The organism is Ferrovibrio sp., assembly GCF_041906005.1.
Lineage (GTDB): Bacteria > Pseudomonadota > Alphaproteobacteria > Ferrovibrionales > Ferrovibrionaceae > Ferrovibrio.
Window position 1 is genome coordinate 1,346,414 of record NZ_JAYRJY010000001.1, and the last position, 55,592, is coordinate 1,402,005.

Annotated in this window: 55 protein-coding genes and 1 riboswitch (2 of these 56 running past the window's edge); of the genes, 19 read left to right on the top strand and 36 right to left on the bottom strand. The window is 65.0% G+C overall.

The window, feature by feature from the left end:
* Together ACE3OO_RS06415 and ACE3OO_RS06420 are read right to left on the bottom strand one after the other, a co-directional pair.
* Positions 1 to 326 carry the 5' portion of a DNA-3-methyladenine glycosylase I gene (locus tag ACE3OO_RS06415; protein ID WP_374300945.1) on the bottom strand. 283 nt of this gene lie to the left of the window's left edge, so only the first 326 of its 609 coding nucleotides appear in the window; the start codon lies at positions 324 to 326; its stop codon lies beyond the left edge, outside the window.
* A gap of 17 nt (positions 327 to 343) precedes the next feature.
* The gene (locus tag ACE3OO_RS06420; RefSeq protein ID WP_374300947.1) at positions 344 to 1,213 is read right to left on the bottom strand and encodes a folate-binding protein YgfZ; all 870 of its coding nucleotides are present in this window, start codon (positions 1,211 to 1,213) and stop codon (positions 344 to 346) included.
* Positions 1,214 to 1,316: 103 nt separating this feature from the next.
* Between ACE3OO_RS06420 and ACE3OO_RS06425 the strand changes: the two genes are divergently transcribed.
* The 3 genes from ACE3OO_RS06425 to ACE3OO_RS06435 are packed head-to-tail and all read left to right on the top strand — an operon-like array spanning position 1,317 to position 4,384.
* Entirely contained in the window at positions 1,317 to 2,273 is a 957-nt protein-coding gene (locus ACE3OO_RS06425) for a glycosyltransferase family 9 protein (protein WP_374300949.1), read from the top strand.
* Position 2,274: 1 nt separating this feature from the next.
* Positions 2,275 to 3,042 (top strand): glycosyltransferase family 2 protein, encoded by a 768-nt coding sequence (locus tag ACE3OO_RS06430; protein ID WP_374300951.1) that lies wholly within the window; start codon positions 2,275 to 2,277, stop codon positions 3,040 to 3,042.
* A gap of 4 nt (positions 3,043 to 3,046) precedes the next feature.
* A complete protein-coding gene (locus tag ACE3OO_RS06435) occupies positions 3,047 to 4,384 on the top strand; it encodes a dihydroorotase (protein ID WP_374300953.1) in 1,338 nt (445 codons plus the stop codon).
* Positions 4,385 to 4,386: 2 nt separating this feature from the next.
* Here ACE3OO_RS06435 and ACE3OO_RS06440 read toward each other — a convergent pair whose 3' ends face one another.
* The 7 genes from ACE3OO_RS06440 to ACE3OO_RS06470 form a co-directional block, all read right to left on the bottom strand.
* A complete protein-coding gene (locus ACE3OO_RS06440) occupies positions 4,387 to 6,150 on the bottom strand; it encodes a TylF/MycF/NovP-related O-methyltransferase (protein WP_374300955.1) in 1,764 nt (587 codons plus the stop codon).
* Complete coding sequence (gene asnB, locus ACE3OO_RS06445) at positions 6,147 to 7,949, bottom strand: asparagine synthase (glutamine-hydrolyzing) (protein WP_374300957.1); 1,803 nt, start codon at positions 7,947 to 7,949, stop codon at positions 6,147 to 6,149. Before asnB ends, ACE3OO_RS06440 begins: the two co-directional genes overlap by 4 nt.
* A 74-nt stretch (positions 7,950 to 8,023) precedes the next feature.
* Positions 8,024 to 8,590: an SIS domain-containing protein gene (locus ACE3OO_RS06450; RefSeq protein ID WP_374300960.1), complete on the bottom strand. Its 567-nt coding sequence runs from the start codon at positions 8,588 to 8,590 to the stop codon at positions 8,024 to 8,026.
* An 87-nt stretch (positions 8,591 to 8,677) separates the two neighbouring features.
* Positions 8,678 to 8,974, bottom strand: coding sequence for a Usg family protein (locus ACE3OO_RS06455; RefSeq protein WP_374300962.1), 297 nt, complete (start codon positions 8,972 to 8,974; stop codon positions 8,678 to 8,680).
* A 157-nt stretch (positions 8,975 to 9,131) separates the two neighbouring features.
* Entirely contained in the window at positions 9,132 to 9,446 is a 315-nt protein-coding gene (locus ACE3OO_RS06460; RefSeq protein WP_374300964.1) for a hypothetical protein, read from the bottom strand.
* Positions 9,434 to 9,826, bottom strand: a complete 393-nt coding sequence (locus ACE3OO_RS06465; protein ID WP_374300966.1) for a hypothetical protein — start codon at positions 9,824 to 9,826, stop codon at positions 9,434 to 9,436. Before ACE3OO_RS06465 ends, ACE3OO_RS06460 begins: the two co-directional genes overlap by 13 nt.
* A gap of 114 nt (positions 9,827 to 9,940) precedes the next feature.
* Entirely contained in the window at positions 9,941 to 10,594 is a 654-nt protein-coding gene (locus tag ACE3OO_RS06470; protein ID WP_374300968.1) for a peptidoglycan-binding protein, read from the bottom strand.
* Between the two features lie 305 nt (positions 10,595 to 10,899).
* Here ACE3OO_RS06470 and ACE3OO_RS06475 point away from each other — a divergent pair, with 305 nt between their 5' ends.
* The 5 genes from ACE3OO_RS06475 (at position 10,900) to ACE3OO_RS06495 (ending at position 16,471) form a co-directional block, all read left to right on the top strand.
* Complete coding sequence (locus tag ACE3OO_RS06475; protein WP_374300970.1) at positions 10,900 to 12,066, top strand: acetyl-CoA acetyltransferase; 1,167 nt, start codon at positions 10,900 to 10,902, stop codon at positions 12,064 to 12,066.
* Positions 12,067 to 12,141: 75 nt separating this feature from the next.
* Positions 12,142 to 13,131 (top strand): MDR family oxidoreductase, encoded by a 990-nt coding sequence (locus ACE3OO_RS06480; protein ID WP_374300972.1) that lies wholly within the window; start codon positions 12,142 to 12,144, stop codon positions 13,129 to 13,131.
* A gap of 163 nt (positions 13,132 to 13,294) precedes the next feature.
* The gene (locus ACE3OO_RS06485; RefSeq protein WP_374300974.1) at positions 13,295 to 15,103 is read left to right on the top strand and encodes a feruloyl-CoA synthase; all 1,809 of its coding nucleotides are present in this window, start codon (positions 13,295 to 13,297) and stop codon (positions 15,101 to 15,103) included.
* A 96-nt stretch (positions 15,104 to 15,199) separates the two neighbouring features.
* Positions 15,200 to 15,766, top strand: a complete 567-nt coding sequence (locus ACE3OO_RS06490) for a hypothetical protein (protein ID WP_374300976.1) — start codon at positions 15,200 to 15,202, stop codon at positions 15,764 to 15,766.
* Between the two features lie 66 nt (positions 15,767 to 15,832).
* Complete coding sequence (locus ACE3OO_RS06495; protein WP_374300978.1) at positions 15,833 to 16,471, top strand: hemolysin III family protein; 639 nt, start codon at positions 15,833 to 15,835, stop codon at positions 16,469 to 16,471.
* An 11-nt stretch (positions 16,472 to 16,482) separates the two neighbouring features.
* On the opposite strand, the gene cysQ is transcribed toward ACE3OO_RS06495, so the two are convergent.
* Together cysQ and ACE3OO_RS06505 are read right to left on the bottom strand one after the other, a co-directional pair.
* On the bottom strand, positions 16,483 to 17,247 hold the full coding sequence (gene cysQ / locus ACE3OO_RS06500; protein WP_374300980.1) for a 3'(2'),5'-bisphosphate nucleotidase CysQ: 765 nt from the start codon (positions 17,245 to 17,247) through the stop codon (positions 16,483 to 16,485).
* Positions 17,247 to 17,426, bottom strand: a complete 180-nt coding sequence (locus tag ACE3OO_RS06505; protein WP_374300982.1) for a DUF3553 domain-containing protein — start codon at positions 17,424 to 17,426, stop codon at positions 17,247 to 17,249. Before ACE3OO_RS06505 ends, cysQ begins: the two co-directional genes overlap by 1 nt.
* A gap of 89 nt (positions 17,427 to 17,515) precedes the next feature.
* On the opposite strand from ACE3OO_RS06505, the gene ACE3OO_RS06510 reads away from it, so the two are divergent.
* The 4 genes from ACE3OO_RS06510 (at position 17,516) to ACE3OO_RS06525 (ending at position 23,199) form a co-directional block, all read left to right on the top strand.
* Entirely contained in the window at positions 17,516 to 18,133 is a 618-nt protein-coding gene (locus tag ACE3OO_RS06510; protein ID WP_374300984.1) for a histidine phosphotransferase family protein, read from the top strand.
* A gap of 12 nt (positions 18,134 to 18,145) precedes the next feature.
* Positions 18,146 to 19,825, top strand: coding sequence for a gamma-glutamyltransferase (ggt, locus tag ACE3OO_RS06515; RefSeq protein ID WP_374300986.1), 1,680 nt, complete (start codon positions 18,146 to 18,148; stop codon positions 19,823 to 19,825).
* Between the two features lie 51 nt (positions 19,826 to 19,876).
* A riboswitch (cobalamin riboswitch) is annotated at positions 19,877 to 20,079 on the top strand.
* Positions 20,080 to 20,315: 236 nt separating this feature from the next.
* Positions 20,316 to 22,442 (top strand): TonB-dependent siderophore receptor, encoded by a 2,127-nt coding sequence (locus tag ACE3OO_RS06520; protein ID WP_374300988.1) that lies wholly within the window; start codon positions 20,316 to 20,318, stop codon positions 22,440 to 22,442.
* A 31-nt stretch (positions 22,443 to 22,473) separates the two neighbouring features.
* The gene (locus tag ACE3OO_RS06525) at positions 22,474 to 23,199 is read left to right on the top strand and encodes a DUF4198 domain-containing protein (RefSeq protein WP_374300990.1); all 726 of its coding nucleotides are present in this window, start codon (positions 22,474 to 22,476) and stop codon (positions 23,197 to 23,199) included.
* 31 nt (positions 23,200 to 23,230) lie between these two features.
* Here the strand turns inward: ACE3OO_RS06525 and ACE3OO_RS06530 are convergent, their stop codons facing one another.
* The gene (locus ACE3OO_RS06530) at positions 23,231 to 23,668 is read right to left on the bottom strand and encodes an EamA family transporter (RefSeq protein ID WP_374300993.1); all 438 of its coding nucleotides are present in this window, start codon (positions 23,666 to 23,668) and stop codon (positions 23,231 to 23,233) included.
* 81 nt (positions 23,669 to 23,749) lie between these two features.
* Positions 23,750 to 24,469: a response regulator transcription factor CtrA gene (gene ctrA, locus ACE3OO_RS06535; RefSeq protein ID WP_374300995.1), complete on the bottom strand. Its 720-nt coding sequence runs from the start codon at positions 24,467 to 24,469 to the stop codon at positions 23,750 to 23,752.
* A 296-nt stretch (positions 24,470 to 24,765) separates the two neighbouring features.
* Here ctrA and fliI point away from each other — a divergent pair, with 296 nt between their 5' ends.
* Both fliI and ACE3OO_RS06545 read left to right on the top strand, forming a co-directional pair.
* Positions 24,766 to 26,103: a flagellar protein export ATPase FliI gene (fliI, locus tag ACE3OO_RS06540; RefSeq protein ID WP_374300998.1), complete on the top strand. Its 1,338-nt coding sequence runs from the start codon at positions 24,766 to 24,768 to the stop codon at positions 26,101 to 26,103.
* A 17-nt stretch (positions 26,104 to 26,120) separates the two neighbouring features.
* Positions 26,121 to 26,558 (top strand): hypothetical protein, encoded by a 438-nt coding sequence (locus tag ACE3OO_RS06545; protein WP_374301000.1) that lies wholly within the window; start codon positions 26,121 to 26,123, stop codon positions 26,556 to 26,558.
* On the opposite strand, the gene ACE3OO_RS06550 is transcribed toward ACE3OO_RS06545, so the two are convergent.
* From ACE3OO_RS06550 to ACE3OO_RS06610, 13 genes are all read right to left on the bottom strand, one after another.
* Positions 26,555 to 27,451 (bottom strand): DMT family transporter, encoded by an 897-nt coding sequence (locus ACE3OO_RS06550; protein WP_374301002.1) that lies wholly within the window; start codon positions 27,449 to 27,451, stop codon positions 26,555 to 26,557. The two genes, ACE3OO_RS06545 and ACE3OO_RS06550, sit on opposite strands and share 4 nt — an antisense overlap.
* A 109-nt stretch (positions 27,452 to 27,560) precedes the next feature.
* On the bottom strand, positions 27,561 to 29,597 hold the full coding sequence (locus ACE3OO_RS06555; protein WP_374301004.1) for a hypothetical protein: 2,037 nt from the start codon (positions 29,595 to 29,597) through the stop codon (positions 27,561 to 27,563).
* A 28-nt stretch (positions 29,598 to 29,625) separates the two neighbouring features.
* Positions 29,626 to 30,462 (bottom strand): MinD/ParA family protein, encoded by an 837-nt coding sequence (locus ACE3OO_RS06560; RefSeq protein ID WP_374301006.1) that lies wholly within the window; start codon positions 30,460 to 30,462, stop codon positions 29,626 to 29,628.
* Positions 30,459 to 31,523 carry a hypothetical protein gene (locus tag ACE3OO_RS06565; protein ID WP_374301009.1) on the bottom strand — a complete coding sequence of 355 codons (1,065 nt, stop codon included), beginning with the start codon at positions 31,521 to 31,523 and terminating at the stop codon, positions 30,459 to 30,461. Before ACE3OO_RS06565 ends, ACE3OO_RS06560 begins: the two co-directional genes overlap by 4 nt.
* A gap of 28 nt (positions 31,524 to 31,551) precedes the next feature.
* On the bottom strand, positions 31,552 to 33,681 hold the full coding sequence (flhA, locus tag ACE3OO_RS06570) for a flagellar biosynthesis protein FlhA (protein WP_374301011.1): 2,130 nt from the start codon (positions 33,679 to 33,681) through the stop codon (positions 31,552 to 31,554).
* A gap of 34 nt (positions 33,682 to 33,715) precedes the next feature.
* Complete coding sequence (locus ACE3OO_RS06575) at positions 33,716 to 35,086, bottom strand: sigma-54 interaction domain-containing protein (RefSeq protein ID WP_374301013.1); 1,371 nt, start codon at positions 35,084 to 35,086, stop codon at positions 33,716 to 33,718.
* Between the two features lie 52 nt (positions 35,087 to 35,138).
* Positions 35,139 to 35,474: a flagellar motor switch protein FliN gene (gene fliN, locus ACE3OO_RS06580; RefSeq protein ID WP_374301015.1), complete on the bottom strand. Its 336-nt coding sequence runs from the start codon at positions 35,472 to 35,474 to the stop codon at positions 35,139 to 35,141.
* Between the two features lie 23 nt (positions 35,475 to 35,497).
* A complete protein-coding gene (locus ACE3OO_RS06585; RefSeq protein ID WP_374301017.1) occupies positions 35,498 to 36,151 on the bottom strand; it encodes a hypothetical protein in 654 nt (217 codons plus the stop codon).
* A 20-nt stretch (positions 36,152 to 36,171) separates the two neighbouring features.
* Positions 36,172 to 37,188: a flagellar motor switch protein FliG gene (gene fliG / locus ACE3OO_RS06590; RefSeq protein WP_374301019.1), complete on the bottom strand. Its 1,017-nt coding sequence runs from the start codon at positions 37,186 to 37,188 to the stop codon at positions 36,172 to 36,174.
* Positions 37,189 to 37,203: 15 nt separating this feature from the next.
* Positions 37,204 to 38,856, bottom strand: coding sequence for a flagellar basal-body MS-ring/collar protein FliF (gene fliF / locus ACE3OO_RS06595; RefSeq protein ID WP_374301021.1), 1,653 nt, complete (start codon positions 38,854 to 38,856; stop codon positions 37,204 to 37,206).
* Between the two features lie 174 nt (positions 38,857 to 39,030).
* The gene (locus ACE3OO_RS06600; protein ID WP_374301023.1) at positions 39,031 to 39,390 is read right to left on the bottom strand and encodes a DUF1153 domain-containing protein; all 360 of its coding nucleotides are present in this window, start codon (positions 39,388 to 39,390) and stop codon (positions 39,031 to 39,033) included.
* A 49-nt stretch (positions 39,391 to 39,439) separates the two neighbouring features.
* Positions 39,440 to 40,531, bottom strand: a complete 1,092-nt coding sequence (locus ACE3OO_RS06605) for a FlgD immunoglobulin-like domain containing protein (protein WP_374301026.1) — start codon at positions 40,529 to 40,531, stop codon at positions 39,440 to 39,442.
* A gap of 24 nt (positions 40,532 to 40,555) precedes the next feature.
* Positions 40,556 to 42,499, bottom strand: a complete 1,944-nt coding sequence (locus ACE3OO_RS06610; RefSeq protein ID WP_374301029.1) for a flagellar hook-length control protein FliK — start codon at positions 42,497 to 42,499, stop codon at positions 40,556 to 40,558.
* A 216-nt stretch (positions 42,500 to 42,715) separates the two neighbouring features.
* Between ACE3OO_RS06610 and ACE3OO_RS06615 the strand changes: the two genes are divergently transcribed.
* Both ACE3OO_RS06615 and ACE3OO_RS06620 read left to right on the top strand, forming a co-directional pair.
* On the top strand, positions 42,716 to 44,338 hold the full coding sequence (locus ACE3OO_RS06615) for a tetratricopeptide repeat protein (RefSeq protein ID WP_374301030.1): 1,623 nt from the start codon (positions 42,716 to 42,718) through the stop codon (positions 44,336 to 44,338).
* A 44-nt stretch (positions 44,339 to 44,382) separates the two neighbouring features.
* Complete coding sequence (locus ACE3OO_RS06620) at positions 44,383 to 44,964, top strand: hypothetical protein (protein WP_374301031.1); 582 nt, start codon at positions 44,383 to 44,385, stop codon at positions 44,962 to 44,964.
* 13 nt (positions 44,965 to 44,977) lie between these two features.
* Here the strand turns inward: ACE3OO_RS06620 and ACE3OO_RS06625 are convergent, their stop codons facing one another.
* Positions 44,978 to 45,760: a class III extradiol ring-cleavage dioxygenase gene (locus tag ACE3OO_RS06625; RefSeq protein WP_374301033.1), complete on the bottom strand. Its 783-nt coding sequence runs from the start codon at positions 45,758 to 45,760 to the stop codon at positions 44,978 to 44,980.
* 81 nt (positions 45,761 to 45,841) lie between these two features.
* Complete coding sequence (locus ACE3OO_RS06630; protein WP_374301035.1) at positions 45,842 to 46,015, bottom strand: hypothetical protein; 174 nt, start codon at positions 46,013 to 46,015, stop codon at positions 45,842 to 45,844.
* Positions 46,016 to 46,128: 113 nt separating this feature from the next.
* Here ACE3OO_RS06630 and ACE3OO_RS06635 point away from each other — a divergent pair, with 113 nt between their 5' ends.
* A complete protein-coding gene (locus ACE3OO_RS06635; RefSeq protein ID WP_374301036.1) occupies positions 46,129 to 47,121 on the top strand; it encodes a LysR family transcriptional regulator in 993 nt (330 codons plus the stop codon).
* On the opposite strand, the gene ACE3OO_RS06640 is transcribed toward ACE3OO_RS06635, so the two are convergent.
* Genes ACE3OO_RS06640 through ACE3OO_RS06650 form a run of 3 tightly spaced genes read right to left on the bottom strand, consistent with a single transcriptional unit; the run spans position 47,052 to position 48,874 of the window.
* A complete protein-coding gene (locus tag ACE3OO_RS06640) occupies positions 47,052 to 48,086 on the bottom strand; it encodes a low specificity L-threonine aldolase (RefSeq protein WP_374301038.1) in 1,035 nt (344 codons plus the stop codon). The two genes, ACE3OO_RS06635 and ACE3OO_RS06640, sit on opposite strands and share 70 nt — an antisense overlap.
* Before the next feature lie 12 nt (positions 48,087 to 48,098).
* Complete coding sequence (locus ACE3OO_RS06645; protein ID WP_374301040.1) at positions 48,099 to 48,530, bottom strand: M67 family metallopeptidase; 432 nt, start codon at positions 48,528 to 48,530, stop codon at positions 48,099 to 48,101.
* Entirely contained in the window at positions 48,530 to 48,874 is a 345-nt protein-coding gene (locus ACE3OO_RS06650; protein ID WP_374301042.1) for a hypothetical protein, read from the bottom strand. The genes ACE3OO_RS06645 and ACE3OO_RS06650 overlap by 1 nt, the downstream gene beginning before the upstream one ends.
* A 21-nt stretch (positions 48,875 to 48,895) precedes the next feature.
* On the opposite strand from ACE3OO_RS06650, the gene ACE3OO_RS06655 reads away from it, so the two are divergent.
* Positions 48,896 to 49,915, top strand: coding sequence for an RluA family pseudouridine synthase (locus tag ACE3OO_RS06655; RefSeq protein ID WP_374301044.1), 1,020 nt, complete (start codon positions 48,896 to 48,898; stop codon positions 49,913 to 49,915).
* A gap of 199 nt (positions 49,916 to 50,114) precedes the next feature.
* A complete protein-coding gene (gene rpoH, locus ACE3OO_RS06660) occupies positions 50,115 to 51,041 on the top strand; it encodes an RNA polymerase sigma factor RpoH (RefSeq protein ID WP_374301046.1) in 927 nt (308 codons plus the stop codon).
* A 15-nt stretch (positions 51,042 to 51,056) separates the two neighbouring features.
* Here the strand turns inward: rpoH and ACE3OO_RS06665 are convergent, their stop codons facing one another.
* The 5 genes from ACE3OO_RS06665 to ACE3OO_RS06685 all read right to left on the bottom strand — a co-directional run.
* Positions 51,057 to 51,740: a GAF domain-containing protein gene (locus ACE3OO_RS06665; RefSeq protein ID WP_374301048.1), complete on the bottom strand. Its 684-nt coding sequence runs from the start codon at positions 51,738 to 51,740 to the stop codon at positions 51,057 to 51,059.
* 151 nt (positions 51,741 to 51,891) lie between these two features.
* Positions 51,892 to 53,187 carry an adenylosuccinate synthase gene (locus tag ACE3OO_RS06670; RefSeq protein ID WP_374301051.1) on the bottom strand — a complete coding sequence of 432 codons (1,296 nt, stop codon included), beginning with the start codon at positions 53,185 to 53,187 and terminating at the stop codon, positions 51,892 to 51,894.
* A 26-nt stretch (positions 53,188 to 53,213) separates the two neighbouring features.
* On the bottom strand, positions 53,214 to 54,386 hold the full coding sequence (locus tag ACE3OO_RS06675; RefSeq protein WP_374301053.1) for an ATP phosphoribosyltransferase regulatory subunit: 1,173 nt from the start codon (positions 54,384 to 54,386) through the stop codon (positions 53,214 to 53,216).
* 18 nt (positions 54,387 to 54,404) lie between these two features.
* Complete coding sequence (locus ACE3OO_RS06680) at positions 54,405 to 55,181, bottom strand: enoyl-CoA hydratase (RefSeq protein ID WP_374301055.1); 777 nt, start codon at positions 55,179 to 55,181, stop codon at positions 54,405 to 54,407.
* 36 nt (positions 55,182 to 55,217) lie between these two features.
* Positions 55,218 to 55,592: the 3' portion of a hypothetical protein gene (locus ACE3OO_RS06685; RefSeq protein ID WP_374301057.1), read on the bottom strand. The gene runs 72 nt beyond the window's last position; the window shows 375 of its 447 coding nt (coding positions 73–447); its start codon lies off the right edge, out of view; the stop codon is at positions 55,218 to 55,220.

Here is a 55,592-nt window from a genome sequence, read left to right on the forward strand (position 1 = left end):
TTCAGCACGCTGCCCTCGATCTTGGCCTTGTTGCGCACGATGCCGGCATCCTGCATCAGGGCATCCAGCTTCTTCGGCGTGTAGCGGGCGATCTTCTCGGGCTGGAAGCCGTCGAAGGCTTTGCGGAAATTGTCGCGCTTGCGCAGGATGGTGATCCAGGACAGGCCGGCCTGGAAACCGTCGAGGATCAGCTTCTCGAACAGCGCGCGGTCGTCATATTCCGGCACGCCCCATTCGGTGTCGTGGTAGCGCATATAAAGCGGGTCGCTGCCGCACCAGCCGCAACGGCACAGGCCATCCTCGCCGTGAGGAAGAGATTTCACCATGTAACGCCCCCGCAGTCTTACGCCTTGCCGCTCTCTGGCGGCGGACCGGCATAATCGGGGCGGCGCACGCGCAGCGCAAGACCGCCGGCTTCCAGTTTCTTGCCATCAGATTCGGCTTTGGCCACCGCTTCCAGCCGCAGCAGAGCCAGCCCCGTGCCGTTCAGCGAGGAGCGCATCTCGCCGGCCTCGGCACCATCCAGCGTGACCAATGTGCCGGCCGGCGGCAGGGCTGCTCCGCTTTCGGCCTGCACGATGTGAAGCTGCTTTTTTACCAGGCCGCGATACTTGGTGCGCGCCGTCAGCTCCTGGCCGATATAGCAGCCCTTTCTGAAATCGACGCCGTTGAGCGCCTCGAAATGGTTTTCCAGCAGGATGCCTTTTTCGATCTCGATGTCGCGCGCGCCATCGGGCACGCCCAGCGCGAGGCGATGCGCTTCATAGGCGACAGCATCGGAAAGGTGGCTGGGCGGGGCATTGCAAGGCGCCCATATCCGCCAGCCAAGCGCAGGCAAGCGAGGATCGGGAAATGCCGGCGCCCCAGTTAGGTTGGGAAGCCCATCGCCGAAAGCGGCATAACAGCAAAAATGCTCGACGGGCTGGATTCCAACCTTTGCCCGCAGGCGATACAGCGTCAGGCGCCGCTGCAGGTCGGGCAGGCGATCGGCGGCCACATCCAGCAGCAGGCCGGGCCGGTGCGGATCGGGCGTGACGAGGAAATCGTGCAGGAATTTGCCCTGCGGCGTGAGCAGGGCCGCGTAGGCGGCCTGGCCGGGCTGCAGCCCGGTAACGTCGTTGGACACCAGCGCGTTGAGAAAGCCGGCCGCCTCCTCCCCCTGCAGGGACAGCAGGGCCCGGTTGGGCAGGGCGACACAGGTGACTTCAGTCATGAAAGCTCCGGTTTTCGGCCCCTCTGAGGTATGGGAGAGCCGGCGGCTTGGCAAGGGCAGGCCACCCCCCTATAACCGGCCAAACCCTTAAAGCCGCGGGCCCATGCGCATCCTGTTCATCACGTCCAACCGGCTCGGCGACGCCATCCTGTCGACCGGCCTGCTCGATTCGCTGCATCGCCAGTTCCCCAAGGCGCGTTTCACCATCGCCTGCGGCCCGGCCGCCGCCGGGCTGTTCACGGCCATGCCCAATCTCGAGCGCGTGATCGTCATGCAGAAAAAGCCATGGGCCGGGCATTGGTGGGAATTGTGGAAGCAGGTGGCCACCACGCGCTGGTGGCTGGTGCTGGACCTGCGCGGCTCGGGGATCGGCCAGTTTTTGCTGGCACGCCGGCGCCGCACCTTCCACGGCTCGGGCTCGCGCATGCACAAGGTGATCGTGCTGTCGCAGATCCTGAAGCTGAAGGAACCCGCCGCGCCAAAGGTCTGGATCGGTGCCGAGCATGAGAAAACCGCCGCGAAGCTGTGGCCCAACGATGGCCGACCGGTGCTGGCTTTGGGCCCCACCGCCAATTGGGGCGGCAAGATCTGGCCGGGCGAGCGTTTCGCCGAGCTGGCCCGGCGCCTGACCGCGCCCGACGGCATCCTGCCCGATGCCCGCATCGCCGTGTTCGGCGGCCCGGGCGAGGAAGCGCTGGCAGCCGATACGCTGCAGCACCTGCCGCCCGAGCGCAGCATCGATCTGGTGGGCAAGCTGGACCTGCCGACCATTTCGGCCGCCATGCGACGCTGCGACCTCTATATCGGCAACGACAGCGGCCTGATGCACCTGGCGGCGGCCAGCGGCGTGCCCACGCTGGGCCTGTTCGGCCCCAGCCGCGAGGAAACCTATGGCCCATGGGGCGAAAAAACCGCCGCGGTGCGCACCGACCTGAGTTTTGACGAGATCGTCAAGCAGCCGGATTACGACTACCGCCGACACGACAGTCATATGCTAAGTTTAAGCGTCGACAAGGCGCAGCGCGCCGCCGAGCATCTGTGGCGTTATTCGCGGGATTGACATGAGCGCACCCAAACTGTCTGCCCTGGTTGTGGCGCATAACGAGGAGGCCCAGCTGGCCGACTGCCTCGAGCGCCTGACCTTTGCCGATGAAATCGTGGTGGTGCTGGACCGCTGCACCGACCGTTCGGTGGAGATCGCCGCGCGTTTCAATGCCCGCATCATCGAAGGGGCCTGGCCGCTGGAAGGCCCGCGCCGCAATACCGGCATCGAAGCCTGCAGCGGCGACTGGATTCTGGAAGTCGATGCCGACGAACGCGTGCCGGCCGAGATGGCGCGCGAAATCCGCGACGTGATCGCCAGCGCGCCGTTTGGCCATATCCTGGTCCCGTTCGACAATTACGTGGGCAAACGCCTGGTGCGCTGGGGCTGGGGCGGTGCCTTCGGCGTGATGATGGCGCCCCGCCTGTTCGCGAAAGGCGCCAAGCGCTGGGGCGAGCAGCGCGTGCATCCGGCGCTGGAACTGAAAGGCGAGAAGCGCTTCCTGAAATCGCGCATGATCCATTACGTGGACCGCGACATCACCGACATGATCGCGCGACTGAATCGCTATACCTCGGCGCGCGCCGCCGACCTGCGCGCCCGGGCCGAGGCAGGCGAGGATATCGGCAGCTTCCGCGCCAATGTGCGGCGCATCTTCAGCCGTTTCTACAAATGCTATGTGACCCGCAAGGGGTATCGCGAGGGGCAATACGGCTTCCTGATCGCCCTGATGGCTGGTCTTTATCCGCTGCTCAGCTATCTCAAGGCCACGCTGGAGAAGGAATGAGGCGATGCGCTACGACCTGGTGATCCGCAACGGCATGGTGGCCACGCCCAACGGCATCGAAGCGCTGGATATCGGCGTGAAGGACGGGCGCATCGCCGCCCTGGGCAGCCTGGGCCAGGCCGATACCGCTGCCTCCTTTGATGCCAACGGCCTGACCGTGCTGCCCGGCGTGATCGACACCCAGGTCCATTTCCGCGAACCCGGCCTGGAGCACAAGGAAGACCTCGCCACCGGCACGGCCGCCGCCGCCATGGGCGGCGTGACCGCCGTGTTCGAGATGCCGAACACCAAGCCCAGCACCGCCACGGCGGCCGAACTGGCTGACAAGGTGCAGCGTGGCCTGGGCCGCACCCATTGCGACTATGCCTTCTATGTCGGCGCCACGGCCGAGAATGTCGAAACCCTGCCCGAGCTGGAGAAACTGCCCGGCTGCGTCGGCGTGAAGCTGTTCATGGGCGCCTCCACCGGCGACCTGCTGGTGGCCGACGATGCCACGCTGGAACGCGTGCTGCGCCATGGCAAACGGCGCATGGCCGTGCATTGCGAGGACGAATACCGCATGCGCGACCGCAAGCACCTGACCGAGGTGCCGGGTGCCACGGCGCACCTGCATCCGGAATGGCGCGATGCCGAAAGCGCCCTGCTGGCCACCCAGCGTCTGGTGAAGCTGGCGCGCAAGGTGGGACGGCGCGTGCATGTACTGCACGTCACCACCGCGCAGGAAATGGCCTGGCTGGCCGGCCACAAGGATATCGCCACGGTGGAGACCACGCCGCAGCACCTGACCCTGGCCGCGCCCGACTGCTACGACCGGCTGGGCACGTATGCGCAGATGAATCCGCCGATCCGTTCGGCCGAGCATCGCGCGGCCTTGTGGGAGGCCGTGCGCAACGGCGTGGTGGACGTGATCGGTTCGGATCACGCGCCGCATACGAAAGAAGAGAAAGCCAAGCCCTACCCGCAGAGCCCGAGCGGCATGCCCGGCGTGCAGACGCTGCTGCCGCTGCTACTGGATCACATGAAACAGGGCAAACTGACTTTGCAGCGCCTGATCGACCTGACCTCGGCCGGCGCGCAGCGGCTGTTCAACCTGTCCGGCAAGGGCCGCATCGCCCTGGGCTACGACGCGGATTTCACCGTCGTCGACCTGAAGGCGAAACGGACCATCGAGGAAAGCTGGCTGAAATCGAAATGCGGCTGGTCGCCCTTCACCGGCATGAGCGTGACCGGCTGGCCGATGGCGACCATCGTGCGCGGCCAGTTCGCCATGCGCGACGGCGAACTGGGCCAGCCGATCGGCCGCCCGGTGCGCTTCCTGGACACGCTGCAGCCCGAGGGCTGATCTCAGCGCTTGATGAATAAGCCCTGTCCGGTCGGGCTTTCCCAGAGCACGTCTCCGCGCGCACGGAAGAACGCCATCTCGGCGTCGTGACTATCGCGATAGCGGCGAAAGCCGAAATCATCGAACACGATGATACCGCCGGGCACGATGCGGTCGTAGATGACCTCCAGCGCCGCCAGCTCCGGGGCCGCCACATTCAGGTCGAGCTGGGCAAAAGCCACTTTCTCCGGCAGGCCCTGGGCGAAACTCTCGGGCACCGCGCCCTTGATCACCCGCACATTGTCGCAAGCGGCGAAGGATTGCTTCACCTGCTCGAACAGTGCCGGCCCATGGCCGCTCTTGCGTGCCTCCTCGGGCGGATTCTCGAACATGTCGTAGAGCCACCAGGTCTTGCCGGCCTGGTTGCGGAAATCGCAATAGCGTTCCATCACCTCGACCGTGCGGCCGTCGTAGCAGCCGACATCCATGAAATCGCCCGGCAGGCGCAGGCAGCTTTTCGCCGCCCAGCACAGCATATAAACGCGCCAGATCCGCGCGCGCAGCACCGGGTCCTCGGCATAGGAGCCGAAGGCCGAAATGAAATCCGGCTGCTGCAGGAAACCCAGGTTGCGGAACCACACCATCATGTCGTCGACCACTGTCGCGCCACTGCCTGGCCGGTTGGCGCCAAGGATGGCGCTGGCATCCTGTATCGAGCCGGCGAAGCGTTGCTTCACCTCTGGCCGATCAAAGGGAGCGACGCTGTATTCCTTGTTGAAGAATCCGAAGAATGGCTTGATGTATCCCGCGGGGGGCCCGATGGTCTCCGCCATGACCTGCTTCTTCCAGTCTCGCTGAAAATCGGCAATCAAGGGCAGGCACCCCTTCGTCTCGCCCTTCAGATGCAGCACATATTTGCGGCGCAACTGCTCAGGCGGGTAATTCACATTCGCCCGGATGAAGAAATTGTAATCCGCGCAAGGCAGGTGACGCAGCCATGCGCCGCCGATCATCTGCGGATCACTTTCGGCCAACACGCCACAAGCCATTGCCGCGGCGTTTAGCGAAAGCTGGCCGCCGCGCCAGCGCCGGATATCGCCATAGACGCTTTGCACCGCCGCGTCGGCGCGCAGGATTTCATAGGTGGCGAGGTAACGCCGGAAGAAACCACGTGCGGCCTGGCCCGGCCGGTGACCGGCAAAGATCACGCCCTCGTTCACCGGCATGATCCCGCGATCCGGACGGGAGGTGACGGCGATATCGAACGGGAGGCGGAAGACCCTGGCCAGCGGCCAATTGGCAAAGGCGTCGCTGTCGAGGAAAACCGTATTGGCGGCAAAAGCCTTCGACTGCATGAAGGCGCACATCGCCACCACGCGCTCATACATGAGCCATGCGGGATTTAGCGGCAACGGCACGACGACGACATCGGGCGGCACGAAACCAACGGCATCGCCTTCATTGACAATATAGACGATGCGGCAATCCGGATTAAAACCGCGCGCCATAGCGAAATTGTGCCGCAACACCGCTTCGTAATCGACGGCGCCAAGATCAATCTTGACATCGGCGTAATCCAGCTTGCTGTGTTCTTGCGGCAACGAGAGGTGGAACACCACGACCGTCAACGGTGCTGGTGGCAGCTCGCCACAGATGGCATCAAATCGTGCCGCCAGGTCGGCAACACGCTTGGCGGTATCGTCCGGCATCTGGTCGGCGGCGCGGTCCGACACATGGCGGATGAAATCCGCCATGGTCTGTGGCCCGCTGGACGGCGCGACACTCATAGCGGCCGCTCCACCGTATCGACCCAGCGCGCCAGCACAATGGTGGCCCAGATGCTGTTGATATTGCCGCCGACGCCCCGGAATAAGGCATCGAGCGCACCCGGGCGGGCAGCGAAAAACCGCGTTTCAGCCAGACGGCGATGGGCGGCCGCCAGTTCCGATTCCACGCGCGGCCGGTTGTTGAAGAACACGCTGACCGGCATGCCGAAGCCCTTCTTCGGCGCTTGGGCATGCGCCTCGGGCAGATAGCGCGCCAGCAACCGGCGCAGCACCAGCTTCTGCACATTGCCGGCCTGGCACAGGCCGATGCCGGCGCGTGCCGCCAGATCAAGCAGGATCGGGCTCAGGAACGGGGTGCGCACCTCCAGGGCGTGCTGCATGCTCATCCGGTCCACCTTGGCCAGCACGGCACCGGGCAGGTAGCTGCGAAAATCCAGTTCCCGCAGGCCCTGCAGGGCCGGACGCCGCAAATGCATGAAGGCCGGGGCATGACGTTCGTAGAAGGCGATCACGGCATCATAGCCCTGCGGGAAGGCCGCCCGCACCGTATCGGCCGGCGCGACCGCAAGACCCTGCTCGATATAGGCTTGCACCATCGCCACGGGGTGCATATCGGCGTTCTGGTCGAAAGCCGCGGCTATGCCGGGATAGCGGCCATAGCCGCCAAACAGTTCGTCACCGGCATCACCGGAAATCGCCACGGTGACATGCTGCCGCGCGAAACCCGACAACAGATAAGTCGGCACGCAGGAGCGATCTCCGTTGGGTTCGTCGAGCAGGCCACCGATATCGTCGCAGATGCGATCAAAATCGGCCGCACCAAAGATGTATTCATGGTGCTCGGTGCCCAACCGCGCGGCAATATCGCGCGCCGCCTCATGCTCGGATGCCGGATCGCCCTCGAAGCCGACCGTGAAGGTCTTCACCGGCTTTTTCAGTTTGGCCGCAAGCAGTGCGCAGGCCAGCGCGGAATCAACACCGCTGGACAGGAACATGCCAAGCGGTACGTCGCTGTTCAGCCGATCGGCCAGAGCTTCGCACAGAACCTGCTCGAGCTTGCCCGCATAGGCGTCAACCTGACCGGGCCCGACTTCCTGGTCGGGATCGATCGCGAAGGCATAATAGCGCTCCACATGCCGGCGGCCGTCGCGGTCGATCTGCAGCAGCGTGCCGGGTTCCAGCTTGTGCACCGGGTCGAGGATTGAGCCAGGCTCGGGCACATAGCGCAGGGTGAAATACTCTGCCAGCGCCGGTTCGGACAAGGCCACCGGCAGTTCCTCGATGCAGAGCAGGGCGCGCAGTTCGGAAGCGAAGGCAAAAAAACCCTCGCCGGCGGCGTAATACAGCGGCTTTTCACCGGCCCGGTCGCGCGCCAGCGTCAAGCGGCCGGTCTGACGGTCATAGATCGCCACGGCGAACATGCCATCGACGACGCGGAAAACCTCGATACCGACCTGAGCGAAGCCTGCCAGCAGCACTTCGGTATCAGTGCCGGTGTGGAAACGATGACCGGCTTTTTCAAGCTGAGCGCGCAGGGCGCGGAAATTGTAAATCTCGCCATTGAAGCTGATGACATAGCGGCCATCGCGGCTTTCCATCGGCTGATGGCCGGCAGCCGAAAGGTCAAGCACACTCAGGCGGGTGTGGCCCAGATGGCAGAAATTATCGGCATCCGACCAGGCACCGTTGTCATCCGGCCCACGATGGGCCAGCGCGCGCGTCATCCGTCCGATCGTCGCCCCGACATACTCGGGGGATCGACGGTTCCGGAAGTTGAGATAGCCGGCTATGCCGCACATGAAGAGAAACGGAATGAAAGAGCCACGATCCCCAATCCTAGCGAGCGTGGCCTTGCCGAAAGGTTAACCCCGATTTAAGGCGCGAGGGCGCTTTCAACCTTATCGCAGATGTAATGATACAGGCAGGCATGAATCTGCTGAATCTGCGGCGTGAAATCGGATGGCGCCTCGATCAGGATGTCGCAATGGGATTTCAGCTTGCCGCCGCCCTTGCCGGTCAGGCCGATCACCGCCAGGCCCTTCGCCTTCGCGGCTTCGGCAGCCCGGATCACGTTGGCCGAGTTTCCCGAGGTCGAGATGCCCAACAATACGCCGCCGGCACGGCCATAGGCATCGACCTGGCGGGCAAACAGGCTGGCATAATCGTAATCGTTGCTCCAGGCCGTGACCACGGCGGCATCGGTGCCCAACGCGATGCAGTTGAGCGCGCGGCGCTCCTTCAGGAAACGGCCGACCAGTTCGCCGGCGATATGCATGGCATCGGATGCCGAACCGCCATTGCCGCAGACCAGCAACGGCAGGTCGGCACCCAGGGCCACCACGATCTTCTCAATGGCGGCATCCACGGCAGAGACCACCTCGGGCGTGGCGGTCTGGCGGATCAGGGCGGCGGATTCATCCAGATACTGAGTCAGCGACATGCATTTCCTGCGCGAATGAACGGCAAAACCGCGCGCAGACTAGCATAGACACCGCCCGGAGCCAGCCTCCGGGCCGCCCGACCAAGCTTAATGCAGGTCGTAACTGGCTGCGGCCGCGCGATAATCCTGCGCGCTGACGATCCGGGCCGAGACCACGCGCACGGAATGCAGCTTGCCGTCCAGCCTGGCCTCCCAGAAATCGAGAAATTTGCGCAGACCGGGAAATTTCGGCGCCAGGTCATAATCCTGCCAGACGTAACTTTGCAGCAGCCGCGGATGATCGGGCATGTGGTAGAGGATCTCGGCCGTGGTCAGGTGGTAGGTGAGCAGCTTTTCCAGCCACTCGGCCGAAGCATGATGCGTTGAGCGGGACACATCGGACATTATCGCCTCCTGCCTTCTGCGGGAGCCGCACCCGACGTCTCGACCAAACCGACTCGCGGGCCGGCACACCTTCAGTCAAAACCTGCCGAAAGTGTCAGTCCGATGACAATAACTTTCTGTAAACGGCACGCAGATTGGCACTCGGCAATCGCGGCTGCTAGCGGCGGCGCACCAAAGTCCAGACTGCAAAGAACAGCACGCCGAACAATATCGCTGACGGAAGGATATAAATCACCGCAAGGCTCCAGTTCAGCTCGCAGGTATAAGGAGCCTGGCCACCGGAGTTCATCTGCAACATCAGCATTCCGGATTCTCTTTCAGTCGGAATGCAGAAGTCGCGCGGTTCGGTGCCATCGGTCTGGAGCAGGATCGAGCCGAAGAATGTCACCGGTAACAATATACCGAGCAGCATGCTGACGAGCAGGCGGAACGGCCACGACAACCCCTTCGCCGCAGTCATCAATCCTGCCATGGCTTTTCCTGCAGCAAGCGGCCGATATAGGCGCCGTAATCCGTGACCCGGTCCTGCGGCAGGCTATTATACAGCGTACCGATTGCTTCAGGGCCTGGATTCTCAAGTCGCTCGATAATGCGTTTGACCAAAGTCACGCCGACGCGGATGTTGTCTTCGGGATTGCTGGGATTCCGCCCCGCAAAACCAAGATCGCACCATTTCTCTGGGTTGATGTTCATCGGAAATATGGATCCGGCCTTGCCAAGTCCCTCGGCCGCCCGCGCGGCGCCAAAGTAATGCCCGTGTGCATTCTCCGCGTAGATTATGGCACGAATGAGATCAGGATTGACCTTCTGCTTCGCCGCCTCGCGGCGGATAATGTCATCGTGCAGCATCACCGCCGACCGCCCGGCACCGTTAACCAGATACCAGGGGTCTTTGCTGTCCGCTTTCGGATTGGTTTGAATTCGTATGCGACCGGGCGTGTTCTGCAGGATCGATCGCTCACGGTCCTACCAGCGATATAGCAGTGGCGTTTCCGCGACGGCCACGTCAGAGACAGCCGGCAGATTGCCTGTCGTGCCGGTATCGACCTGCGCCTCCTGCTGGGTGCCCCGATCACCGGACAGCAGCGTGGGTTTCACCGGTCGGCCAGAACCCAAACCGATGGGCCGCAGTTCTGGCTCGGGATCACCGCTGCGCTTTTCCATGGTGCGGATGCCGGGCGGCGATCTGTAGAATTCCCTGATCGTGGAGATGGTCTCGCCGTCCGGCAGGGCATAGCCGTCGATGGCAAGGCCGTTCTCCTTTTGGAACTTGCGCAGGGCGTAATCGTCGCGACCGCTCCAGTAACCCGTCGGCCCCTCGGTGGCGGCGGCATCCAGCACGCCTTCCCGATGCAGCAACGCCTGCAGCTTGAATACGTCGCCACGCCGGTTCGCCTGGCCCGCGCCGACGCCGGATTGCAGGTCGAACAGGCCGTCGCCAAAAATCTGGCCAAGCGGCACGCCGTCCATCCAGTCGCCGCGTGCCGCGTCCCAACCCGGATCGGGGATGTCTGCCGGCGTCTCGACATAGCCGCCCATATCCAGCCGGCCAAACGGGTCGGGCAGATATTCAAGATCATCCTGGCTGGGCGGATCGAACAGGCGCTGGTAGGCAGGCACGTGGCATCTCCTGTTTTGAACATATAGTGAATATACTTTTATTTTCAGGTTTTCAAGCATATTTTCCTATTATGTTCAGCAATGGCAGTTTCTGCGCGGAAATCGGCGATTCCAAGGCGGATCATCCCCGCCGCGTCATGGGGTACCATAGGCGCATGACCGGGCCGCCTTGACTTCCACCGGGCAGCCCCCCTCTTATTTCCGACCGAGCGTTCGAATCCGCCCTTGGGCAATACCCACCCTGGCGGATGCGGCGCCGGGAGCGAGACCCGAAGCAAGCACGGCTAGAGAAAGGGACCAGAGCCATGACCGCCTGCATCGTCGGCTGGAGCCACAGCAAATTCGGCAAACTGGATGGCAGGGATGCCGAGGACCTGATCGTGGAGGTCGCGGTCGGCGCGATCCGCGACGCCGGCCTGGAGCCGAAGGACATCGACGCCATCTATCTGGGCCACTTCAACGGCGGCCTGGTGGACCAGGATTTCTCGGCCTCGCTGGTGCTGCAGGCCGATCCGGGCCTGCGCTTCAAGCCGGCCACCCGCGTGGAGAATGCCTGCTCGACCGGTTCGGCCGCGATCTTCCAGGGCCTGAATGCCATTGCGGCGAAGAAGGCGCGCTTCGTGCTGTGCGTCGGCGTGGAGAAGATGACCTCCTCGCCCAATGACGTGGTCGGCAACGTGCTGCTGAAGGCCAGCTACCGCAAGACGGAAATCTTCAACGAAGGCGGCTTCGCCGGCGTGTTCGATTCGATCCAGAAGCAGTATTTCCAGCGCTATGGCGACCAGTCGGATGCCACCGCGATGATCGCCGCCAAGAACCACAAGAACGGAGCCAAGAATCCGCTGGCCCATATGCAGAAGGATTTCGGTTATGAATTCTGCAAGACCGTGTCGGACAAGAACCCACTGGTGGTGGGCGGGATGCGCCGCACCGACTGCTCGATGGTCTCCGACGGCGCCGCGGCCCTGGTGCTGAGCGACGTGCAGACGGCGTTGGGCATGAAGAAGGCGATCGCCTTCCGCGCCTCCAAGCACGTGCAGGATTTCCTGCCGATGGCAAAGCGCGACGTGATTGCCTTCGAAGGTCCGGCCAAGGCCTGGGCCGATGCTCTGGCCGAGGCCGGCCTGAGCATCTGGGACCTGTCATTCGCCGAAAGCCATGACTGCTTCACCATCGCCGAACTGATCGAATACGAGGCGATGGGCCTGACCGCGCCGGGCCAGGGCGCCAAGGCGATCATGGAAGGCTGGACCCAGGCCGACGGCAAGCTGCCGGTCAATCCCTCGGGCGGCCTGAAGTCGAAGGGCCATCCGATCGGCGCCACCGGCGTGTCGATGCATGTGATGGCGGCGATGCAGCTTTCGGGCACCGCCGGCGACATCCAGGTGAAGAACCCCAAGCTGGGCGGCGTGTTCAACATGGGCGGCGTGGCCGTGGCCAACTACGTCTCGATCCTCGAACCGCTGCGCTAAACTCCAGACAAGAACAGGATGCCCGGGCCCAGACGCATTTTTCTGGCCCGGGCATTTGCATTTCAGGAGGCATGAATGCCCGAGACCTTCCGCGCCGTGATGATCGAAGAAGTCGACGGCAAGCCGAAAGCTTCGTTCAAGACCATCAGCACAGCCGATCTGCCACCGCATGATGTGCTGGTGGAGGTGGCCTGCTCGACGCTGAACTACAAGGACGGCCTGGCGCTGACCGGCGGGCGCATCGCGCGCAAGATGCCGCTGGTGGCTGGCATCGACCTGGCTGGCACAATCGTCGAATCCGCTAATCCGGACTTCAAGGCGGGCGACAAGGTGATCGTGAACGGCTACGGCCTGTCGGAAACCCAGTGGGGCGCCTATGGCCGTTTCGCGCGGATGAAAAGCGAATGGCTGGTGCGCCTGCCCGACGCCTTCACCATGCAGGAGGCGATGGCGATCGGCACGGCCGGCTATACCGCCATGCTGTGCGTGCAGGCGCTGGAGGATGCCGGCCTGACCAAGGATGACGGTGAAGTGCTGGTGACGGGCGCGGCCGGTGGCGTCGGTTCGGTGGCCATCGCCCTGCTGGCGCAGAAAGGCTATCGCGTGATCGCGGCCACCGGCCGGCCGGAAACGCATGCGTATCTCACCTCACTCGGCGCCAGCGGTTTCATTCCCCGCGAGGAACTGAACCAGAAAGGCCCGCCGATGGCCAAGGAACGCTGGGTGGCAGCCATCGATTCGGTGGGCAGCCAGACTCTGGCGAGCGTGCTGAGCCAGATCAGATACGGTGGCTGGGTCGCGGCCTGCGGCCTGGCGGGCGGCACCGACCTACCCGCCAGCGTGTTCCCCTTCATCCTGCGCAATGTCAGCCTGCTGGGCGTCGATTCCGTGATGGCGCCGATGCACAAGCGCAAGCGCGCCTGGTGGCAGCTGGCGAAGGACCTGCCGAAGGACAAGCTGGCCGCCATGACCGAGCTGCATCCTTTGTCGAACATTTTCGACCTGGCGCCGAAGATCATCGCCGGCCAGATCCGCGGCCGCGTCGTGATCGACGTGAATGCCTGACCCGGCCCAACCCGGTTCGGCGAAGACCAAGGCCCGGCTTGTCCGGGCCTTTTCTTTTCCCTCTTGTGCGCTGGTCGCGAGACGCTATGATGGCGCCAATATTGTAATGCTGCCTTACAAATAGGGCGGCGATAAAAACATACGGTTTCTGGGAGGAAACCCGATGATCCAGCAGGGCGAAAAACCGCCTTTCCTGCCGCTGGCGCTGGCCACGCCGCGCATCCGCCGCATCGACCGTTCGGATGGTAGCTTCATTCTGCATTCCGAGGAATCGCTCGGCGATTATCCCGGCCATATGGCCCTGGTGCTGCAGGCCCAGGCCCAGGCCCGGCCCGATACGGTGTTTCTGGCGCAACGCCTGCCGGATGGCGGCTGGCGCCGCGTAACCTACGCCCAGGCCTGGAGCGCCGCACGCAGCATCGCCCAGGCCCTGCTCGATCGTGGTCTGGGCCAGACCGCGCCACTGATGATCCTGTCGGGCAACAGCATCGACCATGCCCTGCTGATGCTGGGCGGCTTTGTCGCCGGCGTGCCGGTGGCGCCGATCTCGGTGGCCTATTCACTGATGAGCGGCGATTTCGCCAAGGTGCATCACATCTTCAATCTGGTGCGGCCGAAACTGATCTTCGCCGAACAGGGCGGATTGTTCGGCAAGGCATTGGGCAGCCTCAATCTGCACGGCGTCGAAGTGGTGACTTCCGATGGCACCGGCGGCACCGCGCTGAAAGACCTGCTCGCCACCGCGCCGACGGCGGCAGTGGATGCGCGGCTGGCGCAGATCGGCCCCGACTGGGTGGCGAAATACCTGTTCACATCCGGCTCAACCGGCCTGCCCAAGGGCGTGATCAACACTCATCGCATGATGAGCAGCAACCAGCAGGCCATCGCGCAGATATGGCCCTTCCTGCAGGAAAAGCCGCCGGTATTGCTCGACTGGCTGCCCTGGAACCACACCTTCGGCGGCAACCACAATTTCAACATGGTGCTGCGGCAGGGCGGCACATTGCATATCGACGATGGCAAGCCGGCACCGGGCCTGGTGGAGAAGACGGTCGCCAACCTGCGCGAGGTTTCGCCCAGCCTCTATTTCAATGTGCCGGCCGGCTACGCCATGCTGCTGCCGCATCTGGAGCAGGACGAGGATCTCTGCCGCCGTTTCTTCGCCGAGCTGCGGCTGATCTTCTATGCCGGCGCCGCCCTGCCCCCCGATCTGTGGACGCGGCTGGAGGCCCTTTCGATCCGCACGCTGGGCAAACGCGTCACCATGACCTCGAGCTGGGGCTCGACCGAAACGGCACCGATGGCGACGGCGGCGCATTTCCCGATCGAGCGGGCCGGCGTGATCGGCGTGCCGGTGCCGGGCGTGCAGCTCAAGCTGACGCCTTCGGGCGGCAAACTGGAAGTGCGCGTGAAGGGCCCGAACGTGACGCCGGGCTATCTGGGCGAACCCGACAAGACCAAACAGGCCTTCGACGAGGAAGGCTTCTACAAGATCGGCGATGCCGCCAGGCTGGCCGATCCGGACAATCCCGATCGCGGCGTGGTGTTCGACGGACGCATCGCCGAGGATTTCAAGCTGACCACGGGCACCTGGGTTCACGTGGGCGGCGTGCGCGTGGCCGCCATCGCTGCCTGCTCGCCGCTTTTGCAGGATGCCGTGGTGACCGGACCGGACAAGCCCTATGTCGGCCTGCTGGCCTGGCCGTCGGCGGCGGCCAAGGATCTGGCGCCGGACGAACTGCGCCGCCAGATCGCGGCAAAACTGCGTTTGCATAACGCGGCGCAGGGCGGTTCATCGCTGAAAGTCCAGCGCGTGGTTCTGTTGAGCGAACCGCCCTCGATCGACGCCAACGAAATCACCGATAAGGGCTATATCAACCAGCGTGCGGTGCTGGAGCGCCGTCACGCGGATGTGAACAGGCTGTATGCGGAAACACCCGACGCCGACGTGATCACCGTCACCGACAGATAGGATCCGTCTCTCTATTCTGCGCCCACTGCCGATTCTGGCGGGACCGTATTTCATTTGTCCCGCCGCTGCGGCGCAGAAATTCTTGGAGAGACGCTCATGACGCGCCGCCTGATCGCCACCCTGGCGTTCGGCCTTACGCTGGCTGCCGGCTTTGCCATCGGCTCGATCGGTCGCCAGCAGGCTGCGCCGCCGACCGTATCCGACGCCGATATTCCGACGATTCCGCCCACGGCCGCCATTATCGTGCCGCTGCAGGCCGATGATCACAGCCGGGCCGAGAGTAACCTGTTCCCCGCACCGCAAACCCTGCTGCAGATGGCGGAATCGCTGGGACTGAATGAAGACCAGCGCCAGCAGATTCGCCAGCTTCAGCTCGCCCTTGAGGCCGAGACCATGGCCCTGGCCCGTCGCATCCTGACCGAGGAACGCCGGCTGGAACGCGCTTTTGCCGAGGGCAATATCGATGCCGGCCGGGTCGATGGCCAGACCGCGCGGATCGCCAACCTGCAGGGCCGGTTACGGGCCGCACGCCTGCGCGGCCACCTGGCCGCCCGCGATGCCCTGACTCCGGAGCAACTGCTGCGGTTTGCCGACCAGCATGGCGTGGCCCCCACGCCGGCGAGTGCCCGCGACGACCTGGCGCGCGACGAGCCGGAACGCTGACGCAATCCGTCATTCTGCTGCCGCAATTGCCGGGGTAAGCTGGCCGCCTGACGTCAGGAGGCCAGCATGCAACGCCGGATCAGCCGCGCCGAATACATCGCCGATGCCGCGGTGCATCTGATCGGCCTGGCCTTTGCCGTGGGCGCCTGCACCACGCTGGCGGTGATGATCCTGCTCGACCCGGCCTTGTCCCGCGCCGTCAGCCTGGCGCTGTACGGCTTTGGCCTGGTCGCCATGATCGGCTGCTCGGCATTGTACAACATGACCACCCATGCCGCACTGAAGGCCCGTTTCCGCCGGCTGGATCATGCCGCCATCTTCGTGATGATCGCCGGCACCTATACGCCCTTCGCCCTGATGGTGATCGGCGGCGCATGGGGGATCGGCCTGCTGGCTTTCGTGTGGAGCACCGCGCTGGCCGGTGTGGCCGTGAAGCTTTTCTTCCCCATGCGATTCGAGCGCGTGTCGGTGGCGACCTATCTGCTGCTGGGCTGGACCGTGCTGGCCGCCTTCCAGCCCCTGCTGGATGGCGCATCGCTGGCCGCGCTGATCCTATTGCTGGTGGGCGGCGGGCTATACAGTATCGGCGTGGTGTTCCACCTGTGGGAACGCCTGCCGTTCCAGAACGCGATCTGGCACGTTTTCGTGCTGGCCGCGGCAGCCTGCCATTACGCCGCCATCTTGATCGACGTGGCGATCGCCTAGGATCGATAAACTCAGGTCGCGCCGCGCGCCAGATAGCCGGGGTTGCGAAAGCCTGGCTTGCCATAGAGCAGCCGCTCGCCCTGCCAAGTCACCACCGCGCCGCCGGCCGCCTCCAGCACCGCCTGCCCCGCCGCCGTATCCCATTCCGAGATCGAGGCGAAGCGCGGATACAGATCGGCAGTGCCTTCGGCGATGCGACAGAATTTCAGCGATGACCCCACCGTGCGCGTGGTGCAATCGGGCTGCTGCTTCAGCCAGCCGGCCACCTCGCGGTCGATATGATTGCGGCTGACCAGCACATGGGCGCCGCGCGAAGGCACCGGTCGCGCGCGGATCGCGGTTACCGTGTCGCCTTCATGGCGCCAGGCGCCGCCGGCATGCCCGATCCAGGCCAGACCGAGCGCCGGCGCGGTCACCACGCCCAGCACCGGCATGCCATGATCGATCAGCGCAATGTTCACGGTGAACTCGCCGTTGCGGTCGACGAATTCGCGGGTACCGTCCAGCGGATCGACCAGCCAGAACCTGTTGCCCATGACATCGGGTGTTTCGCCACGCGCCGCCTGTTCCTCAGCCACGATGGGAATATCGGGGGTGAGTGATTTCAGGCCGGCGAGAATGATCGCCTCGGCCTGTTCGTCGGCATCGGTAACCGGGCTGGCATCCTGCTTGGCGCGTTGCTCGAAGGCCGTGGCATAGACCGCCATGATGGCTGCCTCGGCCTTGCGCGCCAGGGTGAGGATTGCCGGGGCAAGTTTTGCGGTATCAGCAGGCATCAGTCTTCCGGAGCATCCACGGGGCGCAGCATCACCTGGTCGGCATTGATCAGGCGCTTGCCGGCATGCAGGAAATTCACCGTCACGCGGTTACCGATGGCCGACTGCACCTGGCCCGGCCCCCATTCGGGTTCCAGCGGGTTTTCCACCCAGTCGCCGGGCGCAAAAGGGGCCAGCATGAAGACTCGCTTGCGGTTGATTGCCTGCGGCAGACATCTTAGACAGGACGGAGTCGCACCGCCACCGCCCGCCGCCGGAGAATTCAGCCATGGCCTCCACCGAAACGCTCGATCTGGTCGCGCTGATCTGCTCGCGGCTGTGCCACGACCTGGCGGGCAGCATCGGCGCGGTCAATAACGGCGTGGAACTGCTGGCCGAGGAAACCGACCCGGCCATGCGCGAGGAGGCCATCGGCCTGATCGCGCAATCGGCCAATGATGCCGCGCGGCGACTGGCCTTCTTCCGTCTGGCGCTGGGCGCCTCGGGCGGCGTGCAGGATCCGATGGCCCTGGGCGAGCTGAACCGCGTGGCGCAGAACTATTTCGCCGGCAGCCGACTGAGCCTCGCCCTGCCGCAGGACAATATCGAACTGCCAAAGCCATTGGGCAAAGCCCTGCTGCTGGGCCTGGCCCTGGCCGGCCAGGCCTTGCCGCGCGGCGGCACGCTCAGCCTCGATCGTGTCGGCGAGGGTTGGGCAATCCGCGCCGAGGGCGTCATGCTGCGCTGGCAGGACGGCGTGGCCGCCGCCTTTGCCGGCGAGGCCGACTGGCCGCAGGAACCCGCGCCGGCCATGGCGCGCTATGCCCGTTTGCTGGCCATCGCCAGCGACCTGAGTGTGGATGCGGCGCTGAACGACGCGGCGCTGACGCTTCACTTCATGCCCTGAGAGGCCTGGCGCATGACGCTGCCCTTCCATTGCCAGAAGCAATCCGCCAGCGCCAGCAGGGGAATGGTGGTGACCAACCATCCACTGGCTTCGGCAGCCGGCGTGGAAATGCTGGCCGCCGGCGGCAATGCCGTGGATGCGGCGATTGCCGCGCTGTTCACGCTGACCGTGGTCGAGCCGATGATGGTGGGCATCTTCGGCGGCGGCATGGCGCACCTGCGCCTGCCCGATGGTCGCCATACCGTGATCGACGGCCTGAGCAGCGCACCGCAGACCAGCCATGCCGGATGCTATCGCCCGGTGGGCGACACGCCCGGGCCGGAGTATCTGGAAACCGTGGACCGCGAGAATGCGGTGGGCGCAAAGGCCGTCGCCTCGCCCGGCAACCTGAAAGCCTGGTGCGAGACGCTGCAGCGCTTTGGCCGCCTGCCGCTGCAGGATGTGATCCAGCCCGCCATCCGCCATGCCGAACGCGGCTTCGCCGTCACACCATATCTGGCCGAATGCGTGGCGGAATGCGCGGCCGATCTGGCGCGCGACGCCGGGATCAGCCGCCTTTACCTGCCCGGCGACGCGCCGATCAAAGCCGGTGCGAAACTGGTGCAGCCCGACTATGCCGAAACCCTGCGCCTGATCGCGCGTGAAGGCGCGGCGGCTCTGTATGGCGGCGCGCTCGGCGATGCCATCGTGACGGCAATCCAGAAAGCCGGCGGCTGGCTGGGCCGCGCGGACCTGCTGAACTATCGCACCATAGAGCGCGAACCGGTGCGCGGCAGCTATCGTGGATTTGAGATCGTCGGTCCGCCGCCGCCCTCGTCGGGCGGTGTGCATGTGATCCAGATGCTCAACATCCTGGAAGGGTATGATATCGGCGCGCTGGGCTTCGGCTCGAGTGAAGCGCTGCATCTGCTGGCGGAGGTGCTGAAAATCGCCTTCGCCGACCGTGCCGCTGCCACCGCCGACCCCGCCTTTGTCGATGTGCCGGTGGCGAAGCTGACCTCGAAAGCCTATGCCGCCGAGCGGCGGGCGCAGATCGACCTGCATAGGGCGCGACGCTGGAGCGCCGGCGTGGCGGCTGGCGAATCGGCCAACACCACCCATGTCACGGTGGCCGATGCCGACGGCCATGTGGTGAGCAGCACGCAGACCATCAACAGCCTGTTCGGTGCGCGCTTCATCCTGCCCGGCACCGGCGTGATTCCGAACAACTACATGTACCTGTTCGATCCGCATCCGGGCAAAGCGCTGTCGGTGGCGCCGGGCAAGCGCATCACCACCTCGCAGGCGCCATTGATGGCCCTGCGCGACGGCAGGCCGGTCTACGCGCTGGGTCTGCCGGGCGGATTGCGCATTTTCGGTTCGGCCATGCAGGCACTGGTGAATCTGATCGATCATGGCATGACCCTGCAGCAGGCCGTGGAAGCGCCGCGCCTGTGGACCCAGGGCCAGATGGTGGAACTGGAAGACGGGTTTCCGTCGATCACGCGCGAGGCACTGGCCGCCCTGGGCCATGACATCCTGCCGGTGCCGCATGTGGGCGGCGGCATGAATGCGATCCGCTTCCTGCCCGAGAATGCCGGCGGCGGCCTGGAAGGCGCGGCCTGCTGGCGCGCCGACGGCACACCGATGGGCGTGAGTGGCGGTCTGGCCCGCGAAGGTATGCGCTTCTGGCCCGACGCGCTTAGACGCTAGAACCATCGAAATACAAAGACCATCCGCGATTGACCGGACTCGGATCAATCGCTTAGCATGCGCCTCGACGGTGCCCATTCGGGCCTAACAGGGAACGCGGTGCGGGCGAATTTCGCCTTATGCCGTGGCTGCCCCCGCAACTGTAAGCGGCGAGTTTTCCGTCATCATGGCCACTGGCGCGTCTCGCACCGGGAAGGCCGACGGAACGCGACGACCCGCAAGCCAGGAGACCTGCCGTCAGCCGTGGTCATGCGCGGGCACGTCGGACGGGGTGATTCCGATGGATGTCTTGGCCGGGCGACCAGCCCCGGACAGACATGCGCCTGCGGTGACGTGCCACTGCGTTGCTGCGAGACCCGCCATGACGACGATTCTGCCTATCCGCCCCTCCTGAGACTGGCGCTGTTTGTTGCCCGTGTATTGTTATATTATAACATTACAGGCATAAATTGCGATCAAGACTGAATTGCACGAGAAGACTGAGGGGAAAATGACCAATTCTCAACACTTTAACCGGCCCGGCCTGCTCGGCCTGGCCCTCATCGCCCTGCCCGGCCTGGCTCTAGCCCAGACTAGCGGCGAAACCGCCATCAATCTGCCGCCCGTCACCGTGCAGGGCGTCGTGCCCGCCAGTGAGACCGAGGGCTATCACGCCCCGCGCAGTTCCAGCGCCACCAAGACCGATACACCGCTGATCGATGTGCCGCAGACCGTGGTGGCGATGCCCAAACAACTGCTGGAAGACACCGGCGCGACCAATGTGGAAAAGGCGCTGGATTACGTGGGCGGCATTACCAAGGGCAACAATTTCGGCGGCCTCAACCTCTATGAGATGAATCTGCGCGGCCTGAAAACAACGAACTCCGCCAAGAACGGTTTCACCACCGGCCGGCGTTACGACGCCACATCCGACGCCGCCAATATCGAGCAGGTGGATGTGCTGCTCGGTCCTTCGGCCTCGCTGTATGGCCGCGGCGACCCCGGCGGTTTCGTCAACATCGTGACCAAGAAACCGCTGACGGAAAACTTCACCATCCTGCAGGGCAGCATCGGCAGTTATGGGCTGTATCGCAGCACGGTGGATGCCAACGCGATCATGAGCGACGACAAATCGCTGCTCGGTCGCGCCAATGTGGCGGTCGAAAGTCGCGACAGCTTCCGCGACCACGTCTCTTCAGACCGACAATTCTTCGCCCCCGTGCTGACCTGGCAGCCGAATGGCAACAACCGACTGACCATCGAGGCCGAGGCAATCAACGACGAGCGTGTATTCGATCGCGGCGTGGTGGCGGTGAACGGCAAGCTTGGGGTGATTCCGATCAGTCGTTTCCTGGGCGAGCCGAGCGACGGCAAGATAGAGAACCGGAACTACATGGCCTCGGCCCGGCTGGAGCATGAGATCAGTAACGACTGGACCCTGCGCGCGGCCATGCAGGCCAAGAACGGCTCGATGTATGGCTATGCCACGGAACCGAATACGCTGAACGCGACGACCGGTGTGCTGACCCGCCGCCGTGCCCTGCGTGATTACACCTGGCACAGCGCCACCACGCAGTTCGAGGCCGTGGGCAATCTGGAAACCGGCGGCATCGGCCATACCCTGCTAGCCGGCCTGGAATACGAACGCGCGACATCGAGTGAGCTGTTTACCCGCGCCAACGTGAATTCGATCAACATCTATAATCCGGTCTACAGCCCGAGTTCGGCGACCCTGAGCCCGATCAGCGACCTGAAGGACACATCGGACAATTACGCGCTGTATCTGCAGGACCAGATCAGCCTGACCGACAAACTGGAAGCGCAGCTCGGCTTCCGCGCCGACTGGTACGAACAGGACTTCGCCAACCGCGTCAGCGGCAAAAGCGTGCCGCAATCGCGCCAGGGCTTCAGCCCGCGCGCCGGCCTGACCTACAAGGTCGTGCCCGATGTGGCGCTGTATACCAGTGTGGCGAAATCCTTCCGCCCGGTGATGGATTCCCATACCGGATTCACCACGGCGGCCGGCGACCAGCCGTTCGAGCCGGAAACCGGCCTGGGCTATGAGGCTGGCGTGAAGACCGAGCTGCTGGACAAAAGACTCAACGCCACGGCATCGGTGTTCCATCTGACCAAGAAGAACGTGCTGGCCACTAATCCGGCCGACACCAACACCTACATCCAGACCGGCGAGGTGCGCAGTAAGGGCTTCGATCTGAACCTGACCGCCAACCTGCTACCGGAATGGCGGGTAGTGGCGGGCTACGCCTACATTGATGCCGAGGTGACCAAGGACACCACCATCGCGGTGGGCACGCGCCTGCAGAACATCCCCATGCACAGCATCGGTCTGTGGAGCGTGTATGAATTCCTGCATGGCCCGATGAAGGGCTTCGGCTTCGGCGGTGGCGTGAACGCCGTGGGCGACCGCGCCGGCAGCAGCAGCAACGATGGCTTCATGCTGCCTAGCTACGCCAAGGTGGACCTGCTCGGATTCTACAGGATCACCGAGGCGGCCAAGCTGTCGTTCAACATCACCAATCTGTTCGACACCGAATATTACGAACGCGCGCTTGGGCCTCTGCGCGTGGTGCCGGGCGAACCACTCAGCGCCATGGCCTCGCTGTCGATCAAATTCTGATTATCCCATGCTTCATACAGTGAAAGGACACATGATGATGAAACGTTTCCTGCTGGCCGCCGGCCTGCTGACCCTTGCCTTCGCACAGCCTGTCGCCGCCCATTCGGTCTGGATCGAACCCGACCAGGCCGGAAAGCTGGTGATCAATAACGGCGATCCGGGCGACTTGGATGTCTACGATCCGGCCCGCGTCACCAAGGCATGGGCCTTCGATGCCGCCGGCAAGCCGGTGGCGGCAGAGATCGAACGCATGAAGGAATCCGCCGCCGTGAAGCCGGCCGGCAATGCCGCGCTGGTGGCGGCCTTCTTCGACAACAAATACTGGGCCAAGGGCCAGGACGGCAAATGGAACAACGGGCCGAAGGGCACCGTGGCCAATCCCAGCATTGCCGGGCCGTCCTACAAGATGCCCAAGACCTATCTGGCGCCGGTGGCGGGCTTTGCCGCGCCCCTGGGTCTTGACCTGGAGATCGTGCCACAGGCTGATCCGGCCACGCTGAAGGCCGGCGACAAACTTACGGTGCTGGTGCTGCTGAAGGGCCACCCGCTGGCCGATGCCAACCTGGTGGCCGACCTGTTCCTCGGCCATGACAGCAAGGCCGAGAAGATCAAGACCGGCAAGGATGGCAAAGCGACCGTGAGCGTGCCCAAGCGCGGCTTTGCCGGCTTGGAGGTGAGCCATTTCGCCAAGGATGCCGGCAGCGATGTGGAAGGCACCTTCTACAACGCCTCGCTGGTCTTCAAGGTGAAGCAGTAAGATCACAGGCGGCGGGGCAACCCGCCGCCTTTTATGCCTTCAACGCCACAAGAACAGCGCCGCCCGCGATCAGCAACACGCCGAGCCAGTTGAGCAGCGACAAGGTTTCGCCCAGCAGCAGCGCACCCAGCACGGCGACAAAAACCACACTGAGTTTGTCGACAGGAGCGACACGGGCGGCATCGCCGAGCTGCAGCGCACGGAAATAACACAGCCACGACGCCCCGGTGGCCATGCCAGAAAGCATGAGGAACAGATAGCTGCGCATAGAGATACTGGCGAGCGGCTGCCACTGGCCGCCGAACCACAGGATGCCGCCGGCCAGAAACAGAATGACCAACGTGCGGATGAAGGTGGCAAAATCGGAATTCACGTTCTCGACGCCAATCTTGGCGAAGATGGCCGTGAGCGCGGCAAAACCCGCCGAGGCAAAGGCCCAGACCTGCCAGGAGGTGACCAAGGATTTCATGCGAGACCCCTTCCAACAAAAAAAGCCGGCCCCGAAGGCCGGCTTTTTCATGTCCTGTCCGTCGCGGCTTACCGCGCCGGATCAGCGGGCATTGGCGGCCCGCTTGGCGCCGGCGGCCACCGGCTCGACCTGATCGCGCAGCACATAGCCGCGCCCCCAGACGGTTTCGATGTAATTCTCGCCGCCGGTGGCCGAGGCGATCTTCTTGCGCAGCTTGCAGATGAAGACGTCGATGATTTTCAGTTCCGGCTCGTCCATGCCGCCATAGAGATGGTTGAGGAACATCTCCTTGGTCAGCGTGGTGCCCTTGCGAAGCGAAAGCAGCTCCAGCATGGCGTATTCCTTGCCGGTCAGATGCAGGCGCCCGCCCTCGACCTCAACCGACTTGGCATCCAGGTTCACGGTCAGCTTGCCGGTCTGGATCACCGACTGGGAATGGCCCTTGGCCCGCCGCACGATGGCATTGATGCGGGCAATCAGCTCGTCCTTGTTGAAGGGCTTGGTGATGTAGTCGTCGGCGCCGAAGCCGAGGCCTTTCACCTTCTTGTCGGGCTCGCCCATGCCCGAGAGGATCAGGATCGGGGTGTTGACCTTGGCCGCCCGCAGCTTCTTCAGCACGTCATAGCCGTGCATGTCGGGCAGGTTCAGGTCGAGCACAATAATGTCGTAGTCATACAGTTTGCCGAGATCGAGACCTTCCTCGCCAAACTCGGTCTTGTAGACATTGAAGCCTTCGGCGCCGAGCATCAGTTCGATGCTCTTGGCCATCGCGGCGTCGTCTTCGATCAGCAGCACCCGCATGGCAGCCCCCACGCTGTCTCTCGGGTCCGGCTTCGCAGGCCAGACCTGGGTTTGGCGTTTTTCCGCCCGATTCGGTGCAGTTTACCATTGTTAACAATTAAAGTTAACGGATTTGTCCACAGGCCTGGACCGCGCCGGCCTGTCCGCGCTGGCTACTGTTGAAAACCCTGCTAAACTCCCAAAATACTGGTAAAATTCACTGCCGTCGGCATAGGCGGTCCGGGCTCCGGAGCTTTACCGGCGGTTAAGGCCGCAGCCGTTAGGCTGCCGGTTCCGTATTCCCGCAAAGGCGCGCCATGCACAGCCTGCTGATGGATCTCGAGCGTATCAAGGATGTGAGCTTCACCGGCCGGGTCACCTCGATCCAGGGGCTGCTGGTGGAGGTGGCCGGCGTGGAGCGGCACCTGTCGATCGGCTCGCGGGTGCATGTGCAGGCTCGCGACCACCGTACGGTGGAATGCGAGGTGGTCGGCTTCCGCCAGAACCGCGCCCTGCTGATGCCCTATGGCTCGCTGGATGGCGTGGGCCTGGGCTGCCGCGCCGTGGTGGGCGAGGACCAGCCCGTGGTCTATCCCGATATCAGCTGGGCCGGCCGCGTGATCGACGGCCTCGGCCGGCCGCTGGATGGCGGACCGCCGCTGGTGAACGGCACCCGCCCCTATCCCCTGCGCGCCAATCCGCCGCCAGCCAATTCACGCAAGCGCGTGGGACCGAAGATCGATCTGGGCGTGCGCTCGATCAACACCTTCATTTCCTGCTGCCGCGGGCAGCGCATGGGTATCTTCGCCGGTTCTGGCGTGGGCAAATCGGTGCTGTTGTCGATGATGGCGCGCTATACCGAAGCCGATGTGAACGTGGTGGGCCTGATCGGCGAGCGCGGCCGCGAGGTACAGGAATTCATCGAGGATGATCTGGGCAAGGCGGGCCTCGCCCGTACCGTGATCGTGGTGGCGACGTCGGACGAACCGGCGCTGGTGCGCCGCCAGGCCGCCTATATGACGCTGGCAGTGGCGGAATTCTTCCGCGACCAGGGCAAGCAGGTGCTTTGCCTGATGGATTCGGTCACCCGTTTCGCCATGGCGCAGCGCGAGATCGGCCTGTCAGGTGGCGAACCGCCCACCACCAAGGGTTATCCGCCCACCACCTTCGCCGAATTGCCGCGCTTGCTGGAACGCGCCGGACCGGGCACCGAGGAAGGCAGCATCACCGGCCTGTTCACCGTGCTGGTGGACGGCGACGACCATAACGAGCCAATCGCCGATGCCACGCGCGGCATTCTGGATGGTCATATCGTGATGGAACGCGCCATCGCCGAACGCGGCCGCTATCCCGCCATCAACATCCTGCGCTCGATCTCGCGCACCATGCCGGGCTGCAACACCGATGACGAGAACCTGCTGGTGACGCGGGCGCGGCAGCTGATGGCCACCTATGACGACATGGCCGAACTGATCCGGCTGGGCGCCTATCGCATGGGCTCGGACCCCAAGGTGGACGAGGCCATCCGCTACCAGCCGCTGCTGGAAGCCTTCCTCAAGCAGCAGAAGACCGAACGCGCCGACCTGGCCTCGGGCTATGCCCGGCTGGCCGAGATCTTCCTGGCCGGCGAAAGCGGCCAGCAGGCCGCGCAGTAGAAGGCGACGCATAAGCGATGCGCGGCGTGGACGGACTGATCCGGTTGTGGAAATGGCGGCTCGACGAACGCCGCCGCATCGTGGTCGATCTGGAAATCATGCGCGCGGGCTTCGAGCGCCAGATGGACAAGCTGGACGAAGAACTGGAGCATGAGCGCCGCGTCGCCACGCTGCACTACGATTCCAGTTTCGGTTTTTCCAATTACCGCAAGATGAACCGCGAACGCCGCGCCAATGCCGAAGTGGCGCGCGACGAGGTGATCGACCGCATCGCCGCAGCCCAGGAAGAGGTGAATGCCGCCTTCCGCGAGCTGAAGAAATACGAGCTGGTGCTCGAGAACTGGGAACGCCGCGAACGCCAGAAACAGGAGCGCCGCGAACAGGCCGAGATGGACGAAGCCGGCCTGCAGGGTTTCCGCCGCCGCCAGGAACAGCCGGGCGACCTGCCGGGCTAGGCCCGGTTTTTCAGCCAGCGCAGCATGCGCCCGTCGATGGCGAGCAGGCCCAGCGCGATGATGCCGAACCCGAGCAGATGGCGCGGCAGCAGGGTTTCGCCAAGCACCAGCACGCCGAGCAGGATGGCGCTCACCGGCACCAGCAGGGTCACCAGATTGACGTTGCTGCCGGCTGCCGCCATGACGCGGAAGAAGATCACATAGGCCAGGGCGGTGGACAGCACCGCCAGCGCCAGCAGCGCGGCGAGCACCGGCCAGCCCGGCAGGGCCAGCGTCCAGGGTTTGTCGACCAGCGCCGCCAGCGGCAGCAGCATGAGGGTGGACGCCATGAGCTGGCCGCCCGCCGTGACCGGCGGCGGCACGGCCATGCGGCGGAAGCGGCGACCGAACACACCGGCGCAGGCATAGGATAATGTCGCCAGCAGACAGGCCGCCTGGGCGGCGATGTTCTGCCCCAGTCCGCCGAGCAGATCCGCCCCCAGCATCACCGCCACGCCGGCCAGGCCGAGCAGCACACCGAGCAGGCGGTTGGCCGTGAGTTTTTCATCGCTGGTGAATATATGTGCCACGATGGCCGTGGAGATCGGCGTGGTGGCATTGAGGATCGAAGCCAAGCTGCTCGGGATCTGGCTCTGTCCCCAGACGATCAGGGTGAAGGGAATCGCGTTGTTGAGCAGGCCCATGCCGAAGAAGGCCAGCCAGATTTTCCGCTCGCGCGGCAGATGCTGGCCCATCAGGTGCAAGGCCGGCAGCAGCACCAGGGCGGCCAGCACCACGCGCGATGCCACGATGGTCAGCGGCGGCAATTCGCGCACGGCAATGCCGATGAAAAAGAACGAGCCGCCCCAGAGCAGCGACAATACGCCAAGCAACAGCCAAACGCGTCCGGTCATATCTGCAGCATCAACGGCATGAGTGATTTCCCTCCCGCTCATGCAGGCATGTAACGCGGCGCGGCGGCCAGAACCATCCGTTTCTTGCGACCCTTTTATGGCCCGATGATCAGGCTTTCAATTCGGTGCTGGGGCCTTTGGCTTCCAGTTCCGGGCTGGGCCAGGGCAGCGGCGCCTCGCGTTCGTGGAAACGCAGGCTGCCGGCCATGCCGGTGACGGCGAGCGCTTCCTCGAAGATCGCGGCGACATCGACGCGGAAAGCGGGACCGAATTCGGTTTCGCTGCGCAGGATCAGGTCGAGCTGTTTCACGCTGACCAGCCCGTCGAACTGGATCGGACCCGTGCTTTCCAGGTTGAAGTCGATGATGAAGCGGGTCTGGGGCTGCTGCTGTTTGCGGTCGCGGCGGCGACGCATGAAGATCTGGATCGGTTCGACCTTGCCGCCGATCATCATCGGCATCACCAGCGCCTGCCAGTCGTTGTCGCCGCTGCGCTGGTTGAGCCGGCCAAGCTCGCGGAAATCATCGTCCAGCTTGCGCAGCAATTCGCCCTTGCCCTGCTGTTCCAGCTTGCGCACCGCTTCCGAACCCAGCCAGGCCTGGGCATTGCCGGCGGCAGCGGCGGCCATGAACTGCAATGCCGTTGCGGCCAGCCGGGCATTGGGCTGAGGCAGCAATTCCGCCTGCAGGCGATGCGCCAGTGCCGGATCGGCGGCGCGGATCGCATCCAGCGTTTGCTGCAGCACCGGCCATTCGCCTTGCAGCCGCGTGAGAACGCTGGCGAGCGGTGCCGGCCCCAGCGTCGTGGGCGCGGGCGGCGGCGGCCGGGTGATGGCGGCGAGTTCCAGGGCGAGTTGCGTGCCCGGCGGCAGTGGCTGCGGCAGGCTGAGTGCCAGCACGCCCTGCGGTGTACTGACCAGCACCTGGCCGCTCTGCGACTGGCCGGTGACGATGCCGGTGAGCGTCTGGCCGATCAGAGCGGCAGGATTGACGCCCGGCTGCGCAGTAGTATGGGCCGGCAGTGGCAGTGGCGTGGCAGATAACGGCTGCTGTGTCGGCACGGGCTGCGGCAGCACGGGTGGTTGCGGCATTGCCGCCTGTGGCCCGGCTTGCTGGACAGGCATTTGCGATACGGGCATCTGCGGCGCGGGAAGCGGAGTCTGCGACGTCGTCTGCACGGGCGGCGTCTGCCCCTGCAGCTGAGGCGCTGGCTGCACCGCCATCTGGGCCACCATCGTGGCAGGCAGGCCCGTGGGCGGTGGCAATGGGGCAGATGGAACACCCGCACCCGCCTGGGCGGCGGCAACAGGAGGTGACGGAACCGGCGGCGGCGTTTGCGGCACGACCGGCTGAGGCCCTGGCTGCACCGCGACAGGCGGCGAAGCGGACGGCGTGGCAGCCGGCAGGGTTGCGGTCTGCACGATCACCTGCACCTGGCTGCCCGGCGGCAGGGTCACCTGCCCAGCGGCATTGGCCGGCAGAGGCAGCGGCTGCACCGTGGCGGTGAGCGCCTGGCCCGGCTGCGGCAGGACCGGCACACCGGCGGCTGATGGCGGCGGCGCGGCAGCGATGGCGAGCTGGGCTGCCGTGGGCGGCTGCACCTGCACGGGCAACGGCAGCACCAGCGCCTTGCCATTGGCGGCGGTCACCGTCGCCTGCTGCGGATTCTCGGGATCGATCTGCAGCTTCAGCGCCGCATTCAGCACGGCGACATTGGCCTGCTCGAGCATGCTGGCAAGATTGGGCAGGCTGAGCGTGCTGCCGGCGGCGGTGCGCACCAGCAGCGCATTGCCATCGCGCGCAATCACCGTGGCATCGACCTGGCCACCGCGGGCCAGTTCACGCAGGGAGGCCGATATCTCGGCGGCCGCATCCTGCAGGATCGTGGAAGGCTTCGGTGTTGGAGTCTGGGGCGCGCCCTGGCCGGTCGGCTGCGGCGGGCTTTGCGCCGGGCCCTGCTGCGGCTGGGGTTGCGCCGGCGCGGCACCGCCCGACTGGATCACCGCCGCCGAAGTCTGCACCGCCGCACCTTCCGCTGCCGGCGGCGTGGCTGTGGCAGGCGTTGCCGGGGCCGGTGCGGGCGGTGCGCCGCTGTTGCCTGCCGGCGGCGCCGGCGGCTTGGGCAGCAGCGGACCGAGTTCGCTCACGCGCCTGCTCCGTCCGCCACGGACTGTTTCAGAGCGGCGCCGGCTGCGGCGCGCGCATCAGGCTGTGCATCAGCGCCTCGACATCCTCGGCAGCCTCGCACATCGGGTGGCGGGTCAGCAGTGGCACCTGGTTGCGGATCGCATCACGCACCTTGTCGTCGCGACGGATCACACCGGCCAGCGGCGGCGAATATTTCAGGAAATTCTCGGCCGCCTTGTTCAGCTTGGCATAGGTGCGTTCGCCTTCCCGCGTGGTCGGCGCGATGTTGATCACCACACGCACATCGGCATTGCGATCGGCCATGCGGGTAAGCTTGATATAGGCATAGGCATCGGTCAGCGCGGTGGGTTCGTCATTGGTCACCACCAGGGTAATGCCGGCAATCGCCGACAGTGTGCGCACCACGGCATCGACGCCGGCACCCAGATCGATCACCACGCGGTCGTAATTCTTGGCCAGTTGCGCCAGTTCGTCGCGCAGCGCGGAAAGCGCGGCCTGGTCGAGCGTGGCGAGCGAAGCCGAACCCGACTTGCCGGCGATGATGTCGAAACCCGCCTCCGACGACATCACCGCATCGGCCAGGCTGAAACGACCGGCGATCACGCTGCCCAGATCGCGGTCGGGCATCAGCCCCAGCTGGATATCCACGTTGGCCAGGCCGATATCGCCGTCGAACAGCAGCACACGCTGGCCCTGGCGGGCGAAGGTGTGCGCCAGCGTGACGGAAAGCCAGGTCTTGCCCACACCGCCCTTGCCCGAGGCAATCGCCACGATATTGGGCTGACGCAGGGCGGCGGCCGGATGGCGGGTCGGACGGGCGGCGGAGGGAGGCGGTGTCGTCGGCGTCATGGTCGTCACGGTCATTCGGCAGCCTTGAAGACGGCGGGTTTCGGGGCGGAAGCAGCAGCACCGGCCTCGGCGGCCAGCGCATCGGGATCGGCCAGCAGGCGATGGGCGAGCCCGAGCGGATCGAGGCGCAGGAAACCCTGGCCGACGAAGGGGGAAGCACCGGCATCGGCAAAGGCCAGGCCGCCCAGATCGGCGGCCATGATCAGGGCCCCGAGGCGGCGGGCGGTATCGAGCCGGGTGGCGATATAGCGCCGCGCGCCCAGCGCCATCGCCTGGCCGGCCAGTTCGCCGGTTTCCATGGCGTCGGTGCCGGCGGCGAAAACGGCCACAGGTTCGGCGCCGCTGGCATCGATCAGCGCCTTGATCGCCTTGCGCTCGGCGGCATCGAACAGATTCACACCAGCTGTATCGATCACCAGCTTGGTATCGGCCGACACGGCATCAACAGCCTGCCCCAGTTCGCGCGCATCGGCGACTTCGCTGAACGGCGTCGCCATGACGCGGCAGAGCGCGGCAAGCTGCTCGCCGGCGGCGGCGCGGCTGACATCGCAGGAGATCACATGCACGGCACGACGGTCCATCACGCAGCGTGCGGCGATCTTGGCGCTGGCAATCGTCTTGCCGCTACCCGGCGGGCCGATCAGGATCAGCGGCCGGTTGTCGCTGCTCAGGCCCGGAAAGCGGTAGACATCATCCAGTGCCTCGGCCAGCGCGCCGAGCGGATCGTCGATCCCGACGCGCAAGGCCGCCTGGGTCAGGCGCTCGGCCACGCGCTGGGGCACGCCATGCCAGGCCAGCGCGCCCGACACCAATTCGCCCACCTGCTCCGAGGCCGCGCCGGCGAAATCCTCGTCAGGCACGAACAGCCGGCCGTTGCCCTGGCCGTAGCGCAGGGCCTGGGCCTCGGGCGTGGCGAAATCATCCTCGTTATGCTGCTCGACGGCCGCCGTGATCTCGACCCCGCCGCCATTGCGGTGGGTGTAGGTGGAGACGATGATGGCATCCTCGCCCAGGCTGCGGCGCACGAGGTCCATCGCCTCGGTCATCGTCGCTGCCTGGAAGGTTTTCAGCCGCATCGTTCAGCGTCCTTAATCTGGGCCACGGTCAAATCTGCGCTACCGTCCGAAGCTTGGCCTTCGGATGGATTTCCTGCTGCGACATCACCACCGTCGCCGGGCGGAAGCGCTCGACGATCGAGCGAACATAGGGCCGGATGCTCGGGCTGGTCAGTAGCACCGGCATATGGCCCTCGGCGGCCAGCCGCTCGAAGGTCTGGCGCACCTGGGCGATGAAATCCTGCAACCGCGAAGGCTGCATGCTGAGCTGGCGCTCCTCGCCCTGGCCGATCAGCGCCTCGGCGAAATTCTGTTCCCATTGCGGCGAGAGCGTCACCAGCGGAATATAGCCGTCCGGGCTGACATGGGCATTGGAAATCTGCCGCGCCAGCCGCGAACGGGCATGTTCGGTAATCTGCGTCACGCTCTGGGTGTAACCGGTCGCCTCGGCGATGGCCTCCAGGATGGTCGCCAGGTCACGAATCGAGACCCGTTCGGCCAGCAGGTTCTGCAGCACGCGCTGCACGCCGTTGACATTGATCCGGCCCGGGATCACCTCACCGACCAGCTTGTCGTTGGATTTCTTCAGTTCCTCGATCAGCTTTTGCGTTTCCGCATAGCTGAGCAGGTCGGCCATGTTGTCCTTCACCACCTCGGTCAGGTGGGTGGTGATCACCGTGCCGGGATCGACCACGGTATAGCCGCGAAACATCGCTTCGTCGCGCAGGGATTCATCCACCCACATGGCAGGCAGACCGAAGGTGGGCTCGATGGTCTCTTCGCCGGCCAGCGCGATGCGTTCGCCGCGCGGGTCCATCACCAGCAGCGCGTTGGGCTTGACCGTGCCGCGCGCGGCTTCCACCTCCTTGACGCGGATGACATAGGTGGTGCCGGGCAATTGCATGTTATCGAGAATCCGCACGCTGGGCATGATGAAGCCCATGTCGATGGCGATCTGGCGGCGCAGCGCCTTGATCTGGTCGGTCAGGCGGTAGCCGCGCGCGTCATTGATGAGCGGCAGCAGGCTGAATCCCAGTTCAAGCCGCAGATCGTCGATCGCCAGCGCATTGGTCACCGGCTCGTCCAGCGGACTGACCGGCGCGGGCGGTGGTGGCGGCGGCACATAAGCGGCCAGCCGCGCCTTCTTCTCCTGCTGCCAGGCGGCATAGGCCAGACCGGCCGTGACCAGCGCCAGGAACAGGAAAGGAATGAAGGGCATGCCCGGGATGACGGCAAAGCAGGCCGACAGAATGGCCGACATGCCCAGCGCCTTGACCGAGGAAAGCTGCTTGGACAGCGCCTTGTCGGTTGAGCCGGTGACGCCGCCCTTCGACACCATGATACCGGCGGCGACCGAGATGATCAGGGCCGGGATCTGCGCCACCAGACCGTCGCCGACGCTGAGGATCGAATAGGTGTTCAGCGCCTGGGCGAAGCTGAGGCCATTCTGGATCACGCCGATCAGGATACCGCCGATCAGGTTGATGAAGGTGATCAGCAGGCCGGCCACGGCATCGCCGCGCACGAATTTCGAGGCACCGTCCATCGAGCCGAAGAAGCTCGATTCGTCTTCCAGTTCCTTGCGGCGGATACGGGCCGAAGCCTCGTCGATCAGGCCGGCGGAAAGATCGGCGTCGATCGCCATCTGCTTGCCGGGCATGGCATCCAGGGTGAAGCGGGCCGACACCTCGGCGATGCGGCCCGAACCCTTGGTGATGACGACGAAGTTCACGATCACCAGGATGGCGAACACGATGATGCCGATCACCAGGTTGCCGCTCATGATGAACTGGCCGAAAGCCTCGATCACATGGCCGGCGGCGTCGGTGCCCTCGTGGCCGCGGCTGAGGATCAGGCGGGTGGAGGCCAGGTTGAGTGACAGCCGCAGCATCGTGGTGATGAGCAGCACGGTGGGAAAGCTGGAGAATTCCAGCGGTCGCTGGATGAACAGGCAGGTCATCATCACCAGCACGGAAGCGGTGATCGAAAGCGCCAGCGCCACGTCCAGCAGCCAGGTCGGCATCGGCAGGATGAGTACCGACAGGATGGCCATGACGCCGATGGCGAGCATGATGTCGCCATGACGGCCGATATTGCGCAGCCGGTCGAACGCACCCGCGCCGCCAGGGCCGCCGAGTCCGGCACCCGCCTGGGTATCCGCCGGTACGTTCTCCGCCATTCGTGTCTCTCCTCAACCCCCGCGCAGCGCGGCCTTACGCCGTCGCGCGCGTCGTTTCATTGGCGGCCGGAACGGCCACACCCTCGTCGGAATACTGTTTCAGCTTGTTGCGCAGCGTGCGGATCGAAATGCCCAGGATGTTCGCCGCATGGGTGCGGTTGCCCAGGCAATGCTTCAGGGTGTCGATGATCAGGTCGCGTTCGACATCGGCCACGGTGCGGCCGACCAGATTCGGCGCCGCGCCGCCAGCCTCGGGCATCGCGCCGTCGCCCACCGGCGGGCGGCCCAGCGCATCGGTCAACGCGCTGCCATCGGGCAGGCGGATATCGGCGATCTCGATCTGCGGGCCCAGCGCCAGCAGCACGGCGCGATGCATGGTGTTTTCCAGCTCGCGCACATTGCCGCGCCACGGCGCCTGCTTCAGCGCCTCGATGGTCGTCGGACTCAAGGGGCGCTCCGGCACGCCATTGGCCTCGGCATATTTCTTCACGAAATGCGTGGCCAGCAATTCGATATCGGCGGGACGCTGGCGCAGCGGCGGCAGCTTGATGTTCACCACATTGAGGCGGAACAGCAGATCCTCGCGGAAATTGCCCTTGGCGACTTCCTCGGCGAGATTGCGGTTCGAGGTGGCGATCACGCGGATGTCGACCTTGACCGGCTTGGAACCGCCGATGCGATCGATCTCGCGTTCCTGGATGGCGCGCAGCAGTTTGGCCTGCAGGCGGATATCCATCTCGCTGATTTCATCCAGCAGCAGCGTGCCGCCATTGGCTTCCTCGAACTTGCCCAGGCGACGCGCCACCGCGCCGGTGAAGGCGCCCTTTTCATGGCCGAACAGCTCGGATTCCAGCAGCGTGTCGGGGATGGCGGCACAATTGACGGAAACGAAAGGCCGCTCGGCGCGCGGCGAACGCGCGTGGATGAAATGCGCCATCACTTCCTTACCCGTGCCGCTTTCACCGGTGATCATCACCGAAGCGGAACTGGGCGCGATCTGCTCGGCCAGCTTGACGACCTGGCCCATGGCCGGATCGCGGAACAGCAACTGGTGGCTTTCCTCGGCCACCGCTTCCAGCACGGCGGCGATCAGGTCGGCCTCAGGCGGCAGCGGCAGGTATTCCTTGGCGCCGGCGCGGATCGCGGCCACGGCCGCGCGGGCGTCGTTGCCGATGCCGCAGGCCACCACCGGCAGGCTGATACGTTCGTCCTTCAGGCTGTCGACCAGGCGCTTCACATCGAGGCTGACATCGATCATCGCCAGATCGGCGCCGCGGCCCGAGCGCAGCGTGTTGAGCGCCTGATCGATATCCTCGACCTGCGCCACCTTGGCGCCGCGCTGCAGCGCGATGCGGGTTGCCGCACCGATCTGTCCGTTGAGCGTGCCGATGATGATCAGTCGCATAATCCGCCCCAGAGCCCCTGCCTGATACGCTTACATTCCACGGCCGGCGGCATCAGCCGCCGCGACCGCCCTTGATGATTTCCGTCATGGTCACGCCGAGGCGGTCTTCCACCACCACCACCTCGCCGCGCGCCACCAGCCGGTTGTTCACATAGATGTCGATCGCCTCGCCGACCTTGCGGTCGAGTTCCACCACCGCGCCGCGACCCAGCTTCAACAGTTGGCTGACCTGCATGTTGGCCTTGCCGAGCACGGCCGAAACATGCACGGGAATATCGAACACGGCCTGCAGGTCGGCCGCGGTACGCGCGGCATTCGGATCTTCCTCCTCCATCATGTCGGGGGATTGTCCGAGATCCTTCAGTTCGAGATCGTCACTGTCAGCCATGCCTGTTCACTCCTTCGCCGCGGCTATTCGCCGGGCTCTCCGAGCTGCGTCTGCAGCCCGGTCAGATAACGCTCGACCGCCTGATCGACTTCCTGCTCCAGCGTCATCTGGCGGCGTTCGGCCGAACCATCGGCCCAGTTGATGCGGCAGTCGGTAGGCGCCATCGTCTCATCGGGCACCAGGGCAACCTTGCCGCCGAAACCCGACTGGGCAACCAGCTGGTCGATGCGCTGGTCCAGCAGCTGCACCACCGCCTCGTTGGCGCGAATCACCAGGCGCGGTTCCTCGCGCATATCGTCCATGCAGCGCAGCACCAGCGATTCGATCTGCTCCAGCGGCTGTCGCTCAATCAGACGGCCAGCCAGTTTGCGCGCGATCGCCACTGCAAGTTCGGTAGCCTCCACGCGGGCGGCGATGCGGGCGCGCTCCTCGCCCGCCGCGATGGCGGCCAGCTGCCCTTCCAGGGCATGCAGGGCCTGTTCCAGATTGTGCTGATGCTCGCCATAGGCGGCCGCATGACCGGCCTGCTCGCCTTCGGCATAGGCGGCACTTTTGGCGGCCTCGATATCCTCGGTGGAGAATTTCGCCGGCGGCGGTTTGGGCGCATAGGAGCGTTCGACCTTCGGCTTGGTGCCGTCGAAGGGCAGATCGAACAGGAATTTGGCCTTGCTGACCATCGCCTACGCCACTTTCCGCATCAGTAGATGAGCTCGTCTTCGCCCTTGTTGTCGGCCAGCATGATCTCGCCCTTGGCCGCCAGTTCCTTGGCCGTGTTGACCATCATCATCTGCGCCTCGTCGACATCCTTCAGGCGCACCGGGCCGAGCGATTCCATTTCCTCGCGCAGCAGCTTGGAGGCACGTTCGGACATGTTGGAGAAAAACAGGTCGCGCAGCGTTTCGGAGGCGCCCTTCAGCGCCAGGCTGAGCTTTTCCTTCTCCACGCTCTTGAGCAGGGTCTGCACACCGGAAGGATCCAGCTTGATCAGATCCTCGAAGGTGAACATCAGCGCCTTGATGCGTTCGGCGGCATCGCGGCTGCGTTCTTCCAGGGCGGCGAGGAAACGCGCCTCGGTGTTGCGGTCGAGGCTGTTGAAGATTTCCGCCATCATCTCGTGCGCGTCGCGGCGATTGGTGCGCGCCAGGTTCGACATGAACTCCGTGCGCAAGGTCTGCTCAACCTTGTCGAGCACTTCCTTCTGCACGGCTTCCATGCGCAGCATGCGCATGACGACTTCCATCGAGAATTCTTCCGGCAGCGCGGCCAGCACACGGGCGGCATGCTCGGGGCGGATCTTCGAGAGAACCACGGCCACGGTCTGCGGATATTCGTTCTTCAGGTAGTTCGCCAGCACGTTCTCGTTCACGTTGGCGAGCTTGTCCCACATGGTGCGGCCGGCCGGACCGCGGATTTCCTCCATGATCTGATTGACGCGCTCGGACGGCAGCGCCTTCATCAGCAGGCGTTCCGTGCTGTCGAAGGTACCCGTCAGCGAGCCGGTGGAGGAGAAGTTGTTGACGAATTCAAGGAACAGTTTTTCCACCACCTCGGAATTCACCGCGCCGAGGTTGGCCATGTTCTGGGAGATTTCCTTGATCTCCTCGTCGTCCAGCAGCGGCCAGATCTTGGACGAATGCTCCTCGCCCAGCGCCAGCATCAGAATGGCGGCCTTGTCGGGGCCCTTGAGCTGGCGGAAATCCTTTTCACCTGCCATGGCGCGCTCCTAGCCTCAGGCCGCCTGGTAGAGCCAGTTGCGGATGATCGAGACCGCTTCTTCCGGGTGCTTGTCGACGATCTCGCCGATCTTCTTGAGCGACGACGCCTTCACCTGGCCCTCGATGCGGGCGATATCGATCATCGATTCGATACCGGGGGTGGGCGGAGCCATGCCGGCATCGGGCGCGGCGGGCAATTCGGCGACCGGCGCGCCGCCAACCACCATGGGCAGGCCGGGCGAAGCCGGCGTCAGCATGCCGGGCGGAATGTCTTCGCTTTCACGCGAGGCTTCCAGCACGCGCCGGATCAGCGGGCGCACCACCAGCAGCATGGCCAGCAGGCCGAGCAGCACATAGCCGGCAATCTCGCCGATGCGGAACAGTTCGGCCTTGGTCAGGCCAAGCAGGACCGGCAAGAGGGCGGGATCGATTTCTTCGGGTATATCGCCCGGCTCGGCAAACCGCATCGAGACGACTTCCACGGTGTCGCCGCGTTGCTGGTCGACGCCGATGGCATTGCGCACGAGCACGCCGAGCTGCTGCAATTCCTCCGGCGAACGCGCCAGGTAGGAACGCTGGCCCTGGGCATCCACCTGGATGATGTTGTTCACCAGCACGGCGGCGGACACGCGGCGTATGACGCCGGCCTCGCGCACCTGCGTACGGATCGTCTTGGAAATCTCGTAATTGACCAGTTCCTCGGTGCGGTTCGCGGTCGAGGTCGCCTGGGAGCCGCCCTGGCCCTGCGCTTCCGGCAGGTTGTTGGCGACCGTGACGTTCTGCTGACCTTCCTGGCTCTGGTTGTTCTCGGTGATGGTCTGGGTCGAACGCACCACCTGCTGGTCGGGATTGAACAGTTCCTGGTTGGTGGTGACGCGGTCGAAATCCATGTCGACCGAGATTTCCGCGCGCACATTGCCCACGCCGACCGAACGTTCGAGCAGCGCCTCGACATTCTTGCGCAGGCGTTCCTCGATCTGGCGCCGCATGTCGGAGAGGCGGTTGGCCGTGGCGGTGGCCGGATCGGCTTCTTCCTGGGTGCCGGCCAGCAGATTGCCGCGATCATCCACCACGGAAATCCGCGTCGGCTTCAGATCGGGCACCGCCGAGGCAACCAGATTCTGGATGGCCCGCACCTGCGGCTGGTCGAGCCGGCCGCCGCGCGTCTTGATCACGATGGAGGCCGAGGGCTCGCGCTGTTCGCGACTGAACACCTCGCGCTTGGGCAACACCAGATGCACCCGTGCCGATGCCACCTGGTCGATCGAGCGGATCGTCCGCGCCAGCTCGCCCTCGAGCGCGCGCAGATGATTGATGTTCTGCATGAAATTGGTGGCCGACAGGGCATTGGCCTTGTCGAAGATTTCATAACCAGCGCCACCGCTGGTCATCAGGCCGCCTTCGGCAAGCTGCATGCGGGAGCGCAGCACGCGGTCTTCCGGCACCAGGATCTGGGCGCCGTTGGCTGCGATCTGATAGGGAATTTTCTGGGCCTCGAGCCGGGTGACGATTTCGGCCGAGGTTTCGAGATCGAGATTGCCATACAGCAGCGCCATCTTGGGCTGCGTGACTTTCATCCCGAGGAAAACGAAAAAGCCGAGCAGAACCGCCGCCGTCGCAGCCAGCATCGCCAGCCGCGCGGGACCGATGTTCCGCATCATATTCATGATTCCGTTCACGGCTTCACCCCATGCACCAGGCACGCGTTACGGCAGGCACCTCCTGCCACGCTCGCAAGGTAGGAACGCGGGATGAAGAAGAGGTTAACACCCCGGCAAAATTTGCCTAGCGGATTATTAACCTTATGAAATCAACAGAATCAATGAGTTAGGAACAGCCCTTCAGCCCGCTGCACCCGACATCCGGGCCGCCGGCGCCCGCAGCGTGCCGGGGCGGTAATCCTGCAGCCGGGTGGTGCGCAAACCGGGCAGGCCGTGCTGCTCGATGGCGCGCTGCCAGGACTGGAATTCCTCGAGCGTGAGGGCGTAGCGCTGGCAGGCCTCTTCCAGGCTGAGCAGGCCGCCGCGTACGGCAGCCACCACCTCGGCCTTGCGGCGAATCACCCAGCGCTTGGTGTTGGGTGGCGGCAGGGTATCGCGGGTGATGCGCTGGCCTTCCGGGCCGATCACGCTGACCGGCTTGGCCGGCAGCGGCAGCTTCTGAACCTGGGCATTGAATGTGTGAAGAGTCTGCATTGTCATGTCCGCCTCTGAACGATCCCGGAAAAGAGTAGTGAAAAATCCGCGCGCCTTAGTGCACCGCGACGATCCAGCTCGGCGGCACGCCCAGGCCGCCGATAGAGAACATCGCCTGCAGGTTCTCGAAGGCCACGCTTTCAACCTTGCCACGGCCCAGCACATCAACGCCGACCGCCTGGTTGTCGACTGACTTGGCCTCGACGACCAGCTTGTAGATCTCGTCCTCGTTGGCCTTGGTGCCGTCAGTCTTGGTGCCATCCCAATTAAAGGTGTGACGGCCCTTCGAAGTGTCGCCGGTGGTCTGGTAGACCAGCTTGTTATTGGAGTCGTAGACCTTGATCGTGGTCGTCGACGAATTAGCGGCCAGGCCATAGCTCCAGCGCACGGCACCATCCTGCACCACCGAATTCGAACCGTAGAATTCGACATCCTTGCCGATATAGTTGACGTAGGAACCGTTTTCCTGCGGGTTGGTGATTGTGGTCGGGGCGCGCAGAGCCAGCACGTCACTGGCGGCATATTGCTTGCCATTCACGATCAGGTAATCGACGCCGTCGATCCGCTCGATACTCTCGACGATGCCACGCGTCTTGATTGTCGCGTCCATTTCGCCGCCGGAGGCATCCTTGGCCACCACTTCCAGCTTGTAATCGCCGGGCAGCATCTTGGCACCTCCGGAAACCGTGCCATCCCACACGAAGACATGCTCGCCCTTGCCTGTCTCCATCTGGGCGACGTGAACAGTCTTGCCGTTCTTGTCGATGACGCGCAATTCGCCGGCGGAAGCCTCTTTCGGCAGGTTGTAATACCAGATCGCCGGCTGATTCACCGACAGGCTCGCCTTGTCGGTGCTGATGTCGATTTCCTTGCCGATATAGCTCACCAGATTCGAGCTCTGCTGCGAAGCGATCAGCTCCAGCATCTTCTCGAGATTCTTGTTCATGTTGATCTGCTGCTCGACCTGGCTGAACTGCACGAGCTGCTGCGTGAATTCGTTCGGATCCATCGGCGAGGTGGGATCCTGGTTCTTGAGCTGCGTGGTCAGCAGCTTGAGGAACGTGTCGAAATCGCTGGCCAGTTTGCTGGCGGCGTTGCCCGAGACGGTATTCGCGGTGTTGGAGGTATTCCCGACGCTGCTGACCATGATCCTGCTCCTGCGCGGCGCGCCTTAAATCCGGATATCCAGCCCGCCGCGCGCGGCAGCCGCGCGCTGGGCATTGCTGACCGCCAAGGCCGCCGCATCGACGACATGGCCGGTCTCGGCATATTCCTCGTGACCGCGGCCGCGCTGACGCGCGCCGCCGCCCTGGCCATCGCGGCCGTCGGCATTCTGGTTCTGGCCCTGCTCACGCAGGGTGAAGCTGAGTGAGCTGGAGTCGGTCTTCAGGCCGGCATCACGCAGCGACTGCTCAAGCTGCTGCGCTTCACGCTGCAGCATCTGCAGGGTTTCCGGCTTGTCGGCGGCAATCACCGCCAGCAGCTTGCCGTCATGACCAACCTCGAGCTTGACCTCGACCTTGCCGAGGTTGCCGGGATCAAGCTTGATCGAAATCTTGTCGGCGCCTTCCGCCGCGCCCTTCTTGATCTGCACGGCGACCTGTTCGCCGGCCGGGATATAGGCGCCAAGCTGGCGCGCCATGGTCTGCGTGGTGGCATGCTGCACGGCCTGCGGCATGCTGGTGCCCGGATTGCTCATCGGCGCCGGCTGCGCCGTCTGCTGCGCGGTGGAGGCAGCCTGCGCCGCAGTGACGGGTGCGGCCAGCGGCTGGGCATCGCCATTCATCTGGGCATGCAGCGCGGCGGTGAATTTCACATCCGCCGACGACTGCTGGTGCTGGGCGATGGTGAGCTGCTGCTGGAGCTGCGCCTGTTCGGCGGCGGCATCGGCATCACCCTGCGCGGCCAGCATCGTGGCCTGGTCGGCCACCGGCTTCGGCGCGGCCGCCGTGGCCGGCTGGATATCGAGCAGCAGGCTTTTCTCCGTAGCCGGCTTCGATACCGTATTGGCGGCCGGCTGCGCCTCGCCCTGCGGCTGGCGCGGCGCCTGGTTCTGCATGGCGATCTGCAACTCGCCATCGGCCTGCATCGTTTCCTGCAGCGTGGCGAGCTGTTCCGGCGTCAGCGCCGGCTGCTCGGGCTGCTGGGCCAGCAGCGCGGCCACGCTGGTATCGGTGCCGCTCTTGGCCGCGACCATCAATTCGGCAGGCAGCGCGGCCGGCTGCGGCAGCACCGACGCCACTGGCGTTTCGGCCGGCTTGGCGGCCTGCGGCAACGGCTGGGTCGCGGGTTTGTCGGCGGCGACCTCGGCCGCAGCGGGAACCGCTGGGGTCACTGGCGCCTGGTCGCCGGGCACAGCCGGTGCGGCGGCAGGCGCCATCTCGCCGGCGGCAGCCGCCAGCAACTGGGCGCGCAGCTGGGCTTCGGCGGCGGCATCGGCAGCCGCCCCTGGCTGGGCGGGGACAACGCTTGCACCCTCTGCCACCACTGGCGCCGCGGGCGGCGCCGCGGGAGTCTGCGGTTGAGTCTGGAGATGCAGCAGGCCCAGGATCAGGGCCGCATTGGCATCAAGCGCGACGGTCTTGTCGGCATTTTTCTCGCCCGGTTCCGTACCGGCGGTTTCCTCGGCGACCTGATCGACCGGTCCGGCCGGTTCGGTTGCCGGCGTGGTCTCGGTTTCAGCGGACTGCTCGCCCGCCTTGGTCGGAGCGGATTTGTCCTGGTTGCCGGTCGTGGGCTTCTCGACGGGCTTGCTGTCCTTGGACGGGGCGGTTTCGCTCTGCGTCGGCGTGGCGGTTTCGGAAGAGCTGGAAGACGAGGATGCCGGGCGGTTTTCGGGGCGGGTCTCGCTGGCCGGACGTTCGGAACGGACCTGGACGGGGGACTCGGCACGGTTGTCGCCGCGCGTATCGGCCCGGGTGTCGTTGCGGGTTGCGCTGCGGCTGGCGGCCTCGGGGGCGGCGGGCTCGGAGCTGCGCGCCACGGCCTTGGTGCCCTGGCTGAAAAACGCGTTCTGCAGCAGGCGCGTGAATTCGCGGGCGCGGCTGTCCGTATCTTCGGCGGCGGTAGAGCCGGAAGTGGAAGCGGCGGAATTGGTAACTGGTGCGACCTGCATGGAATGCCTCATTCGTCGCCGGGGAAGAAGCAAGCGCCGGGCCAAGTCGGAAAGGCAATGCAAAATATTGATATTAAACAATTTTATTGGATTGGGCCGTCCCGGCTGGCACCGCCGGACTTGCCGGGCGGCAATTTCTGCCGGTCCGCGACTCGGCCTCTCCCGGACGGCCCCGGCAGTCGCCTTCGCCACGCTCTGCGGCTATGGTCCGGCTCCATGTCCGATCCGATTCAGACCGCCCTGCATCATGTGAAGGCCGGCCGTTTGGCCGAGGCCGCCGCGATCTACCAGGCCCTGCTGCGGGCCGAGCCGCAGCGGGCCGACCTGCTGCATCAGTATGGCTTGCTGCATTATCGCGCCGGTCAGCCGGCGGAAGGTCTGAAATACCTGAAACAGGCCCTGGCCCTGAAACCTGATGCCGATTGCTGGCTGCATGCCGCGCTGCTGCATCTGACGCTGGGCCAGACCGCCGAAACCGAGAATGCCTATCGCCGCGCCCTGGAACTGCGGCCGGATTTCGCCGAGGCCCGCTTCAACCTAGCCAATCTGCTGAAGGATACCGGCGATTACGGCGCGGCCCAAACCGAATACCGGCTGTTGCTGCAGCAGCAGCCGGAGCATGTGCCGGCGCTGGTCAACATGGGGGTTGCCTGCGAACTCGGCGGCGATCTCGAAGCCGCGCTGGCGGCCTATCGCAAGGCCGCAAGCCTGCAACCCGATCTGCTTGTTGCACGGATGAATGCCGGCCTCGCGCTGCACAAGCTGCACCGTTTCCGCGAAGCCATCGAGACTCTGCGCATCGTGCTGAAGCAGGACGACACGCAGGTGGCCGCCCATATGGCAATCGGGCAATGCGCGCGCGAACTGAACGACCCCGCCACGGCCCTGGCCGCCTTCCGCCGCGCCGCCGAACTGGCACCCGACGATCCGCAGGTCAAAACCCTGCTTTCCGGCCTGCTCAGCGCACAGATTCCAGGCTGGCATTTCCCCATGCTGGCCGATACCGCGCGCAACGAGGCCTTTGCCGCCGCGCTGGACAAGGCCGTGCGGCCGGGCATGACCGTACTGGATATCGGCACCGGGTCCGGGTTGCTGGCCATGTTGGCCGCGCGTGCCGGCGCCAACCGCGTGGTTGCCTGCGAGGCCCATAGCCTGATCGCCGAAACCGCACAGGAAATCGTGGCTAAGAACGGGTTTGCCGACCGCATCGCCGTGATCGCGAAACGCTCGACCGAACTGGAACCGGCCCGCGACCTGCCGGCACCGGCCGATCTGGTGGTAGCGGAAGTTCTCGATGCCGGCCTGACCGGCGAAGGCATGCTGCCCACCATCCGCGACGCCTTGCGCCGCCTAGCCAAGCCGGGTGCCATCGTGATTCCGGCAGCAGCCCAACTGGTGGCGCAGGTGATGTGCCTGCCGAATCTGCGCGCGGTGAATCCGTTGCGCGAGATTTGCGGCTTCGACCTTTCGCCTTTCGATCGCTTCCGCAATCAGTCGGCCCATGGCGTGGTACGGCTGGACCATGAACCGCACGAAGCCTTGAGCGCCGTGCTGCCGGTCTGCCGGATTGACTTCGCCAATCCGCCCGACTGGGTGCAGCCCCGGCAGATGGCCTGGTCGGCGCCCATCCAGCAGGACGGCGCAGCGCAGGCCCTGGTCTTCTGGTTCGAACTCTGGCTCGACGACGACATCATGCTGTCCACCGGTCCGAATGGCGCCATGCGCCACTGGGGCCAGGCGGTGTGCTGGCTGCCGGAGGATCGGCCGGTGCAGGCCGGGCAGGCGCTGGACTTCCGTGTGACACTGGCCGACACCTATTTCGATTTCACGCCCGCTTGATATACCGCAAGGCTTCTTTAACGCCGCGACGTTAGAGTGATGATATGGCCTTGCCACCGAAACAGAGCCCCGGACCTGCAGCCGGCCGGCCGCCAGCCGGTACGCCGCCTCATGGCGCACCCCCGCGCCCGCTGGCGCCCAAAGCCGCACCATCGGGCGATGATGACGCCGCCGAGCAGGAAAAGCTCAGCCCCAGCGAACTCGATGAAACCACCCATGCGGAATTCCGCATGCTCTACGAGATCGCTGCCCAGAACGTGCTGTTCGCCAAGCGCCAGCAATGGCGCATGGTAGAGTATTTCACCCTGCTGGGACTGGCACTGGTAGCCATCGGCACGGCGATGCCGTTTGCCCCCGATGTGGCCCGCTTCGTTTCCGGGTTCCTGATTTTCGTCGGCGCGGTCAGCGTGACCGTGATCGTGATGCTGCAATCCTGGCAGGGCAACGAGCATGCCAAGATGGCCTATCTGGTCGGCGATTTCTCGAATCTGGCGCGCAGCGCGCTGCGCCGCAAACCGAAACTAAGCAGCGACCTGCACCGCTATTTCATCCTGCTGGTGATGCTGCTGTATATCGTCGTGCTGGATGTGGTGATTTTCCGCCTGCTTGGCGATATCGGCCGCTGACAGCCACTTTTGCTCACGCGAATCTGTAACTGTCCATAGCCAGCGCGCCCAGCGTGAAGCTGGCATGCAGGCGTTCGGCCGGCGCATCGGGCGTGGCCGCGCCCAACGCGACATACAGTGGCAGCAAATGTTCGTCGCTGGGATGGTTCACCGCCGCATGGGGCGCCTGGCGGCGATAATCCAGCAGGGCGGCATCATCGCGCGCAGTCAGCTTTTCCGCCATCCAGTCGGCGAAAGCCTGCGCCCAAGGTGCGATTTCGCCACGATCGGCGCGATCCAGCAGGCGCAGATTATGCGTGAGCGAGCCGGTGGCGAAGATCAGCACGCCTTCATCGCGCAACGGCGCCAGCGCGCGACCCAGCGCATAGTGATAGGCCGGGTCGCGATGCGACTGGATCGAAAGCTGCAGCACCGGGATATCAGCACCGGGATAGATCAGCTTGAGCGGAGACCAGGCGCCGTGATCGAGGCCGCGCTCGGGGTCAAGTTTGGCCGGGATGCCAGCCGCATCCAGCAACGCCTTGATCCGCGCGGCCAGCTCGGGCGCGCCAGGCGCGGGATAAAGCTGGCGATACAATGCCGGCGGAAACCCGTAAAAATCGTGGATGGTCTCGGGCCGCGATGTGGCGCCGACCTCCGGCGTCTCGGTTTCCCAGTGGGCCGAGACGGCCAGGATGGCTTTGGGCTGCGGCCAGTGCTGCGATGCCTGGCGCAGGAACTGATGCGCCGGCCGATCAGGCTCCAGCGTCAGCATGGGCGAGCCATGGCTGACGAATACAGACGGCAGGCGGGTCATCGGGATGCTCCTTCGGCGCGGCGCGGGAACGATCGCGCCTTGGAGCATCACCTATGACGCATGCGGCTGGGCCGCAAGACGTTACTTCGCGGTCACCAGCGAAGTGGCGCGAATGCGGGCCGCCGGCGCGGACCGGAACAGGCTGAACAGGCCGGCGAAAAAGCCCCGCGCGGCCTCGGCCCGCAACGCGCGGGCACGGGCGGCGTGGAATGCCATCTCTTCGGCGGAAATGTAGCGCGTCTGGGTGTTCGTCATGGGAAGGCCCTCCTCTGCTGGGTGGCTGAGAGGAAGGATAGGCGGCCGAGCGGTATTCATTAATACTGATTTATGGCAGTATTTATTGACTGAAATTCATAAATGAGCAGCCCATGAACCGCTATGGCGAAATGGAAGCCTTTGTCCAGGTGGTGGAATCCGGCGGTTTCACCGAAGCGGCCAGAAAGCTGCGCCTGACCCCGTCGGCGGTGAGCAAGCTGATCTCCCGGCTGGAAGACCGGCTGGGAGCGCGGCTGCTGCACCGGACCACGCGGCGGGTCAGCCTGACCGCCGAGGGCCGGGCCTATTTCGACGAACTGCGCGGCATCCTGGCCGAGATCGACGCGGTGGAGGCCAGCATCGGCGGCGCCGAGGCCGAGCCGCGTGGCCTGCTGCGCGTGAACGTGGCGCATGGCTTCGGCATGAGCCAGATCGTGCCCCTGGTGCCTGATTTCATCGCGCGGTATCCGCAGGTGCAGGTGCAGATCAGCTTCGACGACCATATCGTCGATCTTGTCTCCGCCGGCGAAGATGTCGGCATCCGGCTGGGCGTGCCGGGCGACGAATCCCTGATCGCGCGCAAGCTGGGCGATTACCGCCGCATGATCTGCGGCGCCGTCGGCTATTTCGAACGCTTCGGCGTGCCGCAGACGCCGGCCGACCTGGCGAACCACCGCGCCGTATTGAGCAACAACGTCGCCCTGCTGAATCACTGGCCGATGCGGTTTCCCGACGGCCATGTGGAGCGCGTGGCGATGCAGGGCGTCGTCGCCTCGAATTCCGGTGACGCGCTCTATCGCCTGCTGCTGGACGGCATGGGCCTTGGCTTCACCGCCGATTTCCTCTGCCACAAGGACATCGCCGCCGGCCGCCTGCGCACCGTGCTGGACGATTGCCTGGTGGATTCATCCTGGCCGATCTATGCCGTCTATCCGGCGCGCAAGCATCTGGCCGCGAAGGTGCGCGCCTTCGTCGACTTCCTAGTCGAACGCTTCTCGCCGCAGCCGCCCTGGATGATGAAGCAGCCAGCGACAGTTCAACCGGCGGCACGCAGCAAGGCCGCGATGTCGTCTGGAGTCTTGTCGAAAGCGCAGACGAAACGGTAGAGCCCGTCCGCCTCGCTCCAGGTATGGAACAAAGCGCCCTTGCCGCGCATCGCCGCCACCTTGTCGGCCGGCAGTTTCGCGAAGACCTCGTTGGCCTGCACCGGCCAGACGATCTCGGCGCCATTGATGCGGCCGAAGCCCTCGGCCAGTTCACGCGCCCGCGCATTGGCCTGACGGGCCAGTTTCAGCCACAGGCCATCCTGCAGCATGGCGAGCAACTGCACCGACAGGAAACGAGACTTGGAAAACAGATGCCCGCCACGCTTGCGGCGATACAGGAAGCTTTCGGCGAGTTCTGGCTTGAAGAATACTACCGCCTCCGCCGCCATCGCGCCGTTCTTGGTGGCGCCGAAACTCAGCACCTCGATGCCGGCGCGCCAGGTCAGATCCGCCGCCGAACAGTTCAACCCAGCCACCGCATTGGCAAACCGCGCGCCATCCATATGCAGGCGCAGGCCATGCGCGCGGCACAGATGCGCGATGGCGGCGACTTCGTCGGGTGAATAGACCGTGCCGGATTCCGTGGCCTGAGTCAGGCTGACGGCGGCGGGCTGGGGATGATGCTGCACGCCGCTCCAGCCCTGGGCGAGAACAGCCTCCAGCGTGGCGGGCATGAGCTTGCCCTGTTCGCCCGGCAGGCCGACCAGCTTGGCGCCACCGGTATAGAATTCCGGCGCGTTGCATTCGTCCACCATGATGTGGCTGTCCTGGTGGCAGTAGATCGCGCCATAGGGCGGCGCGATACAGGCCAGCGACAGCACGTTGGCCGCCGTGCCGGTACTGACCGGGAAGACGCGGCATTCGGTATCGAAGACACGCGAGAAAGCCGCATCCAGTTCGCTGCTGTGGATGTCTCCGCCATAGGCCGTGGCGTCGCCGCGATTGGCGTCACTCAGCGCCGCCATGATCTCGGGCGCCACGCCGGCCACATTGTCGCTTCTGAAATCCAGGCTGGGAGACGCCATAAGAAATCCTTTTTATGAGTCGGTCTGGAGGGGAAAGGGATCAAAACCGGATGCGTCGGCACGCGGGCGGAAGGCGCGCGGCGGCGCGGCACCAGCGGCATCCACCGCGCTGATCAGCCACAGCATGGCCGGGTCATAGATCATCGCGGCATCCTGCACTGACGGTTCGGCGCGGCCATTGGGATGGCTGTGCCAGTGGCCGAGGATTGTCTGCGGCCCGCCGGCTTCGCGCAGGCGACGCAACTCGGCCACATGCACGGCGGGATCGAGTTCGAATTCGCGCTCGGGCGAGACCGCCAGGTTGGCAGCCGGCACGATACGCTCGACAACAAGGCCGTTGCCTTCAGCGCGACCAACAAGCAGGGCGCAGGCTTCACGCGGAAAGGCCGCCGTCGCCAGTGCACCAAGCTCGGCCTGTTGCGCGGAGGTCAGCCGCAGCGGCATCACTTCTCGACTTGCACGGTCACGCTGCCCAGCGGTTTCAGCGTCTCGCCATCCAGCGCATAGAGCCGTTCGGTGCCATCCATCAGCCGCACCCGCAGGACGATGCGGTTGCCGGTGGCCAGCACATCGGCGACGCGGCTGTTCTTCGGCAGGGTGACGATCAGGTCCTCGACGCTGACGGCGCGCGGCGCGGATGGCGCCACGGTGGCGCTGCGTTTCGGCCCGCCGGTCATGATCAGCACCAGCAGCAGCACGGCCAGCCCGACGAAGATGATGCCCAGACCGATGACGACGGCCTTCAGCCACCGTATCCTTGTCGCCTCTTCCGCCGTCCTGTCCGTCATTCCGTCCGGTCCTGAAATTCGATGCCCGATCCATCCAGCCCGCAGATCCTGCCACCGGTGCCGCCCGAGGCCGCCGGCGAGCGGCTGGATCGCTATCTGGCCTCTGCCCTGGCCGGCGGCACGGAGGATTTCTCCCGCTCGCGCCTGAAGAACCTGATCCTCGACGGTCATGTCCGCGAGGGCGGGGCGACGATAACCGACCCCTCGCGCAAGATCAAACCGGGCGAAATCTATGCGGTGGCCCAGCCGGCGGCGGTGGCCGCCGAACCGCAGGCCCAGGATATCCCGCTCAACATCGTTTATGAGGACGATCAGCTGATCGTGGTGGACAAGCCCGCCGGCCTGGTGGTGCATCCGGCGCCCGGCAATCCCGAACGCACGCTGGTGAACGCCCTGCTGCATCATTGCGGCGACAGCCTGTCGGGCATCGGCGGCGTGAAGCGGCCCGGCATCGTGCATCGCATCGACAAGGACACGTCAGGCCTGGTGGTGGCCGCCAAAACCGACCGCGCGCATCACGCGCTGGCCGCACTGTTTGCCACGCACGACATCGAGCGCAGCTATGACGCGCTGGTCTGGGGCCATCCCAATCCCCTGCAGGGCACAATCGAGGGCGCCATCGGCCGCGACCCGAAGGATCGCAAGCGCATGGCCATCGTGACGCGCGGCGGCAAACCGGCAGTGACCCATTACGCCACCAGCAGGATGATCTTCGATGGCAAGGGCCAGCCGGTCTGTGCCCTGGTGCGCTGTACGCTGGAAACCGGCCGCACCCACCAGATCCGCGTGCACATGACGGCCAAGGGCAACGCGCTGATCGGCGACCCGGTTTATGGCCGCAACCGCAGCCTGCAGCGTTTCCAGCTGGGCGAGCCGGCCCGTGCGGCGCTGGCCGGTTTCAAACGCCAGGCCCTGCATGCCGCCACGCTGGGTTTCCGCCATCCGGTCAGCGGCAAGGCCCTGCGCTTCGAAAGCCCGCTGCCGGAGGATTTCGCCGCCCTGCTGAAAGTGCTGTCCAGCCAACGCAACACGCCGCGGTGAGCCATTATTTGTAAGCCCATGAATTTCATGGGATAATTAAGTTTTCGGTGTGACGGCCGGCACAAACCGGCCAGCCGCGCCGCACTTCCGCCGCAATCCGCCGCTTCCCTCATTGCAAATGAAAGACAGGGCACCCATTTCAGATACCGAACCGGGCGAGAGTCGCAGACCAGCCCCGGACGGGGGAGTTTCCAGATCAATGAGTACCGCAGCCAGCCTACCCGTATTGTCCTCGGCCGAGGGCGGCCTTGCCCGCTACCTGGCCGAAATCCGCCGCTTCCCCATGCTGGAGCCGCAGGAGGAGTTCATGCTGGCCAAGGCCTGGCGCGACCGCGGTGACGTGGAAGCCGCGCACAAGCTGGTGACCAGCCATCTGCGCCTGGTGGCCAAGATCGCCATGGGCTATCGCGGCTATGGCCTGCCGGTGGGCGAACTGATCGCCGAAGGCAATGTCGGCATGATGCAGGCAGTGAAGCGCTTTGACCCCGACAAGGGCTTCCGTCTTTCGACCTATGCCATGTGGTGGATTCGCGCCTCGATCCAGGAATACATCCTGCGTTCGTGGTCGCTGGTGAAGATCGGCACGACGGCCGCGCAGAAGAAGCTGTTCTTCAACCTGCGCCGCCTGCGCGGCCAGATGAAGGCGATCGAAGGCGGCCAGCTCACGCCCGATCAGGTCGAGAAGATCGCCACCCAGCTCAACGTGCCGCAGGACGAAGTGATCACCATGGATCGCCGCCTGGCGGCGCCCGATCATTCGCTGAACGCACCCCTGCGCGGCGACGAGGAAGGCAGCAGCGAGTGGCAGGACTGGCTGGTGGATGAGACCCCCAACCAGGAAGCGCGCCTGGCCGAAGGCGATGAATACGACAGCCGCAAGGCCCTGCTGGCCGCGGCGATGAAGGATCTGAACGAGCGCGAGCGCGATATCCTGGTGCAGCGCCGCCTGACCGAGGAACCGACCACGCTGGAAGACCTGTCGGCGCGCTATGGCATCAGCCGCGAGCGCGTGCGCCAGATCGAGGTGCGGGCCTTCGAGAAGCTGCAGAAGGCGGTGCGGACCGCCGCCGCCGAACAGGGCATGAATGGCGGCGCGGTCAGCCCGGGCTTTTCCTCACCGGCCTGAACGATCCATCCCGCCTCAGTTATCCCAGTCGGGATCGTCGTCGTTCATCCCCGGCGCCGGCGGATCGAAATCCAGCATGTCGTAAACCGACGCCGCCGGCACGGATTGCAGCCAGATTGCGGGCTCCTTGCCCTTGCGCAGCCAGTCCAGGTTCTGCCGGGCCGATCCGGTCGGCGCCAGCAGCACGGATGGCACGGCCGGCACGCTGTTGCGCGCGACATACCGCTCGCATTCATGGCGGATCGCGGTGGCTAGCGTCTGCGCCAGCTTGCGCAGGATGGTGATGTCGCGCTCGCTCCATTCACCGGCGGAATCATACCGTTCGCAGCGGAAGATGGCGGCGGGCTGATTCTTGTTGTCGACCAGCAGCAGATCGAGCCGCGCGGAGACCTCCGCCGGCATGGCATTCTCATGCTCCAGCACCGGGGCATCATCGGTGGTCAGCGACGCCAGACCTTCCGAGGCCGCCTTCACATAGGCATTGGTGGCCGAACGCGGGATAATCGCGCCTTCGTGGAAGCGGCCTTCCCGAGCATCCAGCAGGCGCTGGCAGACCAGATTGCCGCTGTCGTCGAAAAACCAGATGCTGACCCGGCTGACCTGGGCCACCTCGACGGCATCGAGGCAGATCGCCTCGCACAGAACCGACATGGCGTTTTCGCCGATGCTGTATAGGGCGGCTTCCTGGGTTCTGAGCATGGGGCACTCCGGGGCAAAGGGCTGTTGCGGCCACTTTCCTCTGGCGCCCCGGCAGACGGTAGTTAAGGGTCGATAATGGCGGCCTTAAGATTCGATAACCTGGCGCGGCATCCGAATACCGCCGTAATCAGCGCCACCGAATCCCGGCCGATCAATCCTCGAAGGGATCCTTCATCAGGATGGTGTCCTCGCGCTCGGGCGAGGTGGAGAGCAAGGCCACCGGCGCGCCGATCAGCTCCTCGATGCGGCGCACGTATTTCACCGCCGTCGCGGGCAGGTCGACCCAGGAACGCGCGCCCCGCGTGGTTTCGGACCAGCCTTCCATCGTCTCGTAGACCGGCTTGGCGGCGGCCTGGTCCGACATCGAAGCGGGGAAATAATCCAGCACCTTGCCGTTCACCTCGTAGCCGACGCAGAGCTTGATCTCCTTCAGGCCATCCAGCACGTCGAGCTTGGTGAGCGCGATGCCGTGGATGCCGTTCAGCTTCACCGTCTGGCGCACCAGCACGGCGTCGAACCAGCCGCAGCGGCGCTTGCGCCCGGTGACGACGCCGAATTCATGGCCCTTCTCGCCCAGCCACTGGCCGATCTCGTCGGTCAGTTCGGTGGGGAACGGGCCTTCGCCGACGCGTGTGGTGTAGGCTTTCACGATGCCGAGGATATAGCCCAGCGAACCCGGGCCCAGGCCCGAGCCGGCCGCTGCCGAACCGGCCATCGTGTTGGACGAGGTGACATAGGGATAGGTGCCGTGATCGACATCGAGCAGCGAGCCCTGCGCACCCTCGAACAGGATGCGCTTGCCGGCGCGGCGTGCCTCGTCCAGGTCGCGCCACACGGGCGCGGCATAGGGCAGGATCTTCGCACCGATCTCGCCAAGCTGCCGGAGCAATTCCTCACGGTCCACCGGGCCCACGCCGAAACCGCGGCGCAGCGCATTGTGATGCGCCAGCAGGCCATCGACCTTGCGGCCCAGCGTCGCCTTGTCGGCCAGGTCGCAGATGCGGATGGCGCGGCGGCCCGCCTTATCCTCATAGGCCGGACCGATACCGCGTCGCGTGGTGCCGATCTTCACGCCGCCATCGGTGGCATCCTCGCGCAGACCATCGAGTTCGCGATGCAGCGGCAGGATCAGCGCGGCATTGTCGGCGACCTTCAGGTTATGCTCGCCGATTTCCACGCCCTGGCCGCGCAGCTTGTCGATCTCGGCGAACAGCGCCCAGGGATCGACCACCACGCCGTTGCCGATCACCGCCAGCTTGTTCCGGCGCACGATGCCCGAAGGCAGCAGCGACAGCTTGTAGACGTTGTTGCCGATCACCAGCGTATGGCCGGCATTGTGACCACCCTGGAAGCGCACCACCACATCGGCGCGCAGGCTCAGCCAGTCGACGATCTTGCCCTTGCCTTCGTCGCCCCACTGGGCGCCGACCACGACGACGTTGCTCATCTCAAGAACCCTTCAAGACAGAAAATTCAAACCGGCTGGACGGCCGTGCCGTCCCACCAATGGCTGCAGCCGGCGGCTTTCGCGGCTTTTTTCACGTCATCCGCAACCGGCTCCAGCGCGGCCCAGATGGCATGGCCCTGGGCCCGCAGCCTGGCGCCGGCAGAGCGTGGCGTGCCGAACGGCAGGTATACGATCTGCGGTGCCTGACGCGCCGGCAGGGCGCGCATCACACTGTCGAGGTACAGCGTGAACCCGGTCGCTGCCTCGCCGGCGGGCGTGTTGTACCGGCCGCCGCGGCCCAGTTCGCCACGCACGTTGCGGGCAAACAGCGTGAAGGCGATGCCGGTATGGTATTCAAAGCCGCGGAACTCGCCGGGATCCAGCGTGACCAGCAGATCAGGCGCCGCGGCCGAGACTTCGCGCACCAAAGCATCGAGATCGGCGACGATCCGTGCCGCCGCCGGCGGCAGTTTGAGTTTCTGCAGGCCATCCAGCGCTGCCCGTGCCGGACCAGCCAGCGGCAGCAGTTTCAGCAGCGTGGGGGCAGCCGCGCCAGCGGCCTCTTTCAGTTCGGCGGCATCCTTGCGGTCCAGCGCGCGGCGCGCGGCGCGGGCCTGTTTCGGCTCCAGGCCATGGGCCTCCATGATCGCCGGCGCCAGCAGGGGCTGGGTGATGTCCAGCGACAGGCCGCTGACGCCCAATGATGCCACCGCTTCCGCCGCCAGCACGGCAACTTCCACATCGGCAGCCAGCGCCGTCGATCCGATCAGCTCCACGCCGGCCTGGGCGAACTGGCGTTCGGGCCGCAGCTGGGTGCCGCGCACGCGCAGCACCTGGCCGGCATAGGCCAGACGCAACGGGCGAACCGAATCCTTCAGCCGTGTGGCGGCAATGCGTGCCACCTGCATGGTGATGTCGGTGCGCAGGCCCATCATGCGCTGCGAAACCGGGTCCATGACGCGGAACATTTGGCCCGCCAGGTCGGCACCTGATCCGGCCAGCAGGGTTTCCTCGAACTCGATCAGCGGCGGCTTGACGCGGGCATAACCATGCGCGGCGAAGGCGGCCAGCAGGCTTTCGCTGGCCTGGGCCTCCCATTCGGCGCGCGGCGGCAGAACATCGCGCAGGCCAGCCGGCAACAGGCCGGCAGCCGCACTGTTCTCTCCCTCGCTCGCTGGACTGCGTCCGCGCGGTGCCATATCCGATCGCTCTCCGGCTTACTTGTGCTTGAAGGCGGCTTTGCGCTTCTCGGCGAACGCGCTCATGCCTTCCTTCTGGTCTTCGGTGGCAAAGGTCGAATGGAAGATGCGCCGCTCGAAGCGGATGCCTTCGGCCAGGGTGGTCTCGTAGGCGCGGTTTACCGCTTCCTTGGCGATCATCACGATCGGACGCGACAGCGAGCATATCTTCTCGGCCGCCTTGAAGGCCTCGTTCAGCAGCTCGGCGGCAGGCACCACGCGACTGACCAGACCCGAACGTTCCGCTTCCACCGCATCCATCATGCGGGCGGTGAGGCACATTTCCATCGCCTTCGACTTGCCAACGAAACGGGTGAGGCGCTGGGTGCCGCCAGCACCCGGAATGGTGCCGAGATTGATTTCCGGCTGGCCGAATTTAGCGGTGTCGGCGGCAATGATGAAATCGCACATCATCGCCAGCTCGCAGCCGCCGCCCAGGGCAAAACCGGCCACCGCTGCGATCACCGGCTTGCGGCAGGTAGTGACACGCTCCCAGTTCTTGGTGATGAAGTCTTCCTTGTAGACGTCCATATAGGTCTTGGACATCATCTCCTTGATATCGGCGCCAGCGGCGAAAGCCTTTTCCGAACCGGTGATGATGATGCAGCCGATGGCATCGTCGGCCTCGAAAACATCCAGGGCCTGTGCCATTTCGGCGACCAGGCCGGCGCTCAGGGCATTCAGCGCCTGCGGCCGGTTCAGCGTGATCAGACCGACCTGGCCACGGGTTTCCACCAGGATGTTTTCATACGCCATGACTGTTTCCTCGTTCTTCTCTGAATTCTCTGGGTTTTATTGATTGGGCAGCAGCTCGAAGCGCACGATGAGCGCGCCGTCGCGGCCGGTGAAGCTGATGCGAAGCTGTTCGTTTTCGCGCCGGTAACGCTCCGCCCCCGCATTCTGCCAGCCAAGCTGCGGCAGGGTGGCGGCGTAGAACTGGCGGACGGCCGCGGCCGTGACCGCCCCCTTGGCCTCGGTATTGGCAATGCGACCCGACGGTTTGTCGAACACCGTGGCGGCCTCGGGGCTTTCGGCCAGGCCAGGCATCAGGGGCACGTCCTCGGCGATGGACAGAAAACCGGCGGCGGCCCGGGCGTCACCAATCAGGGCGCCGGAAACCAGAAGATGGCCTGAGCTTGCACGAAGCCCCGCCAGCGACAGACCGCC

Bases quoted from the DNA above. Each gene is read 5' to 3' on its own strand.
- ACE3OO_RS06420 (WP_374300947.1), bottom strand. From the start codon at position 1,213: ATGACTGAAGTCACCTGTGTCGCCCTGCCCAACCGGGCCCTGCTGTCC.
- ACE3OO_RS06425 (WP_374300949.1), top strand. From the start codon at position 1,317: ATGCGCATCCTGTTCATCACGTCCAACCGGCTCGGCGACGCCATCCTG.
- ACE3OO_RS06430 (WP_374300951.1), top strand. From the start codon at position 2,275: ATGAGCGCACCCAAACTGTCTGCCCTGGTTGTGGCGCATAACGAGGAG.
- ACE3OO_RS06435 (WP_374300953.1), top strand. From the start codon at position 3,047: ATGCGCTACGACCTGGTGATCCGCAACGGCATGGTGGCCACGCCCAAC.
- ACE3OO_RS06440 (WP_374300955.1), bottom strand. From the start codon at position 6,150: ATGAGTGTCGCGCCGTCCAGCGGGCCACAGACCATGGCGGATTTCATC.
- asnB (WP_374300957.1), bottom strand. From the start codon at position 7,949: ATGTGCGGCATAGCCGGCTATCTCAACTTCCGGAACCGTCGATCCCCC.
- ACE3OO_RS06450 (WP_374300960.1), bottom strand. From the start codon at position 8,590: ATGTCGCTGACTCAGTATCTGGATGAATCCGCCGCCCTGATCCGCCAG.
- ACE3OO_RS06455 (WP_374300962.1), bottom strand. From the start codon at position 8,974: ATGTCCGATGTGTCCCGCTCAACGCATCATGCTTCGGCCGAGTGGCTG.
- ACE3OO_RS06460 (WP_374300964.1), bottom strand. From the start codon at position 9,446: ATGGCAGGATTGATGACTGCGGCGAAGGGGTTGTCGTGGCCGTTCCGC.
- ACE3OO_RS06475 (WP_374300970.1), top strand. From the start codon at position 10,900: ATGACCGCCTGCATCGTCGGCTGGAGCCACAGCAAATTCGGCAAACTG.
- ACE3OO_RS06480 (WP_374300972.1), top strand. From the start codon at position 12,142: ATGCCCGAGACCTTCCGCGCCGTGATGATCGAAGAAGTCGACGGCAAG.
- ACE3OO_RS06485 (WP_374300974.1), top strand. From the start codon at position 13,295: ATGATCCAGCAGGGCGAAAAACCGCCTTTCCTGCCGCTGGCGCTGGCC.
- ACE3OO_RS06490 (WP_374300976.1), top strand. From the start codon at position 15,200: ATGACGCGCCGCCTGATCGCCACCCTGGCGTTCGGCCTTACGCTGGCT.
- ACE3OO_RS06495 (WP_374300978.1), top strand. From the start codon at position 15,833: ATGCAACGCCGGATCAGCCGCGCCGAATACATCGCCGATGCCGCGGTG.
- cysQ (WP_374300980.1), bottom strand. From the start codon at position 17,247: ATGCCTGCTGATACCGCAAAACTTGCCCCGGCAATCCTCACCCTGGCG.
- ACE3OO_RS06505 (WP_374300982.1), bottom strand. From the start codon at position 17,426: ATGCTGGCCCCTTTTGCGCCCGGCGACTGGGTGGAAAACCCGCTGGAA.
- ACE3OO_RS06510 (WP_374300984.1), top strand. From the start codon at position 17,516: ATGGCCTCCACCGAAACGCTCGATCTGGTCGCGCTGATCTGCTCGCGG.
- ggt (WP_374300986.1), top strand. From the start codon at position 18,146: ATGACGCTGCCCTTCCATTGCCAGAAGCAATCCGCCAGCGCCAGCAGG.
- ACE3OO_RS06520 (WP_374300988.1), top strand. From the start codon at position 20,316: ATGACCAATTCTCAACACTTTAACCGGCCCGGCCTGCTCGGCCTGGCC.
- ACE3OO_RS06525 (WP_374300990.1), top strand. From the start codon at position 22,474: ATGATGATGAAACGTTTCCTGCTGGCCGCCGGCCTGCTGACCCTTGCC.
- ACE3OO_RS06530 (WP_374300993.1), bottom strand. From the start codon at position 23,668: ATGAAATCCTTGGTCACCTCCTGGCAGGTCTGGGCCTTTGCCTCGGCG.
- ctrA (WP_374300995.1), bottom strand. From the start codon at position 24,469: ATGCGGGTGCTGCTGATCGAAGACGACGCCGCGATGGCCAAGAGCATC.
- fliI (WP_374300998.1), top strand. From the start codon at position 24,766: ATGCACAGCCTGCTGATGGATCTCGAGCGTATCAAGGATGTGAGCTTC.
- ACE3OO_RS06545 (WP_374301000.1), top strand. From the start codon at position 26,121: ATGCGCGGCGTGGACGGACTGATCCGGTTGTGGAAATGGCGGCTCGAC.
- ACE3OO_RS06550 (WP_374301002.1), bottom strand. From the start codon at position 27,451: ATGACCGGACGCGTTTGGCTGTTGCTTGGCGTATTGTCGCTGCTCTGG.
- ACE3OO_RS06560 (WP_374301006.1), bottom strand. From the start codon at position 30,462: ATGACCGTGACGACCATGACGCCGACGACACCGCCTCCCTCCGCCGCC.
- ACE3OO_RS06565 (WP_374301009.1), bottom strand. From the start codon at position 31,523: ATGCGGCTGAAAACCTTCCAGGCAGCGACGATGACCGAGGCGATGGAC.
- flhA (WP_374301011.1), bottom strand. From the start codon at position 33,681: ATGGCGGAGAACGTACCGGCGGATACCCAGGCGGGTGCCGGACTCGGC.
- ACE3OO_RS06575 (WP_374301013.1), bottom strand. From the start codon at position 35,086: ATGCGACTGATCATCATCGGCACGCTCAACGGACAGATCGGTGCGGCA.
- fliN (WP_374301015.1), bottom strand. From the start codon at position 35,474: ATGGCTGACAGTGACGATCTCGAACTGAAGGATCTCGGACAATCCCCC.
- ACE3OO_RS06585 (WP_374301017.1), bottom strand. From the start codon at position 36,151: ATGGTCAGCAAGGCCAAATTCCTGTTCGATCTGCCCTTCGACGGCACC.
- fliG (WP_374301019.1), bottom strand. From the start codon at position 37,188: ATGGCAGGTGAAAAGGATTTCCGCCAGCTCAAGGGCCCCGACAAGGCC.
- fliF (WP_374301021.1), bottom strand. From the start codon at position 38,856: ATGAATATGATGCGGAACATCGGTCCCGCGCGGCTGGCGATGCTGGCT.
- ACE3OO_RS06600 (WP_374301023.1), bottom strand. From the start codon at position 39,390: ATGACAATGCAGACTCTTCACACATTCAATGCCCAGGTTCAGAAGCTG.
- ACE3OO_RS06605 (WP_374301026.1), bottom strand. From the start codon at position 40,531: ATGGTCAGCAGCGTCGGGAATACCTCCAACACCGCGAATACCGTCTCG.
- ACE3OO_RS06610 (WP_374301029.1), bottom strand. From the start codon at position 42,499: ATGCAGGTCGCACCAGTTACCAATTCCGCCGCTTCCACTTCCGGCTCT.
- ACE3OO_RS06615 (WP_374301030.1), top strand. From the start codon at position 42,716: ATGTCCGATCCGATTCAGACCGCCCTGCATCATGTGAAGGCCGGCCGT.
- ACE3OO_RS06620 (WP_374301031.1), top strand. From the start codon at position 44,383: ATGGCCTTGCCACCGAAACAGAGCCCCGGACCTGCAGCCGGCCGGCCG.
- ACE3OO_RS06625 (WP_374301033.1), bottom strand. From the start codon at position 45,760: ATGACCCGCCTGCCGTCTGTATTCGTCAGCCATGGCTCGCCCATGCTG.
- ACE3OO_RS06630 (WP_374301035.1), bottom strand. From the start codon at position 46,015: ATGACGAACACCCAGACGCGCTACATTTCCGCCGAAGAGATGGCATTC.
- ACE3OO_RS06635 (WP_374301036.1), top strand. From the start codon at position 46,129: ATGAACCGCTATGGCGAAATGGAAGCCTTTGTCCAGGTGGTGGAATCC.
- ACE3OO_RS06640 (WP_374301038.1), bottom strand. From the start codon at position 48,086: ATGGCGTCTCCCAGCCTGGATTTCAGAAGCGACAATGTGGCCGGCGTG.
- ACE3OO_RS06645 (WP_374301040.1), bottom strand. From the start codon at position 48,530: ATGCCGCTGCGGCTGACCTCCGCGCAACAGGCCGAGCTTGGTGCACTG.
- ACE3OO_RS06650 (WP_374301042.1), bottom strand. From the start codon at position 48,874: ATGACGGACAGGACGGCGGAAGAGGCGACAAGGATACGGTGGCTGAAG.
- ACE3OO_RS06655 (WP_374301044.1), top strand. From the start codon at position 48,896: ATGCCCGATCCATCCAGCCCGCAGATCCTGCCACCGGTGCCGCCCGAG.
- rpoH (WP_374301046.1), top strand. From the start codon at position 50,115: ATGAGTACCGCAGCCAGCCTACCCGTATTGTCCTCGGCCGAGGGCGGC.
- ACE3OO_RS06665 (WP_374301048.1), bottom strand. From the start codon at position 51,740: ATGCTCAGAACCCAGGAAGCCGCCCTATACAGCATCGGCGAAAACGCC.
- ACE3OO_RS06670 (WP_374301051.1), bottom strand. From the start codon at position 53,187: ATGAGCAACGTCGTCGTGGTCGGCGCCCAGTGGGGCGACGAAGGCAAG.
- ACE3OO_RS06675 (WP_374301053.1), bottom strand. From the start codon at position 54,386: ATGGCACCGCGCGGACGCAGTCCAGCGAGCGAGGGAGAGAACAGTGCG.
- ACE3OO_RS06680 (WP_374301055.1), bottom strand. From the start codon at position 55,181: ATGGCGTATGAAAACATCCTGGTGGAAACCCGTGGCCAGGTCGGTCTG.